The following is a 57,671-nucleotide window of genomic DNA, read 5'->3' as shown; positions in this document are numbered from 1 at the left end:
CCCGTCCATGTCTTTCGCTGTCGTCGCGCGTAGTTGGCGACGTTAGATATCCTGCCATCTCCATCAGCTTCTCGAAGCTTATGGCATACAGCTCGGCAAGCGCGTGCAAAATGTTCGGCGAGGGTTTCTGAATCTTATCGTTTTCGATCTGGCTCAGGTACGCGTTCGATACTTGTTTGCTTGTGGCTTCCTCGACTTCGCGCAGTGTCATTTTCCGGTCGGTGCGAATCGAAGCGAGATACTGTCCCAACGTTGGCTTCACGGTACTCCTCTCGTCGGTCCCGGCTAGCATGGCGGCGTCCTCCTAAACGCTTTGTTCTCCTTACGATTCTAGGCCTTGCCGCTCTCTGCGTCAAGCTTGCAAAGTATCTGCTTGATATTCTTAGCATGCTATGCCATATTGGGAATTGAGGCTGCCGTGGTGGCGGGCCTGGTTCCCAAGGAGGGAAAACCAATGACTGAACGCACTGACCTGAAGGAGGACGACTCCGGTGTGGAGGAAGTCCTCGACGACATTGTCGACCTCGAAGAATATGTGAAGCTCGGCAAGCGGCCGCCCCTCGCCAAGGGCTATCGCATCCGCGTCAACGGCGAACCTTTCGTCGTTCACGACCCGAAGCCAACCGGCCGCGCGATCCTGACGCTCGCCGGGCTGATCCCCGCAGAGAACTACACGCTCCGGGTCAAGCTTGCCGGTGAAAAGCCGCGTAAGGTCGGGCTCGATGAGAAGGTCGACCTGCGGCATCCCGGCGTCGAGAAGTTCAAGGCGTTGCCGCGCGACCAGACGGAGGGCTGATCCATGAGCCTCCGCCGCCAGTTCGACCTGCTCCCCGTCGATCGCGAGTTCCTGGAGGAGTACGGACTGCCGTGGGAAACGATCGTGGACGGCTCCCAGTGGGTGCTGATCCACGATTTCCCGACGCCGCACGGGTATAACAACCCCTGCGTCACAGCGGCGATGCGGATCGAGACCGGCTATCCGAACACCGAGCTCAACATGGTGTATTTCTTCCCGGCACTCGCGCGGATCGACGGCAAGCCGATTGGCGCGACGGAAGCGCAACAGGCGCTCGATGGGAAGTCCTATCAGCGCTGGTCCCGTCACCGCACCGGCGCGAACCCCTGGAAGATCGGGCGCGACTATCTTGGCACGCACGTCATCCTGATCGAGGACTGGCTCGAACGGGAGTTCGAAAAATGCCCGCTCGCATGACGCTCGCCTTGTCAGGCGATCAGCATGATCACCTGATGAGCTTTCTGTTCCCGGGAGACGGCAAGGAGGCCGTCGCCATCCTGCTTTGCGGGCGGCGCGATGGCGACCGCTGCCACCGCCTCGTCGTCCGCGAAATCTATGGGATCCCCTACGAGGATTGCTCTGAGCGCACGCCCCTTCGCGTCACCTGGCCGCCTGACTACATTGCGCCGATGCTGGATCGCGCCGCGGCTGAAGGGCTTTCGGTCATTAAGGTTCACAGCCATCCGACTGGCTACGGCGCGTTCTCCGGAATTGACGACGAGGGTGACGCGCGCCTTCTGCCGATGATTCGGGGATGGGTTGAGGCCGACGTTCCCCACGGGAGCGCAGTCATGTTGCCCTACGGCCAGATGTTCGGCCGCGTTTTGCAGGGCGACGGCAGCTTCGCGCCGATCGACTGCATCTCAGTTGCAGGCGACGACCTCCAGTTCTGGTACGCGGACGCTGGGAACGCCGCGTTGCCGAGCTTCGTCGCATCTCACGCGCAAGCCTTCGATGAAGGCACGATCCAGCGGCTCCGCCGTCTGTCCTTTGCCGTTGTCGGAGCCTCCGGCACAGGAAGCCCGACGGTCGAGCAGCTTGTCCGGCTTGGCGCCGCCGAGATCGTCATTGTCGACGACGACCACATGGAAGACCGCAACGTCAACCGCATCCTGAACTCGACCATGCAGGACGTGAAGGATGGCCGCCTCAAGATTGACGTGCTGGCCGATGCCGGCGAGCGGGTAGGTCTGGAAACCCGGATCATCCGCGTGCCCAAGAACCTCTGGCATCCCGATGTCATCCGCGAGGTCGCGCAATGCGACGTGATATTCGGCTGCATGGACACCATCGACGGGCGCTATCTCCTGAACGCGCTCGCCTCCTATTATGCGATCCCGTATTTCGACATTGGCGTCCGCCTCGACGCGGTCCGGGACGGTGCTGGCAAAGGCCGCATCCGCGAAGTTTGCGGCACGGTCAACTACCTGCGCCCCGGTCGCTCCAGCCTCGTGAGCCGGGGTTTGTTTACGATGGCTGACGTTGCTGCGGCCGGGCTACGGCGCAACGATCCGAATGCGCACGAGCGCCAGGTGGAAGACGGATATATCAGGGGCGTGCCCGCGCACCGGCCTGCTGTCATCAGCGTGAATATGTTCGCCTCGGCGCTCGCCGTCGATGAGTTCCTTGCACGTCTCCACCCCTTTCGGGAGGAGCCGAATGCCAACTATGCGAGCGTGACGTTCAGCCTCGCCAGCATGGAACTGATCTACGATCCCGAAGAGGGTATCTGCGAGATTCTGGGCGGCACCGTCGGCATCGGCGATATGGCTCCGATGCTCGGCCTCATGGAACTGGCTGAAAGGCGGTCGTCGTGAACTGGTTTAGCTCGTTCCTGCAGCGGGCGCGCGCTCGCCTCGATCGCTGGCTTCATCCGCCGTATCGCACATTGATTGCACAGGAATCGCTTCCGAAGAAGCTGAGGCGAAAGACGATATATGTTGTCGAGGAAGACGGCTTCGAGGAGCAGGCGGCGATGCTGTGCCCATGCGGTTGCCGCCGTATCTTGCATATGAACCTGCTCACCGACGAACGCCCTTGCTGGCGTCTGACGCGGCATGAAGACGGCACGGTAAGCCTCCATCCTTCCGTCTGGCGGAAGAAGGATTGCGGATCGCATTTCTGGTTTCAGCACGGCCGTGTGGAGTGGTGCCGGGCAGAGTAGTCTCAAGAGTGCCCGCAGCGTCCTGGCGCAACCTCAAACCGGTCGTTTCGGATGCACCCGTAATGACCAGCTGCGACGGGACGGACGATCGCGCGGCTGAGGAAGCCCTCCCGCTCACGCATTACCGAAGAGAAGATTGCGGCCTTCGTCGAAGGCATAATTTGTAGTTTGCCGGAATTCATCCGGAGTGGATCTGCTTATAGAACTCCCCATGCGCGAAACCTCCCCCTGCCCGTCATCTCGCGCAGGCTGAGCTCGCTGACCAGGTTGAGCGCACCCTGCTTCGAGACTTTTAGCCGATCCTGGATCATACTCGTCGACACGATCGGACGCGACAGCACGAGCTCGACCAGGTCGGAAAGCTTTGAGCTGGCACGGCGCTCGCGCAACCGCCGCTCCATCTGGTTCTTTGCCAGCATCAATCGGTCGTGCTCCTTCAGGCCGGCCAATGCCGTCTCCAGAACAGCGTCGACAAACGCTAACAATCGATCGCTCCGCGACCGTGCGCGCCGGCGCTCCCGCGGAATGCTTTTGGTGCCGAGATGCAGGCTGACGAGGTGGCCTGCGGCGAGTCCTTCCTGTCGCAGCAGCGCGGCCACGAGCAGCGGTCCTAGCCAGGCGGCACGCTGCAGCACCTCGATCTCGGACCACGCCTCGAGCAGGATTGCGGCGCGCAGAACAGTCGGCAGCTCCCGAGTGTCGGCGAACACCTCCTGCCATTCGGCCAGGCGCGCGTCCTCGTCCCAGTCGAGATCGTAGACCAGGCCGTTTTGCGGCTGCCGGCCGGTCGCCGAGGCTGGCTTTGCGACCGCCGGCTTCGCTCCGCCTTCCAACACTTTGGTCGAACGCGCGAGCACGGCGTCGATTGCCGCGAACTCGTCCGCCAGCAGATCCGGCTCGTCCGCCTCGCCCGGTCCGCCGGCTTCCACTTCAGGGCCAAAGGCCCCCTCCCGGCTGCTTTCCGACGGCGCCGTTCCGCCGCCCCGGCCGGTGAGCTGTCGCAGGCCATCGCGACCAAGCGCCCAATCAGGAGCGCGGCCAAAAATCTGGCGGCGGGCGCGGAGCACGGCATGGGCGCGGGTGAGCTCGTGGGTCGGGGCACGCACGTCCATGCGAGCGTCGTGCAGAACCAGATCCTCGAGGTGGACCAGCTCCCCTTCGAGCCAGAGCGCGGCCGCCGCGTCGGCAAAATTCTGGCGTTCGACAAAGCCGTCGCGGACGGGCGAGCGGGCCAGCCGCTCGTCGAGGCGGACCAAAACCTCGGTGGCGCGAACGACCGGCCCGATCAGCGTCTCCAGAGGAAGGTTTGCCAGCGCGTAAGCCATTGATTTCACGGTAGCTGATTCGCGTTAGTCAAGCTAATCGGCATTTAAGTTGACTTGCAGAGGATTTTCTCCGGCGAGCCTTTCACTATCGATAATGACCTCTTATCGATAGTGATTGATTTCGCCGCCCAAATCGCCCAGAATCGCCCTCCAGATGGCTGCCGGCGCCCTGCCGCGCGCCCTTCCCGGCCGGTAAAGATGGAAATGTCCGAAGCGCCGATCCGCCTGCCCGCCGCCGCCACGGTCGACACCGTGCTCGCTGGTCTGGACCCGGCCTCGGCCGACGCCGAGCTCGCGCCTGCCCTCTCCCGCACCTTTCCCGGCTTCGTGTTCTCGACCGCACCGATCGACGATTTCTATTGGCGCGTCGACACGCGCACGGTGATCGAAGCTGGCGGCGTCCGGCTCGGCGAGCACGAGGCGTGGGTCAAGAATGAACTGGCCGCGGCCGGCGGCGATCTTGCCGCCTTCTGGCAGAGGCATCGCGACAGCGGAAAACAATTCGCCGAATGGCGCGGCCGCGCCGTCTTCGCCTTCGCCCCGACCGGCCCCGGCGTCGCCGACTTCATCCAGCTCTTGCTCGGCCGCGAGATCGAGGTCTTGGCCGGCGCGATAGTCGATCCCGGCTATCGGCCGCGGAGCATCGACGATCTCCTGGAGCCGTCCTGGATCAAGCGCGAGCCGGTGTCGGACGCGCCGGTCCTCGCCGGCCCGGCTTACCGGCTGCAACGACGCAGCGGCTTCGTCCATGTGCGCAGCTTTCTGGCAACGCGCCGGCGCCGGGAACGCGAGCAACGCGAAACACGCCGGCCTGAGCTCGAAGCCCACGCGGACCGTCCGCCGGCAGCAGCGGCATCGCAATCGTCGACGCCAATCCCGCCCGGTTTTTTTGTTTTCGTCCCGCGCGAGAACCGCTTCTTCGCCGACTGGGAGCGGTCGAGCGCATCGGCAGCGCGGATTTTTGAGCACTGGGCCTTCGACATCAGCGACTACGAGGAGCACAGCCAGCGCCAGCTCAGCTTCATCCCGCGGCCGCTCAAAATGCCGGCCGAACGGCTGGTGCCGGACGAGGGTGTGTCCGTCCACCGCCTGATGGAGCGCATCGAGGCGATCGACGACGCAGTGGGTCTGCCATTTGGTTGGTTTTTCCTGATGACGCACGGCCATTGGGTCGATCCGGACGTCGGTGACGCCATCGCGGAAGGCCTGCGCGCCGGGCGCGTGCGGCTACCGGATCGCGATGCGGCCGTCCTGCTCGGCTGGGCCGCGCAAAAGTATCTGTTTTGAGCGCCGCCATGGATGTTCGTCTGCCCAAGCCGGTATCCGACGAGACGCTGCGGCGTGCCGAGGCGCTCGATGCGCTGGACGCGGTGCTGCCCTTCGGCCGGCGCGATGTCCTGGCCGAGATTCTCACCGACGACGACGTCGCCACACTGCGCCATCTGGCGCGGGAGGGCATGGGCGAGAACTCACTGCGCGCGCTGGCCTCCGACCTCGGCTATCTCGAGGCCTGGTGCCGGGCGGCGACCGGGCAACCCCTGCCCTGGCCGGCGCCGGAAGCGCTGCTGCTCAAATTCGTGGCGCATCATCTATGGGATCCGGTCAGGCGCGAGACCGATCCGGCGCACGGCATGCCCGAGGACGTTGCGGCGAGCTTGCGAGCCGCCGATCTGCTGCGCGTCGACGGACCGCACGCGCCGAATACGGTGCGGCGGCGTCTGTCGAGCTGGTCGACGCTGACCGGATGGCGCGGGCTGAAAGGCAAGTTCAATGCGCCGGGCCTGCGATCGGCGCTGAAGCTGGCCGTGCGGGCGAGCCCCCGGCCACGCAAGCTCAAGAGCGCCAGGGCGGTGACCACCGACGTTCTTTCCGCCCTGCTTCAGGCCTGTGCCGGCGAGCGCCTGGTCGACGTGCGCGACCGCGCGCTGCTGCTGATGGCCTTCGGGTCCGGCGGCCGGCGTCGCAGCGAGGTCGCGACCTTGCGGCTTGACCAGCTGGTCGAGCAGGATCCCGTCCCCGCCGATCCGAAAAACCCGGACAGCCCGCTCCTCCCGTGCTTCAGGATCAACTTGAGCCGCACCAAGACGACCGAGGCCGACGACGACGCCTTCGTGCTGCTGATCGGTCGTCCGGTCACGGCCCTGCAGGACTGGCTGGAGCGAGCCGGAATCTCTGAGGGCGCCGTGTTTCGCGCCATAGACCGCTGGGGTCATCTCGAACGCAAGGCGCTGACGCCGCAGGCCGTCAACCTGATCCTCAAGCGACGCGTCGCCCAGGCCGGCCTCGATCCGGCATTGTTCTCCGCCCATGGCCTGCGCTCTGGCTACCTCACCGAGACCGGCCGCCGTGGCATTTCCCTCCCGGAGGCCATGCAGCAGTCGCAGCACAAATCCATGCAACAGGCCGCGCGCTACTACAACGATGCCGAGCGGCAGTTGGGCCGGGCGGCGAGGCTGATCACCTAACGGCCCATCGGCTGCAGCCGATCTGGTGAGAGCTCGGTGCATCGTCACCAGCCCTTTTTCTTCATGCTGTCGCGCAGCGACTTGCTGATCTCGAGCGAGTTGCCGGCGCCCCCTGGCCCCTGCCCTCGCGCTTCACCGCCCGACGGTTCTGGCGTCTCCGGTCGTGCGGCCGCCTTTTCCGGGGCGCCCATGCGGGCGTTGAGGAGCGCGGTGATCATCGGCCAGACCGAGAATTTCTGCTCGCGGGCCCGCTCCGTCAGGTCGCGCAGATAGCCGCCGCGGCTGCGGATGTGCTCCGCCCGCTGCAGGATCGCGGCCAGCACGATCGACGCACTCTGCAGGCCCATCACCTCGACCGCGTCCTGCCAGGCGCTGGGGCTGACCCCCATGCTCGGCCGGGTTCGATCGGCGGCGGCGGCGAGATCCCGCCAGGTCCGGATTTGCCCGCCCTCGGCATACGGCACGATGTCTGGGCAGGCGCTCAGCACCATTCCCAAGGGCAGATCCCGTCTTGGCAGGCTCCGCACGTTGTCGGTAGGCTCGGCGCTGCCGCTCACTTCATTCTTAGTTCCTAAGCTATATTTAGTTTCACCGTTAGGATTAAAGTTTGGGGTTGAATTTTGTATGTGGCGCTCAGAGTGAGACTCATTGGCGTTCGAATCTTGTGATTTAACGAATAATTCCAAGGTCTGATGCACCTCGGCCCACAGGTCTTCCAGCTCGTCGGCGAGCACTTCTAGTACCTGGCGCGGCGCTGTGCGAGGAAGGCGGCCGATGATCGCCTCGTAGCGGCGCTGAAAGCCACGCCAGTTGCCAGGCACGCTCTCGTTAATGCCGGCCTCGATCATTTTGACCACGTCGCGCCGGCAGATCGTGAGACGTTCCTTGACCAGGCGGAACGCCTTGCGCTCGGCCGCGACGGCCTCCGCAAGCTCGCGAAACTCCTCGGCGCGTGCGAGGATCGGCGACAGATCGAAGCCGTACGCCTGCTCGATCGCGCCGCCCTGCCCTTTCCGGGCGAAGCGCTTGCCGTTTGGACTATCCCGCCGGATGATCAGGCCGCTATTCACCAGGTTGGCCAGATGACGCCTTAGCGTCGCCGGGGACATGCCGTTGGCGCGACGGATGAGCTGCTCATTGGAGGGGAAGACGATCAGGTTGCCCTCCCCCGTCAGCTCCTCGTCGCGGTGGAACGTCAGCAAAGCGTTCAGGATCGCCAAAGCGCGATCAGTCGCGCCCAACGCCTCCTTAGCTTCCCTGATATCCCGAAAGACCTGCCATTTTGAGGCCTTGGCGTCCTGTTCGATACTTTTGGCCGAGACTTGGCTTGAGATCAGGCCAAGCGTCATCGGCCGCCGCCCGAAGGGCGTCGTTGCAAGATGCGTCTGCATTTCTTCCTTCGCCTTCTATTCAGGCAAAAGAAATCTGCTCGCCAAAACGACGCCTAGGACTCTTGACAGTGATTCGCAGAAGTGGGATTCTCAGCTTGCTAAAGGTTGAGAAGGGCTTCCGCGACGGTGACGTTCGGGGGCCTTTTTCTTTTGCGGTTTCAGTTCTCCTGTTTCGACTGTCTGTAGGCCTGAAAGAGGCTGTCCAGATTGCCCGAAATCCACTCGCCGAAGGATGTCGCTTCGGCTTTTGAAATCTTCATCGTGTAATCCTTTGGGCCGGACTTCGCGGTCACGCTAACTGATTTGTCGCTGGGGGCCCAAGATATGTCCGCTGGCTTCGAAATTGTCTTCCGGACAACCTTCCCTCCCTTATGAAGGGCGTCGAACAGCCTGTTGAAGCGTGCGTCTGAATCTGCGGAAAGGAAGCTTTCAGTGCTGATGAATTCCTTCGCTGCGGCAGCGTTACGGGGATTGTCAATCAGCTTCCGGAGTTCGAGCCATCGATCACGTCCGATCCCTTTGGCGGCTCCAATGCTCTCAATGACTTCCGGAGGAATGGATTTCGGGATCGTCATCATTTTCGAGAGCGTCTGATAATCTACGGAAAGTGCGGACTGGATCGTCTCCCGCCCAAATCCACGCTCACCAAGCTGCCGTGCAAAGACTACTTTCTCGATGAACGACAGGTTCGCCCGAGCGGAATTCTCCTGCCCCTGGGCGATAACGTGGTCGAGGTCCTCGAGCGTCTTTACAACAGCGCGGACTTTCAGCCCCAGTTCATTTGCTGCACGCAGACGACGATGCCCAAACACCACCATGTATCGGCCTTCAGCCTTAGGATGGGGGCGGACGAGGATCGGAGTGTCCTGTCCGCGTGCCCGGATCGCCTCCACGAGTTCCGAATACTGCTCGTCGTCAACCATCATCCGGTCAGAGACGAAGGAAACGTCAACGACAGCAGGATCAATCTCGATGATGGCCTCGCCGTCTGCCAACAGGGCCGCTTGTTTTGTTAGCTCGTCAATCGACGAGGAAATGGATTTCGCCGCACCAAATTTGGGCATCGCAGCGAAACGCTCCTCAGCCGCGACGTCTGTTCCGTCGTCCTCGGCGAGAATTCGATTGAAGATGTTCTTTCTGGCCATCTAGGTTCCTGCGGATGCATCCGTCTCTTTGAAATCACAGAGGAAAAACGGGATTTAGACTGCCGTCTATTTTCGGCCGCCTGCCCCATGCTGTGTGGATCAGGTTTCGGATTTCCGTATTCACAGCCTCCATGGATTCCATGGCACGGTCGTATGTCGACCTGGTCATGCTGGAGCGCTCAACCTCATAGAGAGTCTGCTTCGTCAAACCCGCGTCAGAGATCGCAGTAGATTTCAGCATCTGGTTTTGGAGCATCTGCGACGCAAGGATCGATTGCATGAAACCAACCATCTGAGCCTGCGGGATGTCCGTCGGCTCGTAGCGAGTAACAAGGTAACGGAACCAATCCAGGTCGACCTCGCCACCTGCACGGTTCACCGTTTTCAGTAGGTCACCCAACATCAGCAGAAATTGTGACATGGACATTAGGTCGAGCATCTGCGGGTGAACCGTGATGAGAACCGAGGTGGCGGCCGCCAGCGCTGTGAGCGTCAGGTAGCCAAGTTGAGGAGGGCAGTCGATAACGACGACATCGTAGTTGCTGTCGACTTCGTGCAGGGCGTTTTCGATGCGGTTCCAGAAGGTCTTCCCATCCAACGAAGCCTTGTTTTGCATCGCCAGCGGAGTGTCGTACTCGTATTCCTGCAACTCTAGGGAAGCGGGAATAAGATCGAGATCCGGGAAGTTCGTCTTCCGGATCACGCTCGCAACAGGCTTGCGCTCGTCGTCATACCGGATCGCCTCGTAGATTGAAGGATATCGGTCGAGCTCAGGCTGAACGCCATGGAGAGCGGAAAGAGAAGCCTGGGGATCGAGATCGATCGCAAGAACACGGTGTCCGGTGAGCGCAAGGTGCTGGCCAAGGTGTGCCGCCGTTGTTGTCTTTCCGGAGCCGCCCTTGAAATTGACGACAGCGATTACCTGCAGCTTGTCACCAAGTCGGCGATGGGGAACATAATTTTTACTCTCGGAACGGCCGTGGCGATCCAGCCAGTGGCGGAGTTGCAAGAGTTGCTCGGCCGAATATGTTCTCCGCCCGCCTGAATGGACCGTTGGCGGGACAGCCTTGCCTTCTAGGTGCAGCTTCTTCAGATTGCTGGTGGATACTCCGAGGAAATATGCCGCTTCTCCGAGCGAGAAGTCGCGCAGCGTCTTCGTGGCGTTCGGAGGAAATGTCTCCAGCCGAAGGAGGTTCAGCTTGCGGCTGATTTCGCGGCCTTGGGCCGAAATGGTGTCGTCAAATCGCTGCTTGTTGACGGCAGAGACGGGTGCATTCATCTCGTCGAGACCTCAAATGACGGCATTTGGCGCAAAACTGGCCGATTGCCGTCATTATGCCTGATTCTGCTTCTCTCACAAGAAGTTTAAGGTTAACAGAACATTAACGGAATTCTCGACGGAGATTTCGCCCTTGGAGGCGCGTCGGATAGTATATCGTGCATTTGATCGGCCAAGGATAACTAGCATTTTTTCGTCGGGCCTTTGCCGGGAGCGGCGCAAACCTGACTACGGATCGCGTAAACTTTCGGATAGGATTTGGCGACCCATTACGTCCGGAGATCGACAAGCAGACCCTTGATATGGCGTAAACTCAACGGAAAGCTGATCAGTCGGACGTGGTGTTCTTAGCCGGATAGAATGCTGCTTGGAGTCCAAGATCGGCTACGCGCCCCTGAAGCGAAGGGGATCCACATTGGCCGACGATGGATCTCGGGTCTTGACACCGCGTCGATTGCGGCAGCCCCCGGCGGGCGGAAAAATAGTCGGCAGTCTAAATTCCGTTTTTCCGCAATGATTTCAAAAGGAGTGACCGTTTCCGTTGAATACGATTCCCATACAGAACATTTGCAACCGAGTCCTCGCCGGAGGGCTTAGACAGGTCCTGCCAACGACAAGCCTTTCGCGGGAGGCCTAAGTTGGGTGGCGGCAAAGTCCATTGACGGTGAGGCCATCATCGAGGAACGGGCCCTACAGCGTGCAACTGGACGACGCGGCGCTTGCGCATTGCCTTGCGGATCTCGACTTGGCCAAACAGCACCCCGGACATGTCAGCTCCTTTTTCGGTGAGGTTTCCCCCGCGCTGCAGGTCGAGTTCGCCGTTGCGCATCACATCCCGGTCCCCGACCCGAAGGCCGTTGCTGCTGCGTTCTCTGCCTGGTCTGGCGAGAGCTATCCCCTCGCTGCGTGATGGCCGGACTGGATGGCCGGCGCCCTTCCGAATGGCAGCGGCTTTTTCATATCGCTGTCGACATGATTGACCAGCTTCGAGAGAATGCCGGCGGCTAGGACATCGAATGGTCGTTTGGTGGTGGCACGGCGAGATGACCTAGATCGGTCATCGTGAAAGCCATGACATCGACATTTCCTGGACGACCCCCACTGCTCGGCTTTGTCGATCCGTCCAAGCAACCTGCGTTTTGATCTGGCGCCATCGGACTTTCAGGGTGATGGACGTCGCTTTCAGAAATTCGCCTTCGAGAACGTCGGGGAGATTGATTTCATCGTGGCCAGAGCTTTGAAGCAGACGCCCTTCGAAATGAAGTGGAGGTCAGGGCTGCGCAGCTCGAGACGATTCCCTAGATCATCGCAAGGAAGGTCTATTACCGAGGATCGGAAGCCAAGCCGCGCGACACTTTCGATATCGCTGCTGCGGCCCGGACCCAGTTGGAGCCCGTTGTCGACGCTCTGCGCGCGTTGCCGGAGCAGGTTTCCGGGACCAGGGAGCGGCTGGAAAGACTCAATCCCGAATTTGTCGACCGCGCAATCGCGCAGCTGATGATCTTGCCTGACTACGAAGCGTCGGCGCCCGATTGTCTGGACGGAGCGCTGGTTGTGCTCATGAGGTGTTGTCGTCGCCCAAGAAAACCTGAGCGCCTCCCCGACGATCGAGCGGGGAGGGGAGGCTCCTACAGCCCGGACGCCTTTGTAAGATTGACGCGAAACCGATCGCGGCGGCGCTGGTATCTCCGGGTCATTTCCGCCGAGGCATGACCGAGCTGCTTCTGCACATAGCGCTCATCGACTTCGGCCGACGAGGCGAGGCCAGACTGCAATGAATGTCCGGCGAACAGCTTCCTACGTTCGCCTTCCGGCAGATCTCCGCGCACGCCGGCGGCCAGCGCGGTGCGCTTGACGAGGCGCGCGACCTCCTGGTCATTGAGCCGCTCTGAACCAACGGCCTTGCCTTGCCCTGTCACCCGGCGAAAAAGGGGGCCGTGCGCGATCCGCGCGAGCTTGAGCCAGGTCTCCAGCGCGACGACCGGGCAGGTCGTATCGGACGAACCGCGCCCGACTTCGACCTCGCGCCAACCAGTTTTTCCTCTGAGCGTAACGAGCAGGCCCTTGTCGGGAAAAAATTCGATCCAGCCGGACGAATCCTCGGTCTGGTCGCGGCCGACGTCGAGGCCGACGACCTCAGAGCGACGCAGGCCGCCAGCAAAGCCGAGCAGCAACATCGCGCGATCGCGCAAGCCTCGCAGGCTGCCACGGTCGAGCGTTTCCAGCATGGCGATCAGATCCTCGGGCAACACCGCTGCCTTCTGGCGGGGCGGGGCGGCGTGTTTGTTGCGGATGCCGGCGATGACTGTCGCGATGTGGCGGTCTTTTCTGTCGAGCGACTGGCCGCGCTGGGAATAATTCCAGGTCAGCGAAGAGAGGCGGCGCTCGATCGTGGATACCGAGTTCGGCTTCTTGTCGCCGGCCGCCGAGCCGGAAGCACAGGCGGTGATGTAGAGGCCGACGGTTTGTGGGTCAGGCGGGAACATCTCAAGACCTTGGCGCCGGCACCAGCCGGCAAAATGCTTCCAGTCGGCCGCGTAAGCACGCCGCGTGTTGGCCGAACTCGCCGCCTCGACATAGCCACGGGCCTTGTCGGCGAGCGCTTCCAGGTGACCGGGCAGGCGTTGCGCGTCATTTGCTGTCGCCGGCAGGGGAGGGGAGGGAGCTTTTTCGGCAACCGCGGTGTGCCGTCCCATCTCCATCACGACGTCGACGATGTCCGGGAGATCGTTCTCGTCAGGGTTCATGATAACGTACCGCCGTTGTACGCATTCAATGCGCATTGGGTTGAAAAACTGGTCCGGCACGTGTATCCATGAGAGGCAGACAGTTTCGGATCAAACTCATGGCCCGCACAGCCCTCGATAATACCGGTCGGATGAGCATCCGGGTCAAGCCCGAGGTGAAGGCACGCCTCATGCGCGCCGCGGCGCTGCGCCACACCGATCTGACCAGTTTTGTGACGCAATCGGCCCTGCGCGAGGCCGAGAGCGTCATTGCCGACGCCGCCGCTATCAGGGCGTCTGAGCGCGATTTCGCCCGCATCCTAAAACTTGTGGACAATCCGCCGAAGCCGAACGCCAAGCTGAGAGCTGCGGCGGAAGCGTTGCCCAAGACCTTATGACGCTGCCGGCGTGGCACGAGGAGGCGATCGCCACATCCCATAACCGCAAAGGGTTTGATTGCGGCGACGCCGAACTGAGCATTTTTCTGCAGCGATTTGCGCGGCAGGGACACGAGCAGGGCGCGGCCAAGACCTTTTGTGCGGTTCCCGACGCACAGGCGGACCGGATTCTCGGTTTCTATAGTCTGGCGCCGGCATCGATCAAGTACGACACTGTCCCGCCATCGATGACAAAGGGCCTTGCACGGCACAAGGAGCCGGGCTTTCTGCTGGCGCGTCTGGCCGTGGACAGATCTGTGGCGGGCAGGAGACTTGGAGGCCAACTCCTCCTCCTCGCCGCGCTGCGCTGCATCCGGGTGACGCAGGAGATCGGCGGCGTGCTGATGATCATCGATGCCAAGAACGACCGCGTCGCGCGCTGGTACGCGGGCTATGGCGCGGAACCGCTCATGGATCGCCCGCTGACGCTGGTGGCGCCGTTGGCCACCTTTGCCGCGGCGCTGAAGGCGAGCGGGCATCTCTGACAGGTTTGGCAGTTCGGTCGACACCCGCGCGTCCGGAATGTTATCTCCAGCGCCCGTGCTGTGGGACGCTCCGGAGGCTCGCTGAATGTGATTTTTGGGCTTCTGCTCGACGAAAACGGCCATTTCTCCTATAAAGACGAAAACGAACGATAATGCAACATTATCACTCGTTTTTCTGTGCCGACAGGCTGTGCGTTTTGGGTCGAAATTAATGGCGTAAAGCGCACCGCCGTTCTAGCCTCAAAAAGAATGATTCGCCTCGATCCAGCTACCACCAGCGCCTTCGCGCCGTCCGCCGTTCCGCCTTGGGCGCGCGCAAGCGCTGGCACGCCGAGCGACGGTGACGCCGCCTTCCGGGCCGGCGCCGCCTTGGGTGCCCTCGACACGCTCGCTCGCGCGCAACCGAGCTGGGCCGGCGTCTGGTGCCAGCGACTGGCACTCAACTGCGCCGCCGCCAGCATGCGGCTCGCCGGCCGCGCCGAAGACGCGGCCGCCTTGCGCGATGCCTGGCACCTGCGCCCGGCCGGCGCCGATCCAGGGCCCGCCGGCGCCATCTTTGGCGCCTGGCGGCAGTTGGCCGTGCAGCCGCCCATTGCCAGCCCTGACCGGCTCGAAAAGATCGTCGACCAGCTTGGCCTCCATTGGGACGGCGCGGCTCTCGATGACCTCTGCACGGAAATCGAAAAGCTCGCTGCATCCCAGCGGCCAGCGCCGTTCGCCGCGGCTTCGATCGCCGCTCACGTCGTAGCCATGCGCCCCGATGCCGAGCTGTTTGCCTGGTGGCTCGCCGACCTGGTGCTGGCGCAAAGCCTGCGCTGGCCGCGGCCGCTGCCCCTCATGATGGCGCAGGCCTTTGGTCCGGCTTTTCGCGGCGAGGCCCGCGGCAAGCGCATCCGACCCGGGGAAAAAAGCTTTGAGCGCGCGGTCTGCATCGCCTTGGCGCAGGCCGCGGCCGATGCCTGTCGGCTGGCCGCCGAGCTGTCGCGCCATGCCGAAAAACTTCTGGCAGTGACGCCAAAGCTGCGCGCCAAAGGCGCCGGCGACGTAATCTTTCTGCTGCTCAGCGAAGACGCCGTTTCAGGCTCGCTGACGACGAAGAATCTGTCGCGCTTCGCGGTGCGACGCCTGTTCGAGCGCCTCCAGCAACTCGATGCCGTGCGCGAGCTTTCCGGCCGCACCAGCTTCCGGCTGTTTGGGCTGTAGCGATGAGCGAAGCCTCTGTCCGCCGCAAGCCGAACGAGCAGCCGGCGCTGCTCGACACCGAGCTCGAGCACCTGCCGCAAGAACTGCGCTGGCGCGAATGGATGGGCCGTGTCGAGGCGGTGATCTTTGCGGCCAGCGAACCGGTGTCGCGCGAGGTGCTGGCGCGCGTCGTCGGCAAAGGCTGCAATCTCGACCTGGTCATCGACGACATTCGCGCCGAGCTCGCCGGCCGCCCCTACGAGCTGGTCGCGGTCGCTGGCGGCTGGCAGCACCGGACCAAAAAGGCCTTTGGAGACATCATCCAAGCCGCATTCGGCAGCCCCGCGGGGCAGGGGTCGAAAGAATTGTCGCAGTCGGAGGCGCTCGTCTTGATGTGTATTGCCTATTTCCAGCCGATCACCCGTGGCGAGCTGTCTTCCTTCTTCGGCAAGGAGGTGTCGCGCGATCTGATTGGCGTGCTGCGCGCGCAGGACCTGATCGCCTCGGGGCCGCGCAGCCCGCAACCGGGCGCGCCTTACACCTATGTGACGACCAAAAACTTCCTGTCGCAGTTCGGGCTCCACACGCTGCGCCAGCTGCCGGATTTTGCCGATAGCGAAGAATATGGCGGAGTCGCGGCCGACGGATGACTGCCCGCCGCCGACGCGACAGGCAATGGCCTCGCGGATATTCGCGGCTCAATAGACGGATTGCGGGGCACTCGCGGCAGGCCTCTTGGTGTAGTCGCTGTCCGAAGTTTGTATGCGTATCTCAGACATGGATTCAGCAGGCTCCGACTTTGCGCCTATCGTCCACGCCACCGTCGCCTTGAGATCTGTTGATCGTGCTGCGCGCAGCGATCCTGATCGAAGCCTGCTCGGACATGAAAATGCTGAAGCATCGTTTTCTGGCTCGGCCGCTCCTCGTCGCGGCACTGCTGTGGCGGGAAGCGCTTGCCGCCAATCATTCCGTCGGCCTGCATTTTGTATTAAGCCGCCAACACCCCCATCGCCTATTAAATTACCATTCCAGTTTCAAGCAACCGCAGAGCATCACCTCTTGGGTTTCATCTGCGGCCGATCAGCCTCTGCAGCTTCGCTCTCAGTCTTGAGATCGGCAATCAGGGCCTCAAGTTCAGAAATATGCTCGGCGAACTCATGGGGAAGGGGAACGGATACCGTGTCGGCCGCCGGGTTGTCATGGCTGTGGGTGTTCGCGCGCGTCATGCCCTCATGGAATCGAATTGCCAGCGCGTCTGGAGTCGAACATAGCGCAATAACTGGGTCTGGATGACGTCCGTTCCCCGCCGGATTATGTCCCGGAAGACCACTTCCTCGACAACGCGCTCGTAGGTGTCGCGCAATCGGCCATAGAGGTTCTTCACCTGATACTCGTAGTCCGCCGGGCTAACCGTATGGAGCTTTGCCAAGGGTGCTGCGTCATTTTTAAGTCGGCCGATGCGTTTGGCGACATTCTGGCCCTTCCAGGGCATCCCCGCCGTATCCACCTTGCCCGCGGCAGACTTGTCGCTGAACAACGCGACCGTAACGGGTTCGATGCCCACTTGATCTGCCGCACTACAGAGCTCGTTGAAAAAGACAATGTCGTGCGTGAACACGATCACCTGTCGCTTGGATGCCTCCTCCGCAATCCGCTGAGCAACCTTGGCGCTTCGATCACGATCGAGTGACGAAACAGGGGCATCAATCACGATCGGTCCTGAGCCGTCGGTCAACGCGACTTCGGTCAGGAACCCGGCAAGGGCCAAGGCACGCTGCTCGCCTTCACTTAGGATCTCCGAGGTGACCTTCGTAAGTTTTGTCTTGGGATCGACCTCGAATTCCGCCTTCGTCTGATTGCTCTTGCGTGCAAGGCCTACTTTGAGGTGCATGATGTCGAAGCGGGCCCTTTCGGCATCAAAACGCTCGACGACTGCTGTTGTCAGATGGGCGTCGACCAACTCATTTGCGCGCTGCGTAACCTGCTACTTGATGTTCAAGAGTTGCAGGATGTTCGAGAGGCATTGAACGCTGAGGTCGCGGCACACGAGGCGACCAAGCAGGAAGTGCTCGATGCCTTTGGGGTGAAAACTCTGCCGGAGGTGGGGGAGCGCGATGAACAGCTGCGCGAGCGAGACCGCCTGCAGAGTGCCGGGGCCGAGCTTCAAGAACGACTCACGAGCGAGCTCGCCGTCGACGACTTCGTCCAGGCGCAGTCATTGCTGGAGGGCCTCGATCTCGATGGGCTCGCAATTGAAAAGGCCGAACTCGAGCGGCGTCTCGCCGACCTCGATGACTCACTGCAACAGCAGCTCATCCGACGAACCCGGGCGACCGACAAGCTCGATGCGATCGGCGGCGACAGCGCAGCTGCCCGGATCGATGCTGATCGTCGCACCGCCCTTCTCGAAATCGAGGAGAAAGCCGTCAGCTACATCGAATTGAAGCTCGGGGTGATGTCGGCGTCGACCGCGCTCCGGGTCTACCGCGAACGTCACCGCTCTGGAATGATGAGGGAGGCTTCCGACGCCTTCGCACTGATCACGCGAGGGCAGTACACAGGCTTGACGACCCATCCAGTAAAGGGCGGCGAGGTCCTCATCGCGACACAGCGGGATGGCCAGTCAAAGGTCGCGGACGCTTTGTCGAAAGGCGCGCGTTTCCAACTCTACCTGGCTCTGCGGCTCGCCGGATATTACGAGTTTGCCAATCTCAGGCCCTCTGTCCCCTTTATCGCCGACGACATCATGGAGACCTTCGACCATCTCCGGTCGGAGGAAGTTTTCCGCCTGTTCGGCGAGATGGCCAGTGTAGGCCAGGTGATCTATCTTACCCATCACCAGCACCTATGTGACATCGCCAAGGCGGTCATTCCCAACGTCGCGATCCACGAGCTCGGGTAATTTAAACGGCATTGTTGCTGGTCGGCTCTCGAGGAAAGTTGCATTGTGTACGACCGCTTCACGGCTCATTTTCAGCCATCACAATGCGCCAGTCGATCTCCAAAAAACGGTCGCTCATGTGACGCCTCTTCATGAGGGCGCAACCCCAATTCCGCGCGGATCCGCAGCAGCCGCGCGATCACACCTGCCTTCGCGCTGGAAAATCGCGCCGAGGGGATGGGTACAGAAATCGAGTAGCGCGCGCCCGCAGTGTCGATGAAGCCTATACCGACAGCGCTGATGCCAATTGTGTGCTCATCGAGGTTGAACGCGATACCCGTCCGTCTTATTTCGGCGAGTTCCGCCAGAACGTCGCTCACGGTTCTTGACCCGGTTTTGCCTTTCGTATCGGCAAGTTCCGCCCTGATCAGCGTCTCTGCCGCCTCGTCGTCTAGAAGGGCGAGACAGGACTTTCCGTTTGAGCTGACCGTAAGTGGAAAGACGTCGCCAATCGCGGAGACCGCCCGGAGCCGATGCGTACCGGAGATTTGATCGAGAAACAGCATCTGCCTGCTGCGCAGGACGGAGAGATCGACGGTCTCTCCGGTCTGTTGAGACAGCGCGACGATTAGCGGTCGAACCGCCTCGACGACGTCGATCTTCCCGAAACGGGCAAGCGACTGGATCTCGGGACCTAATCGAAAGCCGCCGACCGGCCCGGCCGACATCACGAGACCTTCCTCCAACAGGGAATCTACGATGCGTTGGACCGTCGAGCGCGGAAGGTGAACATGAGTTGCGATCTGGCCGAGACTCATCCCGTTGCTGGTGTGCTTGAGGGCTCGCAGTATCGAAGCCGCGCGAGCGATGACCTGGATGCTGCCGCGCCTGGCACCGCTACCTGCCGAGACGGCTACCGGCGCAGGCTCCCGTGTTTGCGCACCAGAAGAATGTTTCGCCATGCGAAGCCCCTACGAAATGTACCGTTATGCGATACATCCGTATCAGAATAATTGACTGCTATTCAATACCAGAGTTAGCCATGCAGGGCGGAAACAACGAAAGACGTATGATGATCAAAATTCGCGGCATCGAATTTCAATCCAATACCGAAAACGAAATGGGGCTGGAATTTTACAATCTTTCGCACCGTTTCGGCTATCAGTCGCCAAACTGGCCCTACTTTCCGGACGTGAAGATCGAGCGCATTCACTACATGGCGAAATCCGGCGTGCTCTCGCAGATGATCACTACGAGTATGCCCAACACGACGCATATCGACGCCCCGGCCCATGTCGTTCAGGGCACGCCCTTCATCAACGAAGTTCCGCTGCCGCATTTCTTCGGCACCGGGATCGTTGTTTCCATTCCGAAAGAGACGTGGGAACCGATCACCTATGACGATCTTGAAAAGGCCGCGGGCAAGCATGTTCGGTCTGGGAACGTTGTCATCGTCAATACCGGCTGGCACAAGCTGTACGACGACAACGAAGACTATTTTTGCTACGCGCCCGGCTTTGTCTCCTCGGCGGCGGACTGGTTCATCGAAAAGAAGGTGAAAGTCGTCGGTCACGATACGCAGGCAAATGACCACCCGCTCGCCACCGCCCATAGGACCTCACCGCAACGGCCCGCTGCATCCGCACTTGGCGGACGAATACCGGATCTGGTCCGGAGGACGCGACTGGAAGGAGGATCATCCCGAGTGGGAGCCCGTCCATCGCAAGCTCTTCAGCAAGGGAATACTCGGCATCGAGAATGTCGGCGGCGACCTGGACGCCGTGACGGGAAAGCGCGTCACCTTCGCGTTCTTCCCGTGGAACTGGGATCGCGGTGACGGCTGCATCATCCGCCTGGTGGCTATGATCGACAAGCGCCAGACCTACCGGATCGAAGCCGGCCAGGCTTTTAGGGCAAGGCGGTCCGTCACGCCGGAGGAGGCCGCCAAACCGGCCTGAATGGTTCCCGGAAGTCGGGCGGCAAGGGAGGATATAGATGGACGCGCCAAAGATCGCCGTCCTGGGCGCCGGCCTTATGGGGCACGGCATCGCCCAGGTGTTCGCAGCCGCCGGCCATCCGGTCGCGTCTACGATCCCGCGGCCGACAGCCTGGCTACCCTGCACGAGCGCATCGAGGTGAACCTCGTTTCGCTGGGAGGCGATACCGCATCTCTCGAACGGGTCCGTCCTGTCGGTGCGCTGGCCGAGGCGGTGCGCGACGCGGACTTCGTGATCGAGGCGGCCGTCGAGCGCCTTGAGTGAAGCGTGAACTTTTCGCCGAGGCCGAGCGCCACGCGCCGCCAGACGCCATTTTCGCGAGCAGCACCTCAGTCATTCCGATCACGAAGATCATGTCCGGGCTTGCACGCCGCCATCGGGCGATCGGAACGCATTGGTGGAACCCGCCCCTCCTGGTCGCGCTCGTCGAGGTGATCGGGACGGAATGGACCGACCCCGCCAGGCTCGCGGCGATGATCGCGCTGTTACGAAAGGTCGGCAAGACGCCCGTCTATGTGAGAAAGGACGTGCCGGGCTTCGTGGGCAACCGGCTCCAGCACGCGCTCTGGCGCGAAGCCATCTCGATCGTGGAACAGGGCATCTGCGATGCCGAAACGGTCGATACGGTCGTCAAGGCCAGTTTCGGCATGCGCCTTCCCGTTCTCGGCCCGCTCGAGAACGCGATCTCGTGGGCACAGATCTCACGCTTGCGATCCACGAGACCGTGCTGCTGGCGATCTGCGTCGAGCCGGGGGCCGTCGCCATATCTCCGTTCCCTCGTGGCCAAGGGGCGACTTGGCATGAAATCCGGGGGGCTTCCGGATCTGGCCGGCGGAGGACCAGCAGGCGCTGAGGCAACGCCTTACGACCCATCTGCTCGGTCAGCGACGCAAGGCAGCCGAAGTCGAAGCCGAACGGGACGCTACATGAACGCGAACGGAAAAGTCATCATCACCTGTGCCGTAACCGGCGCGATCCATACGCCGACCATATCGAAGGCGCTGCCGTATCGTCCCGAGGACATAGCGCGGCAGGCAATCGATGCGGCGGAAGCAGGCGCGGCGATACTGCATCTCCATGCCCGCAAACCCCGTCGACGGCTCGGTCTCGATCGACCCGGCCCATTTCATGGACTTCCTGCCGACCATCAACCAATCCACGGATGCAGTAATCAATCTCTCCACCGGCGGCAGCCTGACGAACACCATTCCAGAGCGGATCGCCCCGGCGAAGCATACCGTGCCCGAAATGTGCTCACTCAACATGGGAAGCATGACCTTCTCCATGCATCCGCTGGCGGACCGCTATCAGGATTGGCGGTTCGACTGGGAAGAGGCCTACATCCGCAACTCGGACTCTTATATCTTCCGAAATACGTTTCGCGACATCGCGTATGTGGCACGAGAGCTCGGGGAAGAGCATCATGTCAGGTTCGAGCATGAGTGCTAATGTCGGTCACCTTTACAATCTGAAGTTCTGCCTGAGCTCGGGCATGTTCAAGCCGCCCGTGTTTATCCAATCATCTTTGGCATTCTGGGCGGAATCGGCGCGGAGATCGACAATCTCATTTTCATGAAGCGGACTGCCGATCGGCTTTTCGGCAGCGACTACCGGTGGTCGGTGCTTGCCGCCGGAGCGAGTCAGATGAACTTCGCCATGACCGCCGCAATGATGGGCGGTCACGTCCGCGTGGGGCTCGAGGACAGCCTCTTCATCAGCCGGGGGAAGCTCGCCACAAGCAATGCCGAGCAGGTCACCAAGATACGGGACATCATCGAAAGTCTCGGCCTCGAAATCGCAACGCCTGCGGAGGCGCGCGAGATCCTGAGGCTGCGAGGCGGGCTACACGGTGGCCTTCTAGACTAGGAGGCTCGCGGTCATGCCGCGAGCTTCGCAAGGCTGCCGATCGCCAAGTTTCTCGGCGATGCGCGCCGATGGCCAGATGCCGATTGTGTATTACATGGCGATACACCTGCATCATTTGGTTTGACCGTCTCGGAGGGAGGAGCGCATCGTCGGCATGCAAGCAAGACCCGCCCAAGATCGAAGGCCAGACCTCGGAAAACCGAGACCGCCGCAGATCAGCAAAAACATAAAATACGGGCGTCTTGAGGGAGGAGGGTACAGATGAACACAGCCTATTCCGGAACTCCGCCCTGTCCCCTGCTGCAGGCTGCAGAACAGTCAGAGGCGCAAGTCTGATCCGTAAGGATAGCGACCGAGCGCGCCCTGATGGTCGAAGCGGTCGCTTCCGCTGCTCGTCAACGCACAAATCAATCTGGGAAGGAAAAGCCATGATATTTCAAAGTCGTCGCAATCTGCTCATCGGCGGGGTCACCGCAGCCGTGCTCATGCTCGCGCCAGCAATGAACGCCAGCGCACAGGAACCGCTGAAGGTCGGACTGCTCACCGTCAGGAGCGGGCCGCTGGCGGGTACCGGAGCCCAAACCGAAGCCGGCTTCAAAGTCTTCCTGGAACAGCGCAAGAACATCATCGAAGGACGCGAGGTCCAGCTCTTCGTAGCGGATACCACCGGGAATCCCGCGGTCGCGAGGACGAAGACACAGGAACTCATCGAGCGCGACGGCGTCGAGGTTATCATTGGCGCGGCGTTCGCCTTCGAGGCGCTGGCGATCGAGGGTTTGATTCGGCAGGCCAAGGTTCCGAGCCTTGCGGGAGCCGGCGGCGAGGACCTCACACAGCGGAAGATAAATCCCTGGTTCGTGCGCGTGTCCAGTTCCTCCGCGCAGGTCGCCCATCCCTTCGGAGAATATGCGTACAAGACGCTAGGCTATCGGAAGATCGTGACGATCGGCGACGATACCGCATACCAGCACGAATTCTTCGGAGGGTTCACACGGACCTTCAAGGAAGCGGGCGGCGCGGTCATACAGAAGATCTGGGCTCCACTCGGTTCGGCAGACTATGCGGGCGCGATCGCTTCCATAGACGGGGACGCGGACGCAGTCGTCGCCCTGTTCACCGGGGCGAACGCCCTGAAGTTCCTGCGCCAGTACGCAGAGTACGGTATGAAGGACAAGATGCCGTTGCTGACGGGGGCGATCACTGTGGACGAAAGTTTTCTGCAGGACGTTGGCGACAACGCGGTGGGGGTGATCTCCGCCGGCTGGTATAGCGCGGCGCATGACAGCCACGAGAACCGCGACTTCGTATCCAGCGTGAAGGCTGCCACCGAAGGGGTCGACCCCGGCATCTACGCGATCCAAGCATATTCTGCGGGGCTCGCGCTCGAGGCCGCACTGAAGACGCTGAATGGGCAGACCAAGGACAAGGACGCGTTCATCAAGGCGCTTCGTTCGGTGGAAATTCCCAACGATCCTCGCGGCCCATGGAAGCTCGACGACTACGGTAACCCGATCACCAACGTTTATATACGGAAGGTCGTTCGGAAGGACGGCCGGCTCCAGAGCGAGGAGATCGCGACCATCCCAAATGTCTCGCAGTTCTGGACGTATGACCCGCAGGAGTTCCTGAAAGCGAAGATCTATACGCGCGACGGCCAGTAGGACGGCTGGCAGCGCGAGGCCAGCCGTCACGTTGGTCGGTCGGTCGGTCTCTGAATGCATAGCGTTTTGAGAAAGCCTTTTACATCCGGCCTCGCGCTGATCTTCCGGCCGACTAGAGATTTCCAACCGGGCGCATGTCTTCGTCGCGCCGATACCCAGCCCCGCCTCTCGCGCATAAAGCGACGGCGTTCCGACGCGACTATGATACCGGCATGGCGGCCGGGTCGGAAAGGGCTCACCAAGGTCTCCTTACGGTGGGCCGGCCGCGCAGACGCATGTGGCGTTCGGCTCCAGCGGACTGCTGAACCCGAATCAGCCATACGCGACACTGGCCGCTCGAGCTGATACCGCGTCATGGGGTGACGCATATGTGCGTCGCGCCCATCGTCTACACAATGCTGATTAACGCGCCGTCGGCGCTACGCGGCGGTACGGCCCTCTCCATCGCAGGTCTCGTGGCGGGCGCGTCTCCGACAATGGCGATGATCGAGGGCGCCGAGGAGATCGCCATCAAACTGACCCATGTTTACGGCCTCACCGAGGTCTATGGCCCCGCCTCCGTCTGCGCGGAGCAGCCGGGCTGGGACGACCTGCCAGTCGCCGAGCGAGCTAGGCACAAGCGGCGGCAGGGCGTCGCCTATCATCTTCAGCAGGGCCTGACGGTGCTCGATCCCTCGACGATGACGGAGGTACCGCGCGACGGCGAGACCATCGGCGAGGTGATGTTCCGCGGCAACGTCGTTATGAAGGGCTACCTGAAGAACGAGACGGTGACACGCGAAGCATTCGCCGGCGGCTGGTTCCACACCGGCGGCCTCGGCGTGCTCGACGCCCATGGCTATGTGATGATCAAGGATCGATCAAAGGACATCATCATTTCCGGCGGGGAGAACGTCTCGTCCGTCGAGGTGGAGGACGTGCTTTGCAAGCATCCCGCGGTGCTGTTCGCGGCCGTGGTCGCAAAGCTGGACTAGAAATGGGGCGAAGTCCCTTGCGCCTTCATTGAGCTGAAAGACGACGCTAAGGTCACGGAAGCCGAGATCATCGCGTTCTGCCGTCAGGAACTGCCCGGTTTCAAGACGCCGAAGGCGGTGGTGTTCGGAGCCCTGCCGAAGACGTCGACCGGAAAGACCCAGAAGTTCGAGTTGCGCAACCGAGTCCATTCGGCAAGTGCGATCAGCGATGCATGAAAGCCGGCGGTTGGCCAAAACTGGTCGGTATCCAGCTTGCCCGGACTCTGCCCTCACTTCCTGCGTTGACCGCGCTTTCAGCCGCATAGGATGGTAGCGCGCCCTCAATCTCCCCCTGCATGCTTGGATGTAGGTCACCGCGACGAGGCGGGGTTTCGCGTCTCCAAGGTTTCGGCATTGCCGTCGTTATGCCGAACGTCCCAATCAGCGCACGGCGTGCGCACCACGGCTTCTTAGACAGCGGGCTGCGCCCCCTGGGAGATATCCGGAATCGAGGATGGGGTGAGACACGCGCAATCAGCTCAACGGATTGTGTACTACATGGCGGTACACCTGCATCATTGTATTTGACCCGGTTCAGGCGGGATTGCATCATCCGCGTATAGGGAGGACTGCATCATCAAGACTATTGCGACTACCTAGGATCGAAGGCGCCTCGGGATCTCCGAGGCCGCCTGTACGATCAGAAATCTACCTGTTGCCGTCTTGTGGGAGAGAGACAGATGACTGCTGGCGCAGTTGCAGACATGATTGTTGAACTCGACGTTCCGATTAGGATGAACGACGGGCTCGAATTGCGGGCGGATGTCTTTCGTCCGCGCACGAAGGGACCCGTCCCTGTTATCATGACGTTGGGGCCGTACGGCAAAGGCGTCCCCTACCAGGAAGGCTACGCTCCGCAATGGAAGTGGCTCGCTGACAAACATCCGGACATGCTGCCAGGGTCCACGCGCAGTTTTGAAGCGTGGGAGACGCCGGATCCAGAAGTCTGGTCGAAGTATGGCTATGCCTATGTTCGCGTCGATTCCCGCGGCGCGGGCAGGTCTCCCGGCATGCTCGATCTCTGGTCGCCTCGCGAGAACAAGGACTACGCGCTAGCCATTGACTGGGCGGGCACTCAGTACTGGAGCAACGGCAAGGTAGGGCTGCTCGGCGTTTCCTACTATGCCATCAACCAGTGGTCGGCGGCGGCGCTTCAGCCGAAGCATCTCGCGGCCATCGTGCCATGGGAGGGCTGCAACGATCACTACCGTGAGTTGGCGCGCCATGGCGGTATCATGAGCAACGCGTTTCTCGATGCCTGGTATCCGCGCCAGGTCATCAAGTTGCAGCACGGCAATCCCGACGGGCCGATGGATCCAAGGCTCAACGAGCGCGCGACCGGCCCTGAAGCCCTAAGCGAAGCCGAGTTGCTTGCTAACCGCAAGGATCTTCGGGATGCGATTCGCGAAAACGAATACATGCACGACTACTACCGTGATCGCACGCCCGACTTCAGCAAGATCACGGTGCCGGTTCTGAGCGCCGCGAACTGGGGCGGCGCCGCTCTCCACCAGAGAGGCAATATCGAAGGATATCTCCAGGCGGCATCGAAGCAGAAATGGCTGGAAATACATCCGGGGCGCCATGAGGAATGGTTCTACCTCGAATACGGACTGTGGCTGCAGAAGTATTTTCTCGACCACTTCCTGAAGGGCGAAGACAATGGCTGGGACAAGGAGCCGCCGGTCTGGCTCCACATCCGCCGCCCCTTTACCGAAGAATCCGAGCTGAGGAAAGAAAACGAGTGGCCGCTAGCCCGCACTGAGTGGACCAAGATTTTCCTGGACTGCTCTTCGCAGGAGCTCGATCGAACGGCGAAAACTGCCCCGGGGCAGTTTTCATTCGAGGCGATGAAGGAAACGGTTACGCTGATGTCGCCGCCCCTGGAAGAGGAGCTCGAAATCACCGGGCCTCTGGCGGCAAAGCTTTACGTGTCCTCGTCGACGACGGACGCCGACCTGTTTCTGACGTTTCAGGCCTGGTCTCCCGAAGGCGAGGAAGTCGAGTACCAGGGGGCTCTCGACCCGCATACGCCGCTCGGGCAGGGATGGCTGCGCGCTTCGCACCGTAAGCTCGACCCTCAACACTCACTGCCTTACCGGCCCTACCATTCTCATGACGAACGGCAACCGCTTGAGCCGGGAGTGATCTACGAACTGGATATCGAGATATGGCCGACCTGCATCACGCTGCCGGCAGGCTATCGCTTCTCGCTCATGATCTCGGGGCAGGATTTCGAGCGACCCGTCGCCAAGACCAAGAACGAGGCATGGGTCTCCAGAGGGTCGGGACCATGGCTGCACACCGATGAAACCGATCGGCCTCCGAGCATCTACGGGAGGACGACGACGGTCCATTCGGGACCGGAGACGCCATCCTATCTGCTGCTGCCAATCATTCCGGCGAACAGCAAATAGTGCCGAGGAAGGTGTTCCCGCGCGGTTGTCGCCGGGAATACCGACAGCGCGAGGTCTGATGCGATGTTTTGGGTCGTACAATCTCTGACTTCCATTGCGTTCGGAAGCCTGCTCTTCGTTGCAGCTTCGGGCTTCGCGCTGATCTTCGGACTCATGAAGATCCCGAACTTGGCGCATGGCTCCTTCTTCCTGCTGGGCGCCTATGTCGGTCTCTCTGCGATACAGGCGGGAGTTCCCTTCTGGCTCGCCTGCGCGGTTACGGGCATCACTGTCGGCGTTGTGGGGGGCGTTATCGAACGCTTACTCTTGCGGCGTCTCAACGGACAGGAAATGGCGCAGGTTCTGGCGACGCTTGGCGTCGCGTTCATCATTTCTGAGCTATGCCTCTATATCTGGTCGGGAAATCCGTTGTCCGTGGCTGCGCCCTCCAGCCTGCGCGGAGCGGTGACGGTCGCGAGCGTAACGTTCCCGCTGTACCGTGTGGTGCTGATCCCGATAGCCCTGGCCGTCGCCATAGGCCTCTGGTTCACGATTGAGCGAACCAGACTGGGATCGCGCATAAGGGCAGGTGTCGACGACCTCGAAATGGCGAGAGGCCTCGGCGTACCCGGCTCGCTGATCTTCACGTTCGTATTTGTGCTGGGCGCGGCGCTGGCCGGCATTGGCGGCCTGCTGGCAGCGCCGATCCTTTCGATCTATCCCGGCCTAGACATGGAAATGCTACCGCTGGCGCTCATCATCGTTATCCTCGGTGGAAGCGGAAGCCTCCTGGGCGCTCTCCTAGGCAGCTACGGCGTTGGCTTCATTTACGTCTTCTCGCAGGCACTGATACCCGATCTGGCCTACGTCCTTCTGTTCGTTCCCATGATCGTCGTGCTTCTGCTTAGGCCTCAGGGCATGTTCGGGAGGGTTTCATGATCTTCAGGATAGGTTGTCTCATCGGGCTCTTTCTGCTGATCGCCGTTCCTTTCGTGTTCACGGCCACATATCAGGTGAATATCGCGATCACCTTCCTTATCGGCTCGATCATGGCGCTTAGCCTGAACGTCATCCTGGGCTGGGGCGGGCTTTTCTCCCTGTGCCACGCGTCCTATCTGGGCATTGCGGCGTACAGCTTCGCGATCCTGACCACGACGTATGCGCAAGGTCATTTCAGCGCGGCCCTAGCCGCGCTCGCTATTACGGTCGTAGTCGCGGGGATTTTCGGCGTCATGGCCCTGCGCGCGACGGGCCTCACCTTTCTCATGATCACCTTGGCCTTGGGTCAAATCGTGTGGGGTCTCGCCTATCGATGGGTTTCCGTCACCAATGGGGAAAACGGGATTTCCGGATCAGGGAGGAACATGTTTCTTGGAATCGACCTCGCGGAGCAGCGATCCTTCTACTTCCTGGTGCTGCTGGCCTTCGTCGCGTGCTTCGTCTGCCTTCAGGCCTTCAGCAGATCGCCGATGGGCGCCAGCCTTCGTGGCGCGCGCGATCAACCACGGCGCATGACCGCCCTGGGCTTCAATGTCGGCGTCATCCAATGGTGCGCCTTCGTCCTGTCGGCATTCTGGGCAGGCGTGGCCGGGCTGCTGTATTTCTACCACAACCAGTTCATCAACCCCTACGCGCTGTCGATCTCCAGTTCGGCGGAAGCCCTGCTCATGGTGATCGCCGGAGGCGCCGGCACGGTTGTCGGGCCGATAGTGGGCTCGTTCATCGTCGTGTTCATCAAGGATATCGTGAGCAACTACATCAGCCACTGGCACGCTTTCCTTGGGTTCATCTTCATCCTGATCATCGTTTTCCTGCCGGAAGGCATCGTGCCCGGCCTAGGGCGCGGCTTCGGCCGGAATCGCGCGGCGAACGCAGTGCCGAAATGACATCTTCAATTCTGCAGACCACGGATCTACGAAAATCGTTCGGTGGAATCGCCGCCACGGCAGGCGTGTCCATGAGCGTGGCGCCGGGGGAAAGGCGACTTGTCATCGGGCCCAATGGCGCCGGTAAGACGACGCTTTTCAACCTCATCACTGGAGATCTCAAGCCGTCCGCGGGCCGGATAGCGCTGAACGGCATGGACATCACGACAATCGCCAAGAGGAAGCGTGCCCATATGGGACTGGCGCGCACCTACCAGATACTCCATGTCTTTCCGTCCGAGACGATCATCGATCATGTAGTGCTGGCCTTGCTCGGGCTGCTCCCCTTGCGGTGGAACCCGTTCGCCGATCTGCGTAAGGCGAGCGCGGTCCGCGAGGAGGCGATGGAAGTGGTCAGGAGCGTCGGCCTCGAGAACGTCGCATCGAGACGCGCCAGCGAGACATCCTACGGCGAACGTCGCCGTCTGGAACTAGCCATGGCTCTCGCGCAGCGCCCACGACTGCTGTTGCTGGACGAGCCGCTCGCCGGATTGTCAATCGAGGAAAGGCAGGTCGTTGTCGGTGTGCTGAACGCGATCCCCCGCGAGGTGACAATCGTTATGATCGAACACGACATGGATGTCGCGCTCGACTTCGCGGACTCGATCACGGTCCTGAATTTTGGCGAAGTCGTGGTCGAAGGAACGCGATCGGAGGTCGTGTCGCACCCACGGACAAAGGAGATCTACTTTGTCGACTGACGCCCTTGTACTGGAACGGGTCAACGCACATTACGGCGACAGCCATGTCCTGCGCGACGTTACGTTCAGCGTACGCGACGGCTCGCTGTTGGCATTGCTAGGCCGGAATGGAGCTGGAAAAACCACGTGCCTCAGCACCATAATAGGATTTCTGTCACCGAGCAGCGGAGCGATCCTTATGCATGGCGTGAAGATATCCTCGCGCTCTCCCGAGGCCATAGCTCGCGCCGGCATCGGGATTGTTCCCCAGGGACGGCGAATTTTCCGCTCGCTGAGTGTCGAGGAAAACCTTCTGGTGTCAGCGCGCGGAAAGCAGGGGGGAGGCGAACAGGGCTGGGTGATCGAGGATATATTTCGCCTGTTCCCGCGATTGCAGGAGCGTCGCAAGCAGTCCGGCGGCGCTTTGTCTGGAGGAGAGCAGCAGATGCTTGCGATCGGTCGCGCGCTCATGACCAATCCAAAGATATTGCTCCTGGATGAGCCCGCTGAGGGGCTCGCGCCGCAGATCGTTCAGGAGGTCGGCCGGATCATCCGGAACCTGAAGGAGCGTGGCCTGACCATCGTCCTTGTCGAGCAGCAAGTTTCGTTCGCATTGGCGGTTGCCGATGAGGCGCTTCTCCTGAACACCGGACGTGTCGTCTATCAGGGCATAGCCAGCGAGCTCGCAGGACAGAAATCGCTCCTGATGCAGCATCTCGCCGTGCATTGAATTGACAATTGGCGGGTTTAGATGGTCGCCTCGACTCACGCCAATATCTTTAGATTTTGCCTAAAGATTAATCTCTAAGTTCATAATAACAATATATTATCCTTATCTCGCAAAAAAGGATAGCAAGAAGAAACTGTATTTTAATTTGCGGCTATCGAAAGATTGATCGGAGGTATCTCTGCTAGCGCTGAGGAAAATAGTTGCAGCTATCACTTGCAACGGAGTGCGCCGGAGTAGAGTTTGTGATCGAGCCAAGATAGCAGCCGATGTCGTGTTCGGCGGTTTCTGGCTTTCCGCCGGTGGAATTCTCTCCCAAGTCGGAGTGCGCCCCTGAGGGTGGACATCTATTAGGCGGCGTTTTGACCGGTCTGCCGGTTATGTTGATCCTCGCACTGCTGCGGGCTGAGATATCCCAGCGCCGAATGTAGCCTTTGCTTGTTGTATGAAGTGAGAAAGATGCTCGGTGACGCCCTCGAAGGTTTCGAACGCCATCGGGTAAACGGCCTCGACCTTGAGTGTTTTCATGAAGCTTTCGGCCTTGGCGTTGTCATAGGGCTTCCCTTTGCGACCCATCGATCCGAGCAGATCGGCGTCTGCCAGGACTTGTCGATAGGCCTCCGCCGCATATTGCGATCCGCGGTCCGAGTGGTGAATGCAGCCAAGCGGCGGCTGTCTGTGGGCAATAGCGGCTTGCAAGGCCGCGGTAGTCAGGCGTGCGTCGATGGACCGGCCGATGGCGTAGCCGACGGCGAGGCGTGACCAGGCATCGAGGATGATGGCGACGTAGATGAAGCGCGTCGGCAGCGCCACATAGGTGATGTCACCGACCCAAAGCTGGTTCGGACCGGTCGGCAGAAAGTCTCGGGCCAGGTTAGGATAGATCGGCCAGCCGTGACCGCTATCAGTCGTGGCGATGAACCGACGCCTGATTTTCGGCTGTAGATCGTGCTCGCGCATCAAGCGCCGGATCTTCTTGTGATTGACGATAAGGCCCTGCTGCCGCAAGGCGGCGCCAACGCGACGGTAGCCATAGCTTTCGAATACATCGCAGACTTCGAACATGGCTTCGACAATTGCCGTGTCGTCAGTCGGCCGCTCCGGGCGATCATAATAGGTCGAACGCGCAATGCCCATCAGCCGGCATCCCTGCGCGACGGAGACGCCACGGGGCCGGTGATAATGGACGTAGTCCCGCTTCTCGGCAGCGGTGCGCTTTTCAGAGCCCCCTTTAGGAACTCCAGCTCCAGAGCCTGTTTGCCAACGAGCCGTTCAAGCGCAGCGATGCGAGCCTCATGTTCCTGGATGAGATCGGCCGCCTGCGCATCCTCATCAAGAGCGCCTTCCTCATACTTGCGGACCCAGACGCGGATCAGCTGGCGCTGGATATCGCGGCGCTTGCCAATCCATGCAGCGTCTCGCCCGACAGACATTCCTGCGCGACCTGACGCTTAAACTCGATGCTGTGTGTGCTATACCTTGCCATGGTTCTCTCTTCGAAAACCCAACAAGACTGGTCAATCCCTCAAGCCGATCTGTCCACCCTCAGGGGCGCACTCCAGTTTTTGCGGTGCCTAGCCACAGACCCGTCGTTTGACTTCAGAAGGCGACGCGATCCACCCCCTTCAGGCCCAGGAGCTCACGGGTTTCTTCCGGGCTTGCAACCTCGCAACCGAGATCCTCGACGACCCGGCGAATCTTCGCGACCTGTTCGGCATTGGACGCCGCCAGCTTACCGCGGCTGATGAACAGGCTGTCTTCGAGGCCTACGCGAACATTGCCGCCCATCTGGCTGCCAGTGGTTGCGAGGCTCATCTGCGCTCCGCCCGCTCCAAGAACCGACCAGCGATAATCGTCGCCGAACAGCCGGTCGGCCGTCCGCTTCATGAAGACCAGATTGTCGACCTCCGGACCAATGCCGCCCAAGATGCCGAAAATGAACTGGATGAAGATCGGCGCCTTGAACAGTCCGATATCGATGCAGAAGCGCAGATTGTAGAGGTGCCCGACGTCATAGCACTCGTGTTCAAACTTGATGCCATATGGCGCAAGGTTCCCCGCCACAGTCTCGATGTCGCGGAAGGTATTGCGGAAAATGTATGTATCGGAATTTGCAACGTAGTCCTTCTCCCAGTCGAACTTCCAGGTGTCGTAGCGCTTGGCCAGCGGGTGGAACGAGAAGTTCATGGAGCCCATGTTGAGGCTGCACATTTCCGGCGAGAAGCGAAGCGCGGGCGCGATACGCTCCTCAATCGTGTTCTTCAGGCTGCCGCCGGTCGAGATGTTAATGACAGCGTTCGTCGCCTGCTTGATCCTCGGCAGAAAGGCCGCGAAGGCATCGGCATCGATAGTGACGCCGCCGTTTTCCGGACGTCGTGCATGCAAATGGAGAATGGAAGCGCCGGCTTCCGCCGCCGAGATTGCCTGTTGGGCGATGTTGTCGACAGTATAGGGCAGTGCATCCGACATGGTCGGCGTGTGGATCGCGCCGGTAATGGCGCAGGTGATGATGGTCTTGGGTCGCTTGGCCATGACGTGCCGTCCGTGAAAAAGTGGGTTAAACGCCGATCCGTGCCAGGTCTTGATGTCGTTTCGCGTTGCAGGCTCTGATCATGTCAGGATGCCTTCAAGCGCGCGAAGATGAGTGACCACCTTCTCCTTGAGGGTCTTTGCCCCCGCAGTTGTCCAAGTGCGGAAGCCTTGGCCTGTCTTCATGCCCAGCCGTCCTGTCCTGACCATCTCCTCAAGCAGTGGCGACGGGCCGGGCCGACACTCGAGATCGGCAAGAACGGTATTGTGGATGTCGAGCGTGAGGTCGCATCCGACGAGGTCGGCGTTTTCAAGCGGGCCGAGGACGGCGAGACGCCGGCCGAAACTTGCCTTCACAACGGTATCGACCGCTTCGGCGTCGCATATGCCGCGCTCGATAAGGCTGATGGCTTCCCGCCACAAAGCCTGCTGCAATCGGTTTCCGATGAACCCCGGGACATCCTTTCCCACTCGGACCGGCGTCTTGCCGGCTTGGTTCAGGAAATCGATCATCTTGTCCATCGCTGACTCGTCGGTGTCGGCAGTCCGGATGACTTCGACCAGCGGAATGATGTGCGGCGGGTTCCACCAATGGGTCCCGAGAGCGCGGTCCTTGCTACGCAGATCGTGCATGATGGCGGTAATAGGAATGACGCTGGTGTTGGACGCGAAGATGGCATCCGCCGGTGCAAACGCTTCGATCTCCGCAAACAGCGCCTGCTTGAGAGCAAGCTTTTCGGGAGCGGCTTCGAAAACGAAGCTGGCCCCCTCGACTGTCTTGGCGACGTTCGGGCAAACAGTTACGCGCCTCAGCGCAGTTTCGATCCCTGCATCGCTCTCGCCGAGTAGAGACAGACTGTCGAAGATGCGCGATTTGACGTTCTTCAGGGCCTCGGCGTCAGGGTCGGTGGTAGCGACCGCAAATCCTGCGCGCGCGAAGGTCAGTGCGATGCCGTGGCCCATCAGGCCGGCCCCAATGACGGCAACCCTATTCTCTTGTCCCATGGCGGTTTCCCTCTCTACGCGCCCCAACATGCACTGCTATTGCCGGCAACGCGACCGGGAGCGTTGCCGTGGGCGCATTCGTTCACTTCCTAGGTTTTCGAATTCCGATTTCGTGCCGGCACGGCGACGTCTCTATTGACCGCCCTGGGTGCACGGTTGCCTAAAAGCTGGCGCCCGCCTCAATGCGATATTCGCCAGTCCTATCCGTCATGGCGACCAAACGAATGATGCAGCCATCACCGCGATCCCAGTTCCATGGGAAGAACGCGAAGGTGCAGCGTTTGCCCGTGACGGCGTCCAAATCGCCGCCGACATTCTCGATCCCGAGAATCCCGCCCCTAAACAGGATGTTGTGAACCGGCTCCCAGTCCGGGAAATCGTCCTTCCAGTCACGACCGCCTGACCACTCAAAATATTCCTTTTCCAGATGGGGCAGAAGCGGGCCGTTCCGCTGAGGGCCGATGGCGGTCGCCAGCGGATGGTCGTTGGCCTGTGTGTCATGGCCGACGACCTTGACACCCTTCTCGACCATCCACTCGCCCGCGGACGCCACGAAGCCGGGGCAGTAAGCAAAATAGTCGCCATCCTCATACTGTTTGTGCCATCCAGTATTGATGATCAGCACGTCGCCCCTGCGGATGGCGTGGCCGCAGGCCTTCTCGAGATCGTCGGCGGTGATCGGCTCCCATTTCTTTTTCGGCAGGGACACGACGATGCCGGTGCCGAAAAAATGCGGAAGCGGCACTTCGTCGATGAAGGGCGTGCCCTGGACGACATGCGCCGGCGCATCGATATGCGTCGTCGCATGCATTGTCGTGGTGATGCGCTGGCTCAAAACGCCGGACTTCGCCATGTAGTGAATGCGTTCAATCTTGGTGTCTTGGAAGTAAGGCCAGTTTGGGTTCTGGAACCCGAAACGATGGCTCAAATTGTAGAATTCCAGTCCCATCGAATTCTCAAGGTTACCTTCGAATTCGATCCCACGAATCTTCACCATCAAAACTCTCCTCCAGTCGCCGTGCCATGGCGACAAATATCTTCTTCTCAGGACGGCTCCTGCAGTCTGTCCTGCATTTTGATACACATGTATCATATTGCGGTCAATGCGCGGACTTAAAATTGTGGTTGGCCTGTATCATATTACGATACATTAAATTGACAGAGGTTGGCGACTGGGAAAGAATGCCAGAAAGGGCAGGAGCGTTCAGTGATGGCGACGACCGACGACACCATAGATGAAGGCCGAGCAACGGGTATTCAGGTCATTGCGCGTGCGGCATCGATCCTGCGCTGCCTGAAAAGCGACGGGAAGGGCCCGAGCCTGGCGCAGATCGCGACGCAGGTCGGCTTGCCGCGATCGACCGTGCAGCGCATCGTCAATGCCCTGGTCGACGAAGATTTCGTCGTGCCGGCAAGCGCTGAAGGCGGTTACCGGCTCGGGCCCAGTCTTCAGGCGTTGGCGCAGGCCGGACGCGTCGATGTCGTCACCGCTGCCCGCAGCCATATCGTGGCGTTGTCGCAAGCGACGGGGGAAACGGTCGATCTTTCGATGATGCGCGGCAATCAGGTTCTTTTCATCGATCAGATCACCGGTACGCACCGCTTGCGAACCGTCTCGGCCGTCGGCGAGATTTTTCCGCTCACCAATACTGCGAACGGCAAGGCATGCCTTTCGCTGCTCGATCCTGAGACCGCTCTTGCGCTGATTGAACATGAAGTGGCGAGCCTCGGAGCAGATGCACCGCGGCCGGTCAAAGACATCGCTGCCGAAGTGGAGAATGCTCGTCACACTGGCATAAGCTACAATCATGGGGAGCACACGGCAGGTATTTGCGCTGTGGGCACCGGCTTCCACGACGTTTCCGGCAATATTTACGCAATCTCCGTGCCCGTTCCTTCACCCCGCTTTCCAACTGTTGTGGATGCGATCATCGAGAAAATGGTCGAAGCGCGGCACGCCATTGCTCGTGCGCTTGGAACGGAAGCACGCGATCCATCTTGATCTCCACAGTATCCGCCTGAACAGAATGCGCGGCCAAATACGCGCTCGACCATCTCAGATGTATTGCATCGTGGGTCAATAAATAGACCATTGACCACGATGCGGTTAGCGTGCTCTATTCGCGGCAAATGAGGGTCGTGGAGGCGGTCCCTAGGGAGGAGTACAGGTGGTTCCCGACATCGAGCGGCACAGCACGGCACGACCGTCCGAGCCTGCCTGTCGGCGCAAACAAATCTGAGAGATGGATGGGCTGCGATCCGTTTAGGACTGCAACCGCCGAGAAGCGAAGCATAACGCTCACATCGTTGCGCATGCGGCGCCAGAGGCTGAGGGCACGCCGCAGCGAAACGGTATTGATTTGTCCGCGCACGGGAGGCCGCAATCGCTTTATTGCGCGAAGATCTGGCGCAAGCGTCCGCTTCAATTCGGACATTGAGAAATTTGAGGGAGAGAGAATGCCGATTTCACAGACGAAACGCAGAGTTCCCAAAGCGATCGTAGCGCCTACGGTCGTCTGGTGCCACTACCCGTGTTCATTCCATAGCACGTTACTCCCGGGGGGAAGAACGCAATGAGGGAAAGTGGGCGGGCCGCTTCATCATCGCCGATCAGCAGTACGGGGCCGCGGAGCCGCGTGCAGATAACGCGACTGTCCAAGACGTTTCCGGGCACCCGTGCGCTGAACGAGGTGGATCTCGACATTCGCTCCGGAGAAATCCACGCGCTGATCGGCGGCAACGGCTCGGGCAAATCCACGCTTATCAAAATCCTATGCGGCATCTACCAGGGAGATCCGGGCGGAATGCTGCGCATCGACGATTTCGAAACGCAAGTCGACGAGTCAACTCCGACAATCGCCAGGATGAGCGGCGTGCATGTTGTCCATCAGGACCTTGGCGTTTTCCTGGATATGTCAGTCGCCGAGAACCTAGCTCTGGGTTCCCATTACGAACGCAATTCGTTTCGGGGGATCGATTGGCAGACACTGAAGAAGCGATCCGAAAGCCTTATCCGCCGGTTCGAGATCAACGCAGATCCTGAGACCGAGTTGAGATCGCTTGGACCCGCTGTTCGAACGCAGGTGGCGATCGCCCGCGCACTCCAGGGCCAGACGGATTCTTCCAGCGGCTTGCTGATCCTGGACGAGCCGACCGCCTCATTGCCAGCCCGCGAAGTCGAAATGCTGCTGGCGCAGTTGAAGCGCTATGCCGCCAATGGACAGGCGATTTTGTATGTCAGCCATCGGCTCGACGAAATCCTGGCGATTGCCGATCGCGTTTCTGCACTTCGCGATGGCGAACTGGTCGGCACATATGATGCCTCTCAGATCAGCGAAGACTTTCTGATCGAGTTGATTATCGGCAGGCGCGCCGAAAATGCGGCCAAAACCACAGCGCAAGTTCTGCGATCAGAACTGGCTTTCAAGGCAACAGATCTGGCCACCGGCCCCCTTAAGGGCGTGCGCTTCGAGGTGCATAAGGGCGAGATACTGGGGGTAGCCGGGCTCCTCGGTTCCGGCCGTACCGAATTGTTGCGAACGATCTTCGGCGATCTCATCGCGGCCGGCGGAACGATGGAACTGGCCGGAGCTCCTCATAGGCCGAGCTCACCGTCGGACGCGATCAAGGCCGGGGTAGCCTATGTCCCCGAAGACCGGGTTCAAGATTCGGTGTTCAAAGACCAGACGATTGCCGCCAACATCGCGATGCCGGCACTGAGCTCTTATTTCAAGAACGGGCGGATCGCCCAGGATCAAGTACACCGCGATGCCACCGCGGATATCGCGCAGTTCCTGGTCAAGGCAAATGACACCGACGCGCTGCTTTCCACATTGTCGGGCGGCAACCAGCAGAAGGTGGTGATGGCGCGCTGGCTGCGCCTGAAACCAAAATTGCTGCTGCTGGACGAGCCGACACAGGGTGTCGACGTGGGCGCCCGGACCGAAATCTACAAACTTGTCCGTGCCGCGACGGATGCGGGGGCGGCGGCGATCGTAGTTGCCTCGGACTTCGAAGAACTAACTGCCGGCTGCGACCGGATCGTCGTGATCCGTGAAGGGCGGATCGTCGCCGAACTACACGGCGAGGACATGACACCGCACCGTGTGGCGGAACTTACCCTTAAATCGAGAGCCTGAACAAAATGACCGAAACAATAATAATGGCTAAACCGAACACAGAACGCACGAAATCGAAAAAGATGGTCACGACCGGGGCCCACGGCAAAACGCTCAGATGGCTCGAACAGTTCGGCCTTCCTTTGCTGCTTGTGCTGCTGATTATTCTGTTTTCGGCCAATGATATTAGCGGGCCTGCCTTCAGAAGTGCGGCCAATATCCGCAACCTTTTGGGTAACCAGTCGGTCACCGCTTTGGTAGCTCTTGCCATGGTTGTGCCGCTGGTCGCGGGCTATTTCGACCTTTCCGTTAGCGCCGTTGCTGGACTTGCCAATATCATTGTCGCGACCGCGATGAGTGCATTTGATCTGCCGATCTGGGCAGCGCTACTTGCCGGACTGGCTGCCGGCGGAATAGTCGGATTTCTCAACGGCTGTCTGGTCGCCAAGGTCCGCCTCAACGGCTTCGTGGTCACCCTCGGGACCTATTCGGTCCTTTTGGGCGCGATCACCTGGTACACGGGTGGGCGGCTGATCACCAAAGGTATCCCGTCGTCTTTCGGGCAATGGAGTTCGATGTCGACCTTTGGCGTACCGCGCCCGTTCATCATCCTCATCGTGATCACACTGATCGTCTGGTATGTGCTGACGCAACTGCCTTTCGGTCGCAAGCTTGAGGCGATCGGCTCGAACGAAAGTGCGGCGCGACTGGTTGGAATTTCGACCACCAGGTCGATCTGGATCAGCTTCATGATTTCCGGCCTGCTGGCCGGTGCGGCGGGAGCTCTGCAGACTTCGCGCGGTGGAGCGGGTGATCCGACCGTTGGTTCGGCCTTCATGTTTCCGGCGCTGACGGCAGTGTTTCTCGGCGCCACCATGATCAAACCAGGCAAATACAATGTATGGGGTACCGTGATCGGTATTTTCTTTGTCGCGACCAGCGTCAGCGGCCTGACGCTGTTGGGCGCTGATGTCTGGGTGCAGCCAGTGTTCAACGGCACGTCGCTGATCGTGGCCGTGGCCCTTTCCACCTTGATTGCCCGAGGCCGTGAAGCCGGAGCCGCCGCGCGGTTAACGCAACGCGACGGGCCTTAGAAAACGAGGGCTGCCACTGCTTCTGGGAAGAACGGATCAGGTCAACCAAACAAAAAACAACGGAGGAGTAAGAAAATGAAGTTCAGCAACTATGCCGGGACGGCTGTCCTTGCCGCCGTACTGGCTACGGTCGCGTCGTTTGCGCACGCAGGCGAAGCCGACCCGACCAAAGATTATGCGCCGGGAATTTCTACGCTGGAACAGCTTTATGCCTCCAGCGAATATGCGCCGCCTGCAACCGGCCCCAAGATGGCGGCCGGCAAAAGCATTATCTTCCTTTCATGCGGTCAACTTTCGGTCGGCTGCGCAGGCCCTGCCTTGGCGATGGAAAAGATCGCATCCCAGATCGGATGGAAATACAAGATCATCGACGGCAATTTCGGCATCAACGACGGCCTGAACTCGGGGATGCGCCAAGCCATCGCTGCCGTGCCGGACGCAATCGTCGTTCACGGCATCCCGTGTCCGCAGATCTTGCAACCGTTGAAAGAGGCGAAAGCGGCCGGGATTCCTGTCATCAACATTCAGTCCGACGACTGCAATGATCCCAAGAACGGTGGGGCCGCTGCCGAGGGCATGTATGTCAACATGCAGTTCAACAAGGATTTCGTGACAGCAGCCGACTTCTTCTACATGTGGGGCTACACACAGGCATCCTATCTGATCGATGTGACCCAAGGCCATGCAAGGATCCTGCGCGATGTTTATACAGGCGGCGCTCAGGGTGACTATCAGGCCGCGGGGCAGGACGCCGCCTTGGCCAAGTGTACCGACTGCAAGATCCTGGGCACCGTCGAATGGGGTCCAGCAGATGCCGGTCCGAATGGGGTGTTGAACCAGAAATTCTCGACCCTGCTGACAAAATACCCCGACGCCAATGCCGTCCTGCTGACCTATGACGCCGTTGCTACCTCGTTCGGCCTGTCCAAGCTGATCGTAGATGCCGGGCGGCAGGGTAGCATGACCGTCATGGGCGGGGAGGGCTATGCCGCCGCACAGCAACTGATCCGCGAAAAGGCCGGCCTGACCGCCGTGGCCGGGCAAAGTGCCGAGTGGATGGCTTGGGGCGCGTTGGACGCAATCAACCGGAAGCTCAACAACCAACCGCAAGTGCCACAAGGGGTTGGATTCCGAGTGATCGACGCCAATCACAATCTATCGCCTGCCGGGCAAGACTATGCACCGCCAGCTTCGATAATCGATCTCAAGGCGATTTACCTGAAGAGCTGGGGCATCAGCCAGTAACAAACGAACCTGCCGGAACGCTACTCCAATAGCGTTCCGGTGCCCTAGCCTCGGTCCAATGGGAACATCATGCACGATTCTCAAATCACCGACACCTGGCCCAAAATCACTATCGAGGACGGCATGAGGATTATGACTGATGTGCCGATCGCCATGGCCGATGGCGTGATCCTCCGAGCCAATGTGTATCTGCCTATCGCCGAGGGCCGCTATCCTGTGATCGCGAGCCTGGGTGCCTACGGCAAAGACCTGCCATTTTCCGAAGCGCCCTATACGGCCATGTGGAACAAGATGGTCGAGAAATATCCCGAGACCGTTGAGGGTACGACGACCAAGCATACCTCGTTCGAGGTCGCCGACCCCGAGCATTGGATACCGCACGGCTATGCGGTGATGCGGATCGATTCACGCGGTGCGGCGCGTTCGCAAGGCGTGATGAACACGCATAGCCTGCAAGAAGCCGTGGATTATGCCGAGTGTATCGAATGGGCTGCGGCGCAGCCCTGGTCGAACGGAAAGGTCGGTCTGTCGGGCATTTCCTATTTCGCCGTGAACCAATGGAACGTCGCCACGCTGAAGCCGAAGGGTCTGGCCGCGCTATACATCTGGGAAGGCGCCTCGGACTGGTATCGAGAGGCGTCTCATCACGGCGGGATTCCGTGCGACTTTCTGGGTGACTGGTTCATCGCCCAAGCGGAATCGGTTCAATATGGGCTGGGATCGCGCGGCAAGAAGAACCCCTATAACGGAATGCAAATTTCCGGCGACATCGATCTTTCACAGGAAGAACTGAATGCCAACCGCGTCGATGTCGGCACCAGTCTCGCCGCGCGGCCCTTTGCCAATGACGACTATTACCGGGAACGCTCGCCCGATCATTCCAAGATCGAAGTTCCGATGTTTTCTCTGGGCAATTGGGGTGGGCAGGGGCTGCACGGGCGCAGCAATCTTCTGGGCTTCGTCAATTCCCGCTCGGCGCATAAATATCTGGAAGTTCATGGCCAGGAACACTGGACCACCTACTACGACAAGCACTATCTGGCGCTGCAGCGCAGCTTCTTTGACTATTACCTGAAAGGTCAGGGAAACTTCCCGGAGACCCAGCCAAAGATCATTCTGCAAATCCGCCATCCGGGCGAACGGTTCGTGCCACGGATAGAGCAGGAATGGCCGCTTGCGCGCACGAAGTGGAGTCGCCTGTACCTGTATCCGGCAGCCCACGCGCTCGAATGGACAGCCCCCGACAATGCCCAGAAAGCCGAGTATCAGGGTTTCGGCGCCGGCCTGACCATGCGGACCGCGCCGCTTGCGGAACCGATGGAAATCACCGGACCTTTGCAGGCAAAGGTCTTCATCTCAAGCAAGACGCCGGACGCAGATCTCTTTCTGGTCCTGCATGTCTTCGACCCCGATGGGACTGAGGTGCTTTTTCAGGGCGCTAATGAGCCAAAGGCGCCGGTGGCGCAGGGTTGGCTTCGCGCATCGCACCGCAAGCTCGATCCGGCCAAAAGTCGGCCCTGGATGCCCTATCACCCCCATGAGGTGGCGGAACCACTGGTTCCTGATGAAATCTATGAACTGGACGTGGAGATCTGGCCGACCTGTATTGTTATTCCCGCCGGCTACACGATCGGTTTTTCGGTTCAGGGCGTTGACTTTGACCATGGGTTGCCGGGGCTGGTTTCACATTACGGCAAGCAAATGCGAGGCTGCGCCTTTTTCACCCATACAGGCCGGCCGGAGGGAGTCTATGGCAAGGCTGTCACCGTGCACAGTGGACCCGATCATCCCTCCTACGTAGTCCTGCCCATTATCCCGCTGGTGGCGCCATGAAAGACAGAATTTTGGTTCGCGGTGGATTTGTTCTGAGCATGAGCGGAACAGTCGAGAATGACGGACGGCTTGATATTCTGATCGAAGCCGGCCGCATCGCCGCAATCGGCCCTTCTCTCCAGGCAGATGACGCGACACTGATCGAGGCCGGAGGCTCCATCGTGATGCCCGGATTGATCGACGCGCATCGCCATCTTTGGTACACCCCGCTGCGCGCTGAGGCGATGGATCACTCGCTCGGCGATCTCGCCAGGGGGCTTTGGCCCAAGATCGGCGGCAACATCACGGCAGACGATCTGTACTCGGCCACCCGTGCGGGGATCGTCGAATCGCTCGGCATGGGAATCACAACGGTTGTGGACTATTGCCACGTGATCAATTCCAACGCCCACGCCGATCGTGCGATCGACGCTCATCTGGAGCTTCCTGGTCGCGCAATGTTTGCGTACGGACCCTCCATTGCGCAGAAGATGACTGAACTGACCGGCGGTACGCCCAAGACCGACTGGTCGCACGCACGCGTCATCCAGGCGCGGCTTGAAACCTCGCCGCGGACCACTTTGGCGCTCGCGCTTCAGGGACCCGACGCGTCGGGACGCGCTGGCTTCGAGCATGACCTGAGCATCGCCCGTGAAATGGGTGTCCCGATCACGGCGCATATCGCTTCCGCCGACGGCGGATCACAGAATGCCGAGATTGAACATCTGGACGAATGGGGACTGCTCGGTCCGGACATGAATTTGATCCACTGCACCGGATCCTCGGACACCGACTTTGCCAAGCTGCATGCCCGCGGGGTGCAGGTCAGCGTGACACCTATGTGCGAATGGTTTATCGGCATGGGATTGCCGCCGCTAACGCGGATGCACCGTGCAGGGTTGAAGCCGGCCATTGGTGCAGATGCAATGGTCGCCACGACGGGCGATCTATTCGACGAGGCGCGGGTCGGCCTGATGGCCGCGCGTCATGCGTCTGTTGCCGCGGTGATTGCAGGGGGAGCCGCGGTTTCGCGCGGCGAGCAACTCGGTATGACATCGATGGAGGCGTTGGCGACCATCACCTCGCGCGCCGCCGCGGCCGCCTTCATGGCCGACAGCATCGGGACGCTGCAGGTCGGCAAGAAGGCTGACATCATCGTCGTGTCAACGCGGGGATGCGATCCCGACACTGCCACGGAAGCCGCAGCACTGCTGGTCGGCTCAGCTACAGCTTCCGATGTGAATACGGTGATGGTGGACGGAGCCGTGGTCAAGCAATGCGGACAGATGGTGGGTATCGATACGCAATCGATTCTCAACGATTTGGCCCGGACTCGCAGACGAATGAAGTCGTACTAGCACTCAACATGTGGATGCGTGGCGATAACGATTGTTGCCTGAGGAGGATAACTATGACCAAAAGTGTGATTGTTACCGGGGCCGGCGGAGGCATGGGTCTTGAGGCGCTGCGAATTCTCGCTCGTCGGGATGTGAATGTGGCCTGTGCCGACATAGATCGGTCCCGCGTCCTCGCGGCGATCGAGAGCGTGGGCCATACCGAAGGCAAGTTCCTGGCTGTTGAGGCCGACGTTAGCGATGAGGCCGCCGTGGCCGGATATGTTGCCGAAGCCGCCGAGGCCTTTGGGGGGCTGCATGGCGTCTTTAACATCGCAGGAATCGAGGGTGAATTCGTGACGGTGCTCGATGCAAGTGTCGAAAACTTCGATCGGGTGATGGCGGTCAACGCGCGCAGCGTTTTCCTTAACATGAAGCATTGCGGCCCCCACCTGGTCCACGCCGGCGGCGGCGCTGTGGTCAGCACCGGCTCGTATCTCGCCACCCGTGGCGTTCCTTTGTGCGGTTCCTATGGCGGGTCGAAGCATGCTGTCATCGGGCTTACCAAGACGTTTGCTCTCGAGATGGCAAAACACGATGTAAGCGCGAATGTCGTCGCCCCTGGTGCTATGGCGACCCGGATGATCAGAGCCTTGTTTACGTCTATGGAAGACAAAGAGGCCGAGGCCAAGTTGGTTCGAAGCATACCCCAGGGCCGCATGGCCGACCCTCAAGAGGTCGCCGCCACTGGTGTCTGGCTTCTGCTCGACGCCCCAAGCCACATCACGGGTCAAGTCCTGCGGGTCGACGGCGGGCTCACGGCCGCATAGGCATTGCACCGTCTCGTCTACCGTGGCCTCGGGCGCGTCCCTGGCAGGGAACATCGCTTTGACCCTATGGGGTGCGCACGTTTACCCCATCACCGCGTCAATTTCTCCAAACACATGGCAACGCCCATGCCACCACCGATGCACAGTGTGGCGAGCCCTTTTTGGGCACTGCGGCGTTTCATTTCGAACAGAAGCGTGTTGAGGATGCGAGCACCGGAAGTGCCGATCGGATGACCAATAGCGATCGCCCCGCCGTTGACATTGACGATTGACGGATCGAGGCCGAGATCCTTGACGACAGCGCAGGACTGAGCGGCGAAGGCTTCATTGGCCTCGACAAGGTCGAGATCGCCGACCTTCCAGCCGGCCTTTTCCAGCGCCTTGCGGGAGGCCGGGATCGGGCCCGTGCCCATGATCTGTGGATCGACGCCGGCTGTCGCCCAGGAGACGATGCGCGCCAAGGGTGTGAGGCCGCGCCGGGCGGCTTCTGCTTCCGTCATCAGCACGGCGGCGGCGGCACCGTCATTGAGGCCCGAGGCATTGGCGGCGGTGACGGTGCCTTCCTTGTCGAAGGCCGGACGCAGCTTTGCCATCGCGTCAAAGGTTGCGCCGGCGCGGATGTATTCGTCGCTGTCAACGGTCACGTCGCCCTTGCGCGTCTGGATGACGAAGGGAACGATCTCGTCCTTGAAACGACCGGCGGTCTGCGCGGTCTCCGCCTTGTTTTGCGAAGACACGGCGAACTGGTCCTGCTCCTCGCGGGACAGCCGCCATTGGCGGGCGATGTTCTCGGCCGTGATGCCCATGTGGTAGCCATAGAAAGCGTCAGTCAGGCCATCCTTGATCATCGTGTCGATCATTTTGAAATCGCCCATTTTCACGCCTGCGCGCACATGCGCGCAATGCGGTGCCATGGACATAGATTCTTGACCGCCAGCGACGATGATCTTCGCATCGCCAAGCGCGATCTGCTGCATGCCCAACGCTACGGCGCGAAGCCCGGAGCCGCACAGTTGGTTCACTCCAAAAGCAGTCGCCTCCATGGGCACGCCGGCCTTCATCGCCGCCTGGCGGGCCGGGTTCTGACCTTCCCCGGCCGACAGCACTTGGCCAAGGATGATCTCGTCGACTTCCGCCGCTTCGACGCCGGCGCGCGCCAACGCACCCTTTATCGCGGCAGCGCCTAGTTCATGAGCCGGAGTATCGGCAAAGGCACCGTTGAAGGATCCCACCGCAGTGCGGGCGGCGGATGCGATGACGATCGATGGATTGGTCATTTTTTACCTCGCGGGCAATCAATCAATACGGAAGTCAGCTGCGGTTTTCGCGGTGATTTCGTCAACGGAAACGCCGTCCGCCAGTTCGGTCAATGTCATTCGAGGCGGTCCGCTGCGAGCGAGCGTGAAAACACCGAGATCGGTGATGACAAGATCGGCGACGCGCCTACCAGTAAGCGGCAACGTGCATTCCTTGAGTAGCTTTGGCTCACCCTTCGACTCGTGCTCCATGACCACGACCACCCGCTTGACGCCTGCGACGAGGTCCATGGCCCCGCCCATACCCTTGACCATCTTGCCCGGGATCATCCAATTGGCGAGATCTCCGCTTTGGGAAACTTGCATGGCCCCGAGGATCGACAGATCGATATGGCCGCCGCGGATCATCGCGAAACTATCCGCGGAGGAAAAATAACTCGTCATCGGCTGCTCGGTGATCGTCTGCTTGCCGGCGTTGATCAGATCGGCATCCTCTTCGCCCTCGAAAGGAAATGGTCCCATACCAAGCATGCCGTTTTCGCTCTGCAGTGTTACCTCCATGCCAACCGGAATGTAGTTGGCCACGAGCGTGGGAATGCCAATACCGAGATTGACGTAGAAGCCGTCTTGCAATTCCCGAGCGGCGCGGGCCGCCATCTGTTCGCGTGTCCAGGCCATGTCAGGCGAGTTCCATCTTCTTCGGCCGCACCGTGCGCTGCTCGATGCGCTTTCCGGGGCTCGGCACATGGACGATCTTCCGTACGAATATTCCGGGCGTGTGGATGTGGTCCGGGTCGAGCTCTCCCGCGGGCACCAAATGCTCGACCTCGGCGACCGTCAGCCTGGCGGCAGTCGCCATCATGGGATTGAAGTTGCGCGCGGTCTTTCGGTAGACGAGGTTGCCCTCGGTATCGCCCTTCCAAGCGTGAACGAGCGCGACATCCGCAAAGAGACCAGTTTCCATGATGAAGTCGTCATCGTGGAACTGGCGAATTTCCTTTCCTTCGGCAATCAAAGTGCCGACGCCCGTTTTCGTATAGAAGGCTGGAATCCCCGCGCCGCCGGCGCGGATGCGCTCAGCAAGCGTTCCTTGCGGGTTGAATTCGATCTCCAACGCGCCTGAAAGGAACTGTTCCGCAAATAGCTTGTTCTCGCCCACGTAGGACGAGATCATCTTACGAATCTGGCGGGTTTCCAGGAGTATTCCAAGGCCATATCCGTCGACGCCGGCATTGTTGGAGACGATCGTGAGGTTCTTGACCTCCGACATTCGAATGGCCTGGATCAAGCTCATTGGAATGCCGCAAAGTCCGAATCCGCCTGCCATGATCGTCATGCCGTCGGCGAGCGCTCCCGCCAGCGCTTCGGTAGCGTTCGAAACAATCTTGCCCAATTTCCCCTCCGACTTGTCGCCCGAACGAATGAAGAGCGGGCGTCAAGAGGATAGTAGGTCTTGAACCTTAATGGCGTTAGCAGTATTTATACTGCATTTGAGCGAGGAGGCGCATTTGGGCGAAGATGTTTTGAACTTGCGATTTTCGCTACAGGAGATTCCAGTGCCGATGGTCTATGCAACGCATCGCATCATCCGTGATTGTAACGAGGAGTTCTCGACGCTATTCGGTTATTTGCGGTCCGACCTCGTTGGTCGCAGCTTTGCCCGCCTCTATCCGAGGTATGCCGATTTCGTTCGGACGGGACGGATGTGGCGGGCTCATCTTCCAGGGGGGCAAGTTTACCACGACGAGCGGATCATGACCGCAAGCGATGGCAGGCGCTTCTGGTGTCAGGTTCACGGCCGGACGCGCCATATGAAAGATCCATTCGCGCAGGCGATATACTGCTTCCAGCCGATGGCACGCCAGGTTGCGAGGGGCGGTCTATCGTTGACCGATCGACAACGGCAGATCGTTGCGCTTGTGGCGCAGGGCAAGACAAATGAACAAATAGCGGATGAGCTCGGCCTTTCTCGGCGTACGATTGAATCTCATCGCGCCCGACTTATGAAAGCTGCGAGACTGAAAAATGCTGCTGAACTCGCAGCCCGGTTTCAAACCGGAACTTGACTATTTTGTACCGGAATTCACTCGGTTGGTGCCCCCAGTGTCGATTTCCGATGAGAACCGACTCCGCCTTATATCGGCTGCTCTTTGAGAGGATATCTTGGAACGCCTACCGTGCGTTCGATTTTCCTTCTGATTGTCATCCGTTTCGTGAGCGGTGCGAACGCGGTTGCCGCCGCCGTTCCGAATCTCACGCGTTCGCACCTGCTGGTAAACGCGGATTTGGTTCTGGTGGTACCGTCGCCTTAATTTGAGCGGCAGGCGAATAGACACCGGCTGACCGAGTTTTCATGCAGCCGTCGACACCGTGATCCGGCTCCATGTTGCCAGGGAGGCGTCGCGAAGCTGGCGGTGGTTGGTGGCAGTCATGTGGCTACGCGGATAGTGGAACAGATTGACGATCGGGCCGTGGATGGAAACGAAGCGCTGACATTGTCGGCTGGACTTGAAGCGCTTCATCGTCCGCTCGCGTCGGCGAACGGCAAGATGGGAATTCTCCGCCCGGTTGTTTAACCCCTTGTGGGATCGATGCTCGATCCCAGGCATGAGCTCGTTCTTCGCCGCAGCATAGGAGCCGAGCTTGTCGGTGATCATGACGCGTCGCGCGATGCCTTGCTGCTTGAGCAGCTTGCGCATCAGCCGCAACGCGGCCTTTCTGTTCCTGCGGCTTTGCACCAGAGCGTCGAGAACATAGCCGTCAGCATCGACAGCCCGCCAGAGCCAGAGCTTCTTCCCCTTGATGGCGACCAACATCTCATCAAGCCATTTGTCGGCAAAACGGCCTTTGGACATCCGCCGGATTCGGCGTGAATATGCGCCACCGAATTTGCGCGCCCATTCGGCGACCGTCTGAAAGGAAACTCGATGCGGGCAGCGAGCAGGTCCTCCACGTGGCGAAGGCTGAGCGGAAAGCGGAAATACAGCCACACGGCATGGCTGATGATCTCGGCTGAAAAGCGATGGCGCTTGTAGAGAGGATCGCAAAGAGCGGCAGAACGTTCGGTCATGGCCCGACATACGACGCCAGCCTTCACGCCAACTTAAGGCGACGGTATCTCTCCCAGGCCGTCTCCTGCGCCACCCCAACGCGATAAATGCTCGATGCGCAAGCTGCTAGACAACCCATCGCTTCTCGGTGGAAATCAATAAGCCCGCGTTTCCAAGTACTAGTGGCTATCTCATAAGATATCATTATGTGCAGCGATAATTCTTCCCGTTTGCAATCAAAGTTTTTTTTGGTCACTTTGGCTGCCGACGACCCGCTGGGAAACTGCGCGACAGACAAGGTGGATACTATGGCCGTTAGGTCCGGAATGAGAAGACGTGCATTACTGTCAGGCGTTTGGCTCGCGATGATGTCTCCACTCCTTAGTTCGGCGTCAGCGCAGCAGGCAAGTGCCCCGGCTCGCGACATGTGGGAGTTCGTCGCTAATTTGTCCGATCAAGAGCGGGTTACCCGGCTGGCGGAACTGGCGGCGAAGGAAGATCAAATCGTGGTCTACGGAGTCCTCGGCATCGACCGTGCTCAGATCCTGATCGACCATTTCAAGACGCTCTATCCCGACCTGAACGTCACCTTCGTACGCTTGACGGTTGCGCAGGCTGCGCAGAAGCTGCAGGCCGAGCGTGATGCCGGCCGTTCCGGTGCCGATGTGCTGCTGTATTCGCTGACGCTCCTTGATCGCCTGCAGGAATTTCTTGCTCCTTATGAGCCGCTCGCCTGGGGGGATTTCGATCCTCGGTTCCGCTATGGCAGCGCGTCCGAAGGCTGGACCGCTCTTGGTTACGAGATCCTTCCTTTTGCGATCGCTTGGCGAACAGATCGGATTCCTAGGGAGAACGCTCCCCGGAGCTTCGAGGCGCTGATCGACGGGCAATGGAATGGCAAGATTGGATCCGTCCTGAACATGGAGCCGTTCGTGGCCGGCTTACTCGATATTTATGGCGAGCAGAAAGGTATGGAGTGGGTCGAGGCATTTGGAGGACTTGACAGCATTCTTTACCCGAGCGTGGGGGGCTTGGCGGGGGCATTGGCATCCGGCGAGATCGATATCGCCTGGGGCATCGGAGGCTATCGTGCGGCGGCGCTGAAGGCCTCGGGAGCCCCGATCGACTTTGAGTTTGAGAATCCGACTTTCGCCACTGGCCTGGCGGTGAGCGTTGCCAAGGGAGCAGCGCATCCCTACGGGGCGGCGCTCTTCATGGAATTCCTGACCGATGCCAAGGTGCTCGAAACCCTCGATCTGATCGAACCGGGCAGGATTTTTGCCAACCGGGCGGGAAATTACACCAACCATATTTCCGACTTCGAGAACCTTTACGTCAACAAGTCGATGACCGACGAGCAACTCAAGCCTGTGACTGCAATAGTCGAGAAGTACTTTCTCCGTCGGTAGGACAACGTCAGACCATAGAGGCTGCGAATTGGAGGAAAGGTTGGGCAAGTCGGTGGGCCGCTGGCGTATCGGGTTGCGATGCGACGGAAGTGCTTGAGCTTGTTGAAACAACGTCCGATGAGATTTGTAGGCCTCTGCGATGATCTGACGCAATCTGTTAGGGGCTGTCATGAATTCTGCGCGAAGGCCGGTTTGGTCACTCGCGCCCTCGGTCTGCTCGATCCAGATGCCGAGTATTGCATGCCCAGAATTCATGACAGTCCCCAACCGTGTGGGCCGACAGAGCGTATCGATCCAAGAAGAACGAAGCCTGGCTCGACAGGAACGTAACCGCTGTTGTCAGGCCACCCGCCCTGGTCTCGGGAACGCGAATGTAGGCCCAGGGCAGCAGGTCGTCGATCTGGCTTTGCGGATGTCCTGCAACGATGCGGACAACGACGTCGGTGAGATAGGCGTGAGGCTCGACGTTGATGAGTTTGCAGGTCTCGATGAGCGAGGCGATGGTCGCCCAGTGCTCGGCTCCACCATCGGAGCCGGCGAAGAGCGCGTTCTTGCGGATCAAGGCGATGGGTCGGATGGCGCGTTCGACGACATTGTTGTCGATCTCGATGCGACCATCGTCGAGGAGCGGCTAAGGCCCGGCCAGCGCGATAGCGCGTAGCGGATAGCCTCGGCCAGCTTGCTCTTCTGGCTGAGCAGAGCAAGCTTCTCCCTGAGCCACGGCTCAAGCGCATCGACGGCAGGTCGGCTTCTCGACTCCCGCACGGCACGGCGTTCGTCGGCGGAGCGGCCGCGGATATCGCTCTCGATGCGGTAGAGTTCGGCGATACGGGCAAGCACTTCCGTGGCGATCGGCGCGGGGCCGGCCTGGGCGAGTTCGTAGAAGCGGCGGCGCGCATGTGACCAGCAGAACGCCAGGCTCACGGCATTGCGCTCGGCCAGCACCTTGTAGCCCGCATATCCGTCGACCTGCAGGACACCGACGAAGCCCTGAAGATGCCGCATCGGCTGCTCGGCCTTGCGGTCGGGGGCATAGAGATAGACGACGCCGGGCAAGTCAACGCGGCCCCACGGCCGGTCGTCACGGGCATAGGCAAAGAGCTGGCCGGTCTTGGTTCGCCCCCGGCCCGGATCGAGCACGGGAGCTTTGGTCTCGTCGGCGAAGAGCTTGTCGGTCGCCTTCAGCCGCTCGAACATGCGCTCATGCACGGGTCGAAGCAGGAAGCCTGCTTTACCGACCCAGTCGGCGAGCGTCGACCGATCGAGATCGATGCCTTGGCGGCTGTAGATTTGGGCCTGGCAGTAAAGCGGAAGATGGTCGGCATATTTGCTGATCAACACATGGGCGACGGTGGCTTCCGTCGGGATGCCACCCTCGACGAGACGCGCGGGCGCAGGCACCTGCACGATCACCTCCTCGCAGGCGCGGCAGGCGTATTTGGGTCGGCGTGTGACGATCACCCGGAACTGGGCGGGGACCACGTCAAGGCGCTCGGATACGTCTTCGCCGATCCTGTGGAGCGCGCTTCGGCAGCAGGGGCAGGTCTTGTCGTCAACGTCGATCACAGTGTCGACGCGCGGCAGGTGAGCGGGCAGAGACCCACGATTGGCGCGGCGCCTGCGCGCCTGGGCTTCACGCTTGGCCGGGTCCGCGGCTTCCTCGTCGGCCAAGCCCTCCGCCTCTACCTGTTCGGCTTCCTCAAGTCCCAGGAGCAACTGGTCCTCGGGCAAGCTCTCCGCCCTACGCCCGAAGCGATGGCGCTGCAGCTCCTTGATGATCTGGCGCAGCCGTTCATTCTCCGCGCGCTCAGCGGCAAGCATCGCCTGAACGGCGACAGGATCGCTGGTCAGAGGCTTGGCCGCGTCGGTCAGGAAGCGGAATGAATCATAGATTACAGTGAGTTGCCAGAAACAAGCACTCAGCTTGCTGCTGTCGGGACACGCGTCTCGCGCGCCTCATGCAACCGCCGCCAGTCGAGGCCTTCCAACAGCGCCTGCAGCTGCGCCGCCGTCAACCGGACAACGTCGTCGGCAACGCTTGGCCAGCAAAACTTGCCATCCTCCAGTCGCTTGGCGAACAGGCGCACGCCCGTGCCCTCGAAGTAGACGAGCTTGATCCGGTCGGCACGTTTGGCTCAGAACACGTAGACTGCGCCTGAGAACGGATCGGTGCCCAACGCCTCGCGCACAAGCGCCGCCAGCCCATCGGCCCCCTTGCGGAAGTCCACCGGCTTCGTCGCGACCATCACGCGCACCGCGCCCGTCGCGCCGATCACATCGATCCCTTCAACGCGCCGATCACCGCCGCGATCGTGGCGGGTGAAGCGCCGCCGCCAATCCTCACCGTGACACCGGCCGCTTCCAGTTCGATCGCGGCCGGTCGGCGTCGTGACCGCCCGCGCCGCTTCGATCGTGGCGGCTTCGGTTCCCCTGCATCCGTGGGCTCCGGTGCGACCACCGCGGGCACGAAGGCGAGCGTCTCGGTCTGCGCCCGCTTCCGCGCCTCGCGTCGCCACGTGAACAGTTGCTGCGGCGTCAGCCCATGCCGGCGGGCTACCGCCGAAACCACGGCCCCGGGCAGAAGCGATTCTTCCAGGATCCGCGCCCGGTCGTCGGCATTCCAGCGCCGGCGACCCAGCGCGCCAGTGATTACCTCGAAGCGCCGGACCTGGCCCTCCGGCTCAAGTCTATGGTCAAGCCCAGACACAAAACGGTCCTCCAGACGGATCGTCACTTTCGCCCTTTACGCCACTCCGCAGAAGGTGTGAGCGGCGCACCGCTTACACAGGAACGGCTTCGCCAGCGACATCCATCAGAAGAAGCCGAAGGAGCGGTCGATGAGCGAGGCGACGGCGCGTGCCAATGGCCGGCGGTCAAAGATCCGATCGCGCATCGAGCACGTCTTTCGCTCACCGGAAATCCGCATGTGACTGTTCGTCAGGATCATCGGCATCGCAAGTGCGCCGATGAAAATCGGCATGGCCAATCTCGCCTACAACATCACCCGTTACGTCTGGCACGCGAGAAGAGCGGCATCAGCATGACGCGATGCCGGCGCAAGCCATCACCGCCCGGCGAAACGCAGCATTGTCCTGCCTCATGACGAGATCGATTGTGCTGAAATCGTACGCTCCGAGGCGGGCCGCCTTGTGAAGATCGGCGACAGGGATGATTACAGGTCATATGGACACCACTACGACCAAGAATGATTTCAAGCTTCTGGAGATCGTGGATACGGGCCGGCGTCGTCGGTTCAGTGCGGAGGCGAAGCGTCAGATTGTCGAGGAGAGTTTCGTGTCGGGAGACGCGGTTTCCGCGGTAGCTCGGCGTCACGGGCTTTTCCCGGCGCAGTTGTTCGCCTGGCGCCGGGCGGCGCGGGAAGGTGTATTCGGCATCTGGAACGGCGGTGGTGCAGACTTCATCGAAGCGCGTGCCGTGCCTGCCGCCGATATTGATTCCGGGCATTCGACTTCCCACACCACCAATGGAAAAGGTCGGCTTGAGATCGTGAGCGCGAACGGGCGGCGAGTGATCGTTGAGCCGGATGTTGAGGTTGCAGCGCTGCTGCGGATCATCGGGGGATTGGAGAGCCTGCGATGATCCCGGTTCCCAGCGGCGTGCGCGTGTGGCTTGCGACGGGCTACACGGACATGCGCCGCGGCTTTCCTGGGCTGTCGCTGCAGGTGCAGGAAGTGCTCCGCGGTGATCCGCTGAGCGGGCACCTGTTCTGCTTTCGGGGTCGCAGAGGCAATCTTTTGAAAGTGATCTGGCACGACGGCCAGGGTGCCTGCCTGTTCACGAAACGGCTGGAGCGCGGGCGGTTCATCTGGCCGAGCCCGGCCGATGGCGCGGTTATGATCTCGACGGCGCAGCTCGGCTATCTCCTGTCCGGGATCGATTGGCGCAACCCGCAGAAAACATGGCGGCCGACGCGGGTTGGCTAGCATTTACCTTTGAAATTGCTGGAAAAGCCTGATTCACTGGCCTCATGATGGTGAAAGCGGACGACCTTCCTTCGGACCTTGCAAGCGCATTGGCGGCGCTGCGGGTTGAACGTGAAGCGCGGATGCAGGCCGAGGCGGTGGCTGCCAGCGCGCAGGCGAAACTGTCGGACACCGAGGCGCTGATCGCGCATCTGCAGCTTATGATCGAGAAGCTGAAGCGCGAGAAATACGGCCAGCGTTCCGAACGCACGGCGCGGCTGATCGAGCAGATGGAACTTCAGCTCGAAGATCTGGTGAGCACGGCGAGCGAGGACGAGCTTGCCTCGGCCATTGCGGCGGCGAAAACCCAGAGCGTGCGCGCCGTCACACGCAAACGGCAGGTCCGCAAGCCCTGGCCTGAGAATATCGAGCGCGAGCGTGTCGTCATCGATCCTCCCACTGCCTGCACCTGCTGCGGCGGATCGCGGCTGTCGAAGCTGGGTGAGGACGTGACCGAAACGCTGGAGGAGATCCCGCGCCGCTTCAAGGTGATCGAAACGGTGCGCGAGAAGTTCACCTGCCGGGATTACGGGAAGATAAGCCAGGCGCCGGCGCCGTTCCACGCCACGCCGCGTGGCTTCATCGGTCCACAACTGTTGGCGACGATCCTATTCGACAAGTTCGGCATGCACGCCCCACTTAACCGCCAGAGCACGCGCTTCAAGGCCGAGGGGATCGATCTGTCGCTGTCGACGCTGGCTGACCAGGTCGGCCACGGGACCTTCGCCGTCATGCCGCTCTTCCAGTTGATCGAGCGGCATGTGCTTGCTGCCGAACGCCTTCATGGAGACGACACCACCATCCGCATTCTGGCAAAGGGGAAGTGCACGACCGGGCGCATATGGACCTATGTGTGCGATGACCGTCCCTTCGCCGGACCTGCGCCGCCGGCAGCGGTGTATTACGCCTCGAGTGACAGACGCCGCGAACGTCCCCAGAAGCATCTGACCGGGTTCGCCGGCATCCTGCAGTGCGACTGTTACAGTGGCTTTGAGCCTCTGTTCGACCCGCAGCAGAAGGAGCAGCCGATCATTCTTTGAACTGGCCGATATCGAGAAACATGCCCGGAACGGCAAGAAGGGTAAACCGGTCTCCCCGTTCGCGCTGGAAGCGGTCAGGCGCCTCGACGCTCTGTTCGAGATCGAACGCGCCATCAATGGCCGCGGCGCCGACGAGCGGCGGGCTGTACGCCAGGAGAAGAGCCAGCCGTTTCTCGACGACATGCACAACTGGTTGCTCCAAGAACGCGAAACCCTCTCGCGCTCCGCCGAGGTGTTGAAGCCGATCAACTACATGCTCCGGCGCTGGGCCGACTTCGCCCGCTTCCTCGACGACGGCAGGATCTGCCTTACCAACAACGCGGCCGAACGAGCGCTGCGAGGTATTGCTCTGGGTCGGCGCAACTGGACCTTCGCCGGCTCACAGCGCGGTGCCGACCGCGCCGCCGTGATGCTCACACTCATCACTACGGCCCGTCTCAACGATGTCGATCCGAAAGCCTGGCTCGCCGACGTCCTGGCCCGCATTGCAGATCTTCCCGCCTCCCGTCTGCACGAACTGCTGCCTTGGGAATGGGAGCGTCTGCGCCGAGCCGACGCGGTCGTCGATCAGCAGGCCGCCTGACCTTCACGAAACCCCATCATAGATCCGGCACCGCTCGCGCGAGCCCACATCTCCTGCGGTCCTCAGCGTATGCGTACCTGAAATCGGCTGCCACGCCAAATCTATCGGTTCTTCGAGGCATGCAGCTGACCGGCCTGAGCTTCGCGCTTACCGATGCACGCTGGACGCTTAAGTTCAGCAACGCCAAGCCGCATGAAGCGGGACGGTGCCGGCCGTCGATCATCCGGCCTTCAGCTACTCCGCTTGGAGCAAGACTTTAGCGGGCCGTACCGTCCGCCGCTTGGCGGTTTGACCAAGGGAAGCCATGCCGGAAGAATAATGGCAAGCTCAGATCGGATCGTTCCATTCTGGATTGTTATGTGCGTCCCAATAGCGGGCTTTTAGATCAAGAGTAGTCGAGCCCGGTGCTCCACTGCCAACAATTTTTCCGTCAAGCCGGGTTATAGGAATTATGCCACCAGCAGTACTGGTTATGAAGATCTCGTCAGCCGAGCGTAGCTCGTCGATTGATACCAGCCGCTCCTTCACCAAATGATGTGATTTCATAGCGAGTTCCAGCACTGTTTTGCGAGTGATGCCCTCAAGTATACCTGTAGATGGGGTTGATATCTCGCCAGCATAAACCATAAATATATTGAAGCCAGGTCCCTCTAGGACATGACGATCTCCATCGGTAAGCACTACTGTGTCGTCGCCTTGATCATAGGCATAAAAAAGCCCTCTTGTGAAATCATGCCAGTGGTAGTTCTTAATCGTCGGATCCACTGAGCTTGATGGTATTCTAACCACATTACTGATACGTAGAGAAATTCCTCTTCTTTGCGCTTCAGGATCGGCGATACTTATGAATGGAACCGCAAATGCGTAAAAAGCGTTCTTGCACGTCCGAGGATCACGAGAGCCGGGGAGGGGTATTCCCCTAGTGCAGATCATTTCTACATACGCATCCTGCAATCCGCACAACTGAACGCATCTAAATAAGATGTCGCGCAGCTCCTTCCTTGAAACTGGCAAAGACATTCGGAGTTTTGCGATGCCGCGTTCGAATCGGTCAATATGGTCATCTAAACGAAAGAAGCGACCACGCCATACATGAGCAACATCATAAGTTGCGTCCGAGCGCAGAAATCCCCAGTCCATAATAGGCAATTTAGCCTGGTCAATAGAAATGTAACTGCCATCGACAAAGGCCGCACCAATTGAATAGTTCAAGTTACTGCACCTTCATTCTTGGTAGATCTCTGTCAGTTATGACACAACGCGGACCACAATACCCAGACCTGTGGTGAAGATAATTGAGATGGAGTGCTGACACGAACTGCGAATTCCATCCGATTTTTTTTTGGATCAAGTTACGCACACAAACAATCAACCGGGACGAGAGTCCATTGGCTTTCGGTGTGCCTCAAATGCTTGCGATCAAACCACCATCAATCCGAAGAACGGATCCAGTGATGTAAGCCGCCCGCTGGCTGGCAAGAAATGCGACCGCACTAGCAAACTCTTCCGGTTTGCCATATCGACCAATCGGAATCATGTGAGTACTTTCAGCCATGACAGTGTCGATCGATTTGCCTTCGCGGGCGGCCTTGGCCCCATCAAGTTCGTGCGTCCGGGCGGTGGCGATCCTTCCTGGAACGACGATATTAGCCGTAATTCGATCTCGTGCTACTTCACGGGCCAGTGTTTTAGACCATCCGACCAAACTGAGCCGCAACGCGTTTGAGAACCCCAAATTTGGAATTGGCGCTATCACGCCAGACGACGTGCAGGTTATGACGCGGCCCCAGCGACGACGGCGCATGTCGGGCAACACGAGGTCAGTAAGCGCAATGAGCGACA

49 protein-coding genes and 9 pseudogenes (2 of these 58 cut by a window edge) are annotated in these 57,671 nt (G+C 60.4%); 35 read left to right on the top strand and 23 right to left on the bottom strand.

The window, feature by feature from the left end; genetic code table 11:
• A protein-coding gene (locus tag M9924_20595; protein ID MCO5066777.1) for a helix-turn-helix domain-containing protein crosses the window boundary here: on the bottom strand, positions 1-292 show its 5' portion. The gene continues 104 nt to the left of window position 1, outside the view; only the first 292 of its 396 coding nucleotides appear in the window; it begins with the start codon at positions 290-292; its stop codon lies beyond the left edge, outside the window.
• Between the two features lie 162 nt (positions 293-454).
• On the opposite strand from M9924_20595, the gene M9924_20590 reads away from it, so the two are divergent.
• The 4 genes from M9924_20590 to M9924_20575 all read left to right on the top strand — a co-directional run bounded on the left by M9924_20590 (position 455) and on the right by M9924_20575 (position 2,960).
• The gene (locus M9924_20590) at positions 455-796 is read left to right on the top strand and encodes a multiubiquitin domain-containing protein (GenBank protein ID MCO5066776.1); all 342 of its coding nucleotides are present in this window, start codon (positions 455-457) and stop codon (positions 794-796) included.
• A 3-nt stretch (positions 797-799) separates the two neighbouring features.
• A complete protein-coding gene (locus M9924_20585) occupies positions 800-1,213 on the top strand; it encodes a hypothetical protein (protein MCO5066775.1) in 414 nt (137 codons plus the stop codon).
• Positions 1,198-2,613 (top strand): ThiF family adenylyltransferase, encoded by a 1,416-nt coding sequence (locus M9924_20580; GenBank protein MCO5066774.1) that lies wholly within the window; start codon positions 1,198-1,200, stop codon positions 2,611-2,613. Before M9924_20585 ends, M9924_20580 begins: the two co-directional genes overlap by 16 nt.
• Positions 2,614-2,771: 158 nt before the next feature.
• Positions 2,772-2,960 carry a DUF6527 family protein gene (locus tag M9924_20575; GenBank protein ID MCO5066773.1) on the top strand — a complete coding sequence of 63 codons (189 nt, stop codon included), beginning with the start codon at positions 2,772-2,774 and terminating at the stop codon, positions 2,958-2,960.
• Between the two features lie 197 nt (positions 2,961-3,157).
• On the opposite strand, the gene M9924_20570 is transcribed toward M9924_20575, so the two are convergent.
• Positions 3,158-4,285 (bottom strand): RHE_PE00001 family protein, encoded by a 1,128-nt coding sequence (locus M9924_20570; protein ID MCO5066772.1) that lies wholly within the window; start codon positions 4,283-4,285, stop codon positions 3,158-3,160.
• Positions 4,286-4,489: 204 nt separating this feature from the next.
• Here M9924_20570 and M9924_20565 point away from each other — a divergent pair, with 204 nt between their 5' ends.
• Positions 4,490-5,572 carry a hypothetical protein gene (locus tag M9924_20565; protein ID MCO5066771.1) on the top strand — a complete coding sequence of 361 codons (1,083 nt, stop codon included), beginning with the start codon at positions 4,490-4,492 and terminating at the stop codon, positions 5,570-5,572.
• A gap of 8 nt (positions 5,573-5,580) precedes the next feature.
• A complete protein-coding gene (locus tag M9924_20560) occupies positions 5,581-6,750 on the top strand; it encodes a site-specific integrase (protein MCO5066770.1) in 1,170 nt (389 codons plus the stop codon).
• 44 nt (positions 6,751-6,794) lie between these two features.
• Here the strand turns inward: M9924_20560 and M9924_20555 are convergent, their stop codons facing one another.
• The 3 genes from M9924_20555 to repA form a co-directional block, all read right to left on the bottom strand.
• A complete protein-coding gene (locus M9924_20555; protein ID MCO5066769.1) occupies positions 6,795-8,141 on the bottom strand; it encodes a replication initiation protein RepC in 1,347 nt (448 codons plus the stop codon).
• Between the two features lie 158 nt (positions 8,142-8,299).
• On the bottom strand, positions 8,300-9,286 hold the full coding sequence (gene repB, locus M9924_20550) for a plasmid partitioning protein RepB (protein MCO5066768.1): 987 nt from the start codon (positions 9,284-9,286) through the stop codon (positions 8,300-8,302).
• Between the two features lie 34 nt (positions 9,287-9,320).
• Positions 9,321-10,565 carry a plasmid partitioning protein RepA gene (repA, locus tag M9924_20545; GenBank protein MCO5066767.1) on the bottom strand — a complete coding sequence of 415 codons (1,245 nt, stop codon included), beginning with the start codon at positions 10,563-10,565 and terminating at the stop codon, positions 9,321-9,323.
• A gap of 697 nt (positions 10,566-11,262) precedes the next feature.
• On the opposite strand from repA, the gene M9924_20540 reads away from it, so the two are divergent.
• On the top strand, positions 11,263-11,475 hold the full coding sequence (locus tag M9924_20540; GenBank protein MCO5066766.1) for a hypothetical protein: 213 nt from the start codon (positions 11,263-11,265) through the stop codon (positions 11,473-11,475).
• A gap of 718 nt (positions 11,476-12,193) precedes the next feature.
• Here M9924_20540 and M9924_20535 read toward each other — a convergent pair.
• Positions 12,194-13,312, bottom strand: a complete 1,119-nt coding sequence (locus M9924_20535; protein ID MCO5066765.1) for a site-specific integrase — start codon at positions 13,310-13,312, stop codon at positions 12,194-12,196.
• A gap of 98 nt (positions 13,313-13,410) precedes the next feature.
• Between M9924_20535 and M9924_20530 the strand changes: the two genes are divergently transcribed.
• From M9924_20530 to M9924_20510, 5 genes are all read left to right on the top strand, one after another.
• Positions 13,411-13,689, top strand: a complete 279-nt coding sequence (locus M9924_20530; GenBank protein ID MCO5066764.1) for a DUF1778 domain-containing protein — start codon at positions 13,411-13,413, stop codon at positions 13,687-13,689.
• Positions 13,686-14,213 carry a GNAT family N-acetyltransferase gene (locus M9924_20525; protein ID MCO5066763.1) on the top strand — a complete coding sequence of 176 codons (528 nt, stop codon included), beginning with the start codon at positions 13,686-13,688 and terminating at the stop codon, positions 14,211-14,213. The genes M9924_20530 and M9924_20525 overlap by 4 nt, the downstream gene beginning before the upstream one ends.
• Positions 14,214-14,462: 249 nt before the next feature.
• Positions 14,463-15,416, top strand: a complete 954-nt coding sequence (locus tag M9924_20520) for a DUF1403 family protein (protein ID MCO5066762.1) — start codon at positions 14,463-14,465, stop codon at positions 15,414-15,416.
• 2 nt (positions 15,417-15,418) lie between these two features.
• A complete protein-coding gene (locus tag M9924_20515) occupies positions 15,419-16,045 on the top strand; it encodes an SMC-Scp complex subunit ScpB (protein ID MCO5066761.1) in 627 nt (208 codons plus the stop codon).
• A gap of 188 nt (positions 16,046-16,233) precedes the next feature.
• Entirely contained in the window at positions 16,234-16,506 is a 273-nt protein-coding gene (locus M9924_20510; protein MCO5066760.1) for a hypothetical protein, read from the top strand.
• A gap of 111 nt (positions 16,507-16,617) precedes the next feature.
• Here the strand turns inward: M9924_20510 and M9924_20505 are convergent, their stop codons facing one another.
• On the bottom strand, positions 16,618-17,355 hold the full coding sequence (locus M9924_20505; protein ID MCO5066759.1) for an AAA family ATPase: 738 nt from the start codon (positions 17,353-17,355) through the stop codon (positions 16,618-16,620).
• Here M9924_20505 and M9924_20500 point away from each other — a divergent pair.
• Entirely contained in the window at positions 17,341-18,297 is a 957-nt protein-coding gene (locus M9924_20500) for a hypothetical protein (protein ID MCO5066758.1), read from the top strand. The two genes, M9924_20505 and M9924_20500, sit on opposite strands and share 15 nt — an antisense overlap.
• 71 nt (positions 18,298-18,368) lie before the next feature.
• Here the strand turns inward: M9924_20500 and M9924_20495 are convergent, their stop codons facing one another.
• On the bottom strand, positions 18,369-19,238 hold the full coding sequence (locus tag M9924_20495) for an IclR family transcriptional regulator (GenBank protein MCO5066757.1): 870 nt from the start codon (positions 19,236-19,238) through the stop codon (positions 18,369-18,371).
• 107 nt (positions 19,239-19,345) lie between these two features.
• Here M9924_20495 and M9924_20490 point away from each other — a divergent pair, with 107 nt between their 5' ends.
• The 10 genes and pseudogenes from M9924_20490 to M9924_20445 all read left to right on the top strand — a co-directional run bounded on the left by M9924_20490 (position 19,346) and on the right by M9924_20445 (position 30,544).
• On the top strand, positions 19,346-20,113 hold the full coding sequence (locus M9924_20490; GenBank protein ID MCO5066756.1) for a cyclase family protein: 768 nt from the start codon (positions 19,346-19,348) through the stop codon (positions 20,111-20,113).
• A gap of 420 nt (positions 20,114-20,533) precedes the next feature.
• A pseudogene (locus M9924_20485) lies at positions 20,534-21,307 on the top strand (3-hydroxyacyl-CoA dehydrogenase NAD-binding domain-containing protein).
• Between the two features lie 94 nt (positions 21,308-21,401).
• A pseudogene (locus M9924_20480) lies at positions 21,402-22,139 on the top strand (3-keto-5-aminohexanoate cleavage protein).
• 485 nt (positions 22,140-22,624) lie between these two features.
• Positions 22,625-23,800, top strand: coding sequence for an ABC transporter substrate-binding protein (locus M9924_20475; GenBank protein ID MCO5066755.1), 1,176 nt, complete (start codon positions 22,625-22,627; stop codon positions 23,798-23,800).
• A 308-nt stretch (positions 23,801-24,108) separates the two neighbouring features.
• A pseudogene (locus M9924_20470) lies at positions 24,109-24,990 on the top strand (AMP-binding protein).
• Between the two features lie 503 nt (positions 24,991-25,493).
• The gene (locus M9924_20465) at positions 25,494-27,230 is read left to right on the top strand and encodes a CocE/NonD family hydrolase (GenBank protein MCO5066754.1); all 1,737 of its coding nucleotides are present in this window, start codon (positions 25,494-25,496) and stop codon (positions 27,228-27,230) included.
• 63 nt (positions 27,231-27,293) lie between these two features.
• Entirely contained in the window at positions 27,294-28,148 is an 855-nt protein-coding gene (locus tag M9924_20460; protein MCO5066753.1) for a branched-chain amino acid ABC transporter permease, read from the top strand.
• The gene (locus M9924_20455) at positions 28,145-29,095 is read left to right on the top strand and encodes a branched-chain amino acid ABC transporter permease (GenBank protein MCO5066752.1); all 951 of its coding nucleotides are present in this window, start codon (positions 28,145-28,147) and stop codon (positions 29,093-29,095) included. The genes M9924_20460 and M9924_20455 overlap by 4 nt, the downstream gene beginning before the upstream one ends.
• Positions 29,092-29,835 (top strand): ABC transporter ATP-binding protein, encoded by a 744-nt coding sequence (locus M9924_20450; protein MCO5066751.1) that lies wholly within the window; start codon positions 29,092-29,094, stop codon positions 29,833-29,835. The genes M9924_20455 and M9924_20450 overlap by 4 nt, the downstream gene beginning before the upstream one ends.
• Entirely contained in the window at positions 29,825-30,544 is a 720-nt protein-coding gene (locus M9924_20445) for an ABC transporter ATP-binding protein (protein ID MCO5066750.1), read from the top strand. The genes M9924_20450 and M9924_20445 overlap by 11 nt, the downstream gene beginning before the upstream one ends.
• Positions 30,545-30,919: 375 nt before the next feature.
• On the opposite strand, the pseudogene M9924_20440 reads toward M9924_20445, so the two are convergent.
• The 5 genes and pseudogenes from M9924_20440 to M9924_20420 all read right to left on the bottom strand — a co-directional run bounded on the left by M9924_20440 (position 30,920) and on the right by M9924_20420 (position 35,072).
• Positions 30,920-31,684: pseudogene (locus M9924_20440) on the bottom strand (IS3 family transposase).
• A pseudogene (locus tag M9924_20435) lies at positions 31,678-32,027 on the bottom strand (helix-turn-helix domain-containing protein). The pseudogenes M9924_20440 and M9924_20435 overlap by 7 nt, the downstream one beginning before the upstream one ends.
• Positions 32,028-32,140: 113 nt before the next feature.
• Entirely contained in the window at positions 32,141-33,073 is a 933-nt protein-coding gene (locus M9924_20430) for a 3-keto-5-aminohexanoate cleavage protein (GenBank protein MCO5066749.1), read from the bottom strand.
• Positions 33,074-33,151: 78 nt separating this feature from the next.
• Positions 33,152-34,075 (bottom strand): 3-hydroxyacyl-CoA dehydrogenase family protein, encoded by a 924-nt coding sequence (locus M9924_20425; protein MCO5066748.1) that lies wholly within the window; start codon positions 34,073-34,075, stop codon positions 33,152-33,154.
• Between the two features lie 160 nt (positions 34,076-34,235).
• A complete protein-coding gene (locus M9924_20420) occupies positions 34,236-35,072 on the bottom strand; it encodes a cyclase family protein (GenBank protein ID MCO5066747.1) in 837 nt (278 codons plus the stop codon).
• A 366-nt stretch (positions 35,073-35,438) separates the two neighbouring features.
• Between M9924_20420 and M9924_20415 the strand changes: the two genes are divergently transcribed.
• The 7 genes from M9924_20415 to M9924_20385 all read left to right on the top strand — a co-directional run bounded on the left by M9924_20415 (position 35,439) and on the right by M9924_20385 (position 44,508).
• Positions 35,439-36,077, top strand: a complete 639-nt coding sequence (locus M9924_20415) for an IclR family transcriptional regulator (GenBank protein MCO5066746.1) — start codon at positions 35,439-35,441, stop codon at positions 36,075-36,077.
• Positions 36,078-36,711: 634 nt separating this feature from the next.
• Positions 36,712-38,214 (top strand): sugar ABC transporter ATP-binding protein, encoded by a 1,503-nt coding sequence (locus M9924_20410; GenBank protein ID MCO5066745.1) that lies wholly within the window; start codon positions 36,712-36,714, stop codon positions 38,212-38,214.
• Between the two features lie 5 nt (positions 38,215-38,219).
• Complete coding sequence (locus tag M9924_20405; protein MCO5066744.1) at positions 38,220-39,287, top strand: ABC transporter permease; 1,068 nt, start codon at positions 38,220-38,222, stop codon at positions 39,285-39,287.
• Between the two features lie 75 nt (positions 39,288-39,362).
• Positions 39,363-40,532 (top strand): substrate-binding domain-containing protein, encoded by a 1,170-nt coding sequence (locus M9924_20400; GenBank protein ID MCO5066743.1) that lies wholly within the window; start codon positions 39,363-39,365, stop codon positions 40,530-40,532.
• A gap of 69 nt (positions 40,533-40,601) precedes the next feature.
• Positions 40,602-42,365, top strand: coding sequence for a CocE/NonD family hydrolase (locus M9924_20395; protein ID MCO5066742.1), 1,764 nt, complete (start codon positions 40,602-40,604; stop codon positions 42,363-42,365).
• On the top strand, positions 42,362-43,702 hold the full coding sequence (locus M9924_20390) for an amidohydrolase family protein (GenBank protein ID MCO5066741.1): 1,341 nt from the start codon (positions 42,362-42,364) through the stop codon (positions 43,700-43,702). The genes M9924_20395 and M9924_20390 overlap by 4 nt, the downstream gene beginning before the upstream one ends.
• Before the next feature lie 53 nt (positions 43,703-43,755).
• Positions 43,756-44,508: an SDR family oxidoreductase gene (locus M9924_20385; GenBank protein ID MCO5066740.1), complete on the top strand. Its 753-nt coding sequence runs from the start codon at positions 43,756-43,758 to the stop codon at positions 44,506-44,508.
• An 89-nt stretch (positions 44,509-44,597) separates the two neighbouring features.
• Here M9924_20385 and M9924_20380 read toward each other — a convergent pair whose 3' ends face one another.
• The 3 genes from M9924_20380 to M9924_20370 are packed head-to-tail and all read right to left on the bottom strand — an operon-like array spanning position 44,598 to position 47,157.
• The gene (locus M9924_20380; GenBank protein ID MCO5066739.1) at positions 44,598-45,785 is read right to left on the bottom strand and encodes an acetyl-CoA C-acetyltransferase; all 1,188 of its coding nucleotides are present in this window, start codon (positions 45,783-45,785) and stop codon (positions 44,598-44,600) included.
• Between the two features lie 18 nt (positions 45,786-45,803).
• Positions 45,804-46,442: a 3-oxoacid CoA-transferase subunit B gene (locus M9924_20375; protein ID MCO5066738.1), complete on the bottom strand. Its 639-nt coding sequence runs from the start codon at positions 46,440-46,442 to the stop codon at positions 45,804-45,806.
• Position 46,443: 1 nt separating this feature from the next.
• The gene (locus M9924_20370; protein ID MCO5066737.1) at positions 46,444-47,157 is read right to left on the bottom strand and encodes a CoA transferase subunit A; all 714 of its coding nucleotides are present in this window, start codon (positions 47,155-47,157) and stop codon (positions 46,444-46,446) included.
• Positions 47,158-47,227: 70 nt separating this feature from the next.
• Between M9924_20370 and M9924_20365 the strand changes: the two genes are divergently transcribed.
• The gene (locus tag M9924_20365) at positions 47,228-47,830 is read left to right on the top strand and encodes a PAS and helix-turn-helix domain-containing protein (protein MCO5066736.1); all 603 of its coding nucleotides are present in this window, start codon (positions 47,228-47,230) and stop codon (positions 47,828-47,830) included.
• A gap of 285 nt (positions 47,831-48,115) precedes the next feature.
• Here the strand turns inward: M9924_20365 and M9924_20360 are convergent.
• Positions 48,116-48,834: pseudogene (locus M9924_20360) on the bottom strand (IS6 family transposase).
• A 405-nt stretch (positions 48,835-49,239) separates the two neighbouring features.
• On the opposite strand from M9924_20360, the gene M9924_20355 reads away from it, so the two are divergent.
• Complete coding sequence (locus M9924_20355; protein ID MCO5066735.1) at positions 49,240-50,223, top strand: extracellular solute-binding protein; 984 nt, start codon at positions 49,240-49,242, stop codon at positions 50,221-50,223.
• Between the two features lie 373 nt (positions 50,224-50,596).
• On the opposite strand, the pseudogene M9924_20350 reads toward M9924_20355, so the two are convergent.
• From M9924_20350 to M9924_20335, 4 genes and pseudogenes are all read right to left on the bottom strand, one after another.
• Positions 50,597-52,044 (bottom strand): annotated as a pseudogene (locus M9924_20350) (IS66 family transposase).
• Between the two features lie 98 nt (positions 52,045-52,142).
• Positions 52,143-52,469, bottom strand: a pseudogene (gene tnpB, locus M9924_20345) (IS66 family insertion sequence element accessory protein TnpB).
• Positions 52,470-52,495: 26 nt separating this feature from the next.
• A complete protein-coding gene (locus M9924_20340; protein ID MCO5066734.1) occupies positions 52,496-52,957 on the bottom strand; it encodes a transposase in 462 nt (153 codons plus the stop codon).
• 78 nt (positions 52,958-53,035) lie between these two features.
• Positions 53,036-53,203: a hypothetical protein gene (locus M9924_20335; GenBank protein MCO5066733.1), complete on the bottom strand. Its 168-nt coding sequence runs from the start codon at positions 53,201-53,203 to the stop codon at positions 53,036-53,038.
• 203 nt (positions 53,204-53,406) lie between these two features.
• Here M9924_20335 and M9924_20330 point away from each other — a divergent pair, with 203 nt between their 5' ends.
• From M9924_20330 to M9924_20320, 3 genes and pseudogenes are all read left to right on the top strand, one after another.
• The gene (locus M9924_20330) at positions 53,407-53,823 is read left to right on the top strand and encodes a transposase (GenBank protein MCO5066732.1); all 417 of its coding nucleotides are present in this window, start codon (positions 53,407-53,409) and stop codon (positions 53,821-53,823) included.
• Positions 53,820-54,167 carry an IS66 family insertion sequence element accessory protein TnpB gene (gene tnpB, locus M9924_20325; GenBank protein MCO5066731.1) on the top strand — a complete coding sequence of 116 codons (348 nt, stop codon included), beginning with the start codon at positions 53,820-53,822 and terminating at the stop codon, positions 54,165-54,167. Before M9924_20330 ends, tnpB (M9924_20325) begins: the two co-directional genes overlap by 4 nt.
• Before the next feature lie 44 nt (positions 54,168-54,211).
• Positions 54,212-55,829: pseudogene (locus tag M9924_20320) on the top strand (IS66 family transposase).
• A 327-nt stretch (positions 55,830-56,156) separates the two neighbouring features.
• Here the strand turns inward: M9924_20320 and M9924_20315 are convergent.
• Both M9924_20315 and M9924_20310 read right to left on the bottom strand, forming a co-directional pair.
• Positions 56,157-57,041, bottom strand: a complete 885-nt coding sequence (locus M9924_20315) for an aminotransferase class IV (protein ID MCO5066730.1) — start codon at positions 57,039-57,041, stop codon at positions 56,157-56,159.
• A 193-nt stretch (positions 57,042-57,234) separates the two neighbouring features.
• Positions 57,235-57,671: the 3' portion of an SDR family oxidoreductase gene (locus M9924_20310; protein MCO5066729.1), read on the bottom strand. Its footprint extends 349 nt past the window's final position; only the last 437 of its 786 coding nucleotides appear in the window; the start codon falls outside the window, past its right edge — the gene reads right to left on this strand; the stop codon is at positions 57,235-57,237.

This window comes from Rhizobiaceae bacterium, assembly GCA_023953835.1.
Lineage (GTDB): Bacteria > Pseudomonadota > Alphaproteobacteria > Rhizobiales > Rhizobiaceae > Mesorhizobium_G.
This window is presented reverse-complemented; position numbering and strand designations above follow the sequence as displayed.

What these genes read in the sequence shown, in the direction of transcription:
- M9924_20375 (MCO5066738.1), bottom strand. Translation starts at nt 46,442, where the DNA reads ATGGCCTGGACACGCGAACAGATGGCGGCCCGCGCCGCTCGGGAATTG.
- M9924_20355 (MCO5066735.1), top strand. Translation starts at nt 49,240, where the DNA reads ATGTGGGAGTTCGTCGCTAATTTGTCCGATCAAGAGCGGGTTACCCGG.
- M9924_20465 (MCO5066754.1), top strand. Translation starts at nt 25,494, where the DNA reads ATGACTGCTGGCGCAGTTGCAGACATGATTGTTGAACTCGACGTTCCG.
- M9924_20590 (MCO5066776.1), top strand. Translation starts at nt 455, where the DNA reads ATGACTGAACGCACTGACCTGAAGGAGGACGACTCCGGTGTGGAGGAA.
- M9924_20565 (MCO5066771.1), top strand. Translation starts at nt 4,490, where the DNA reads ATGTCCGAAGCGCCGATCCGCCTGCCCGCCGCCGCCACGGTCGACACC.
- M9924_20365 (MCO5066736.1), top strand. Translation starts at nt 47,228, where the DNA reads ATGGCGTTAGCAGTATTTATACTGCATTTGAGCGAGGAGGCGCATTTG.
- M9924_20380 (MCO5066739.1), bottom strand. Translation starts at nt 45,785, where the DNA reads ATGACCAATCCATCGATCGTCATCGCATCCGCCGCCCGCACTGCGGTG.
- M9924_20575 (MCO5066773.1), top strand. Translation starts at nt 2,772, where the DNA reads ATGCTGTGCCCATGCGGTTGCCGCCGTATCTTGCATATGAACCTGCTC.
- M9924_20450 (MCO5066751.1), top strand. Translation starts at nt 29,092, where the DNA reads ATGACATCTTCAATTCTGCAGACCACGGATCTACGAAAATCGTTCGGT.
- M9924_20555 (MCO5066769.1), bottom strand. Translation starts at nt 8,141, where the DNA reads ATGCAGACGCATCTTGCAACGACGCCCTTCGGGCGGCGGCCGATGACG.
- M9924_20385 (MCO5066740.1), top strand. Translation starts at nt 43,756, where the DNA reads ATGACCAAAAGTGTGATTGTTACCGGGGCCGGCGGAGGCATGGGTCTT.
- M9924_20425 (MCO5066748.1), bottom strand. Translation starts at nt 34,075, where the DNA reads ATGGGACAAGAGAATAGGGTTGCCGTCATTGGGGCCGGCCTGATGGGC.
- M9924_20530 (MCO5066764.1), top strand. Translation starts at nt 13,411, where the DNA reads ATGGCCCGCACAGCCCTCGATAATACCGGTCGGATGAGCATCCGGGTC.
- M9924_20585 (MCO5066775.1), top strand. Translation starts at nt 800, where the DNA reads ATGAGCCTCCGCCGCCAGTTCGACCTGCTCCCCGTCGATCGCGAGTTC.
- M9924_20475 (MCO5066755.1), top strand. Translation starts at nt 22,625, where the DNA reads ATGCTCGCGCCAGCAATGAACGCCAGCGCACAGGAACCGCTGAAGGTC.
- M9924_20500 (MCO5066758.1), top strand. Translation starts at nt 17,341, where the DNA reads ATGGGCGTCGACCAACTCATTTGCGCGCTGCGTAACCTGCTACTTGAT.
- M9924_20400 (MCO5066743.1), top strand. Translation starts at nt 39,363, where the DNA reads ATGAAGTTCAGCAACTATGCCGGGACGGCTGTCCTTGCCGCCGTACTG.
- M9924_20580 (MCO5066774.1), top strand. Translation starts at nt 1,198, where the DNA reads ATGCCCGCTCGCATGACGCTCGCCTTGTCAGGCGATCAGCATGATCAC.
- M9924_20335 (MCO5066733.1), bottom strand. Translation starts at nt 53,203, where the DNA reads ATGCCGATTTTCATCGGCGCACTTGCGATGCCGATGATCCTGACGAAC.
- M9924_20560 (MCO5066770.1), top strand. Translation starts at nt 5,581, where the DNA reads ATGGATGTTCGTCTGCCCAAGCCGGTATCCGACGAGACGCTGCGGCGT.
- repB (MCO5066768.1), bottom strand. Translation starts at nt 9,286, where the DNA reads ATGGCCAGAAAGAACATCTTCAATCGAATTCTCGCCGAGGACGACGGA.
- M9924_20570 (MCO5066772.1), bottom strand. Translation starts at nt 4,285, where the DNA reads ATGGCTTACGCGCTGGCAAACCTTCCTCTGGAGACGCTGATCGGGCCG.
- M9924_20390 (MCO5066741.1), top strand. Translation starts at nt 42,362, where the DNA reads ATGAAAGACAGAATTTTGGTTCGCGGTGGATTTGTTCTGAGCATGAGC.
- tnpB (MCO5066731.1), top strand. Translation starts at nt 53,820, where the DNA reads ATGATCCCGGTTCCCAGCGGCGTGCGCGTGTGGCTTGCGACGGGCTAC.
- M9924_20495 (MCO5066757.1), bottom strand. Translation starts at nt 19,238, where the DNA reads ATGGCGAAACATTCTTCTGGTGCGCAAACACGGGAGCCTGCGCCGGTA.
- repA (MCO5066767.1), bottom strand. Translation starts at nt 10,565, where the DNA reads ATGAATGCACCCGTCTCTGCCGTCAACAAGCAGCGATTTGACGACACC.
- M9924_20455 (MCO5066752.1), top strand. Translation starts at nt 28,145, where the DNA reads ATGATCTTCAGGATAGGTTGTCTCATCGGGCTCTTTCTGCTGATCGCC.
- M9924_20420 (MCO5066747.1), bottom strand. Translation starts at nt 35,072, where the DNA reads ATGGTGAAGATTCGTGGGATCGAATTCGAAGGTAACCTTGAGAATTCG.
- M9924_20330 (MCO5066732.1), top strand. Translation starts at nt 53,407, where the DNA reads ATGGACACCACTACGACCAAGAATGATTTCAAGCTTCTGGAGATCGTG.
- M9924_20430 (MCO5066749.1), bottom strand. Translation starts at nt 33,073, where the DNA reads ATGGCCAAGCGACCCAAGACCATCATCACCTGCGCCATTACCGGCGCG.
- M9924_20490 (MCO5066756.1), top strand. Translation starts at nt 19,346, where the DNA reads ATGATGATCAAAATTCGCGGCATCGAATTTCAATCCAATACCGAAAAC.
- M9924_20535 (MCO5066765.1), bottom strand. Translation starts at nt 13,312, where the DNA reads ATGAACCCTGACGAGAACGATCTCCCGGACATCGTCGACGTCGTGATG.
- M9924_20460 (MCO5066753.1), top strand. Translation starts at nt 27,294, where the DNA reads ATGTTTTGGGTCGTACAATCTCTGACTTCCATTGCGTTCGGAAGCCTG.
- M9924_20520 (MCO5066762.1), top strand. Translation starts at nt 14,463, where the DNA reads ATGATTCGCCTCGATCCAGCTACCACCAGCGCCTTCGCGCCGTCCGCC.
- M9924_20405 (MCO5066744.1), top strand. Translation starts at nt 38,220, where the DNA reads ATGACCGAAACAATAATAATGGCTAAACCGAACACAGAACGCACGAAA.
- M9924_20395 (MCO5066742.1), top strand. Translation starts at nt 40,602, where the DNA reads ATGCACGATTCTCAAATCACCGACACCTGGCCCAAAATCACTATCGAG.
- M9924_20525 (MCO5066763.1), top strand. Translation starts at nt 13,686, where the DNA reads ATGACGCTGCCGGCGTGGCACGAGGAGGCGATCGCCACATCCCATAAC.
- M9924_20515 (MCO5066761.1), top strand. Translation starts at nt 15,419, where the DNA reads ATGAGCGAAGCCTCTGTCCGCCGCAAGCCGAACGAGCAGCCGGCGCTG.